Below are 54527 nucleotides of genomic sequence, written 5' to 3'. Positions count from 1 at the left end.
CCTCCAACAGTGCCAGCACACTGTTATCGGGTCTGAATAATAAAGGGCACGCCGAAGGCACCACCCAGGCCGCCGTGGCAAATGGCACAATCATTGTCCGCGATCAGAACAGGCAGACCCAGGACGTATCGGCGCTCAGCCGTGACACCGAACATGCCAACGACAGCATCAGTGCGATCTTTGACAAAGAGAAAGAGCAGAAGCGGCTTCAGACGGCTCAGTTAGCCGGTGAAATCAGCGGCCAGATGACGAACATCGTCACGACCATGGGCGATATCAAAGGCCTTGAGGAAGCGAAGAAAAGCGCGGTACTGCTGAAGGAAAATGCCAGTGAGGCAGAACGGACGAAATGGCTGGGCGAACTGAGACAAAGTGACGCCTACCTCCCAAATCTAAAAGATAAAAGCCCATACTTTAACCGCAGGCTTTTATCTTTCACTAGCATCATACTCAGTGCATCAACTGACTGACCAGCCCGGTGAGATCGGCTTTTTTATCAATCACACCTGCAGATGACGCTTTATCCACCAGCTGTGGCAGATATTTGACCAGCAGATTCAGTGCATCGCTGGTGTTGATACCCATCCGCGCAGCCAGCTGTTCAATGGCCTCAGAGTTGATCATCTTTTGCACCAGATCGCTGCTCAGGGCAACGTTCTGCTGATCGCCCAGCCAGGAGTTAACCACCTCACTGTACTCGCCGCTCTGGAGGTGGCTCACGATAGTGTGTAAACCGCCTTGCTGCTCCACCCACTCCAGCACACCTTTCACTTCCTGACTGGTCTGAGTATTCAGGCCGCACATCGCCAGCACCGTTTCCAGTAAACTCATTTTATTTCCCCTGAATAGTAAGCGCTTAAGACTGTTTACATGCTCTGATTTTATGAATAACAAATAACACAATAATTGAACCCAGGGTTGCAATCGCAATGCTGTAAATATTGAAACCACTGACCTTGCCAAAGCCCAGAGCCGTACTGGCGACACCGCCAATCAGCGCGCCGATAATACCCAGAATCATGGTCATGAAAATGCCCATATGTTCTTTACCTGGCATAATACATCTGGCGATAATACCGGCGAGCAAACCAAATACAACCCATGACATTATACCCATCAATTAACATCCTTCTTTTTATATAAATTACTGCACGTTTAGCAGTGGTTTAATCCACGAAATAAAAGCAGGTGTATCGTACGCCGCGTAGTATTTGTCTGGCAATCCTGTTTTTTTAATTAAACTAAACGTATCGGAAACGATAGGGGAGTAATTATGAGCATTCTGGATAATATTAAAAATATTGGCGATGAGTTGTTACATAGCGTTGATAAAAATGTTGAGAATAAGACCGATGCCTCAGCAGCAGGTGATCGCACTTATACGGTGAAATCCGGGGACACGCTCAGCGCAATCGCTAAGCAGTTTTATAATGATGCTTCAAAATATATGAAAATCTTTGAGGCGAATAAAAACATCCTCAGCAACCCGGATCATATTGCGCCGGGTCAGGCACTGACTATTCCCGAGTAATCATTAGCCGAGAGTACAAGCCAGCCAGAGCAGGGATTGCCCGGCTGGTTTTTTGCAGTTATAGCCGCCGGACTCATCAGGAATATGCAGGTAACCGCAGGCGGGTCCGGATGGATAATCAGAAAGGAGGAGAAAATTGGCAATACTGAAAAGCAAAAAGCCCGCTCAGGTTTCCCTGAGCGGGCTTTTCTAATTCTGGCTCCTCTGACTGGACTCGAACCAGTGACATACGGATTAACAGTCCGCCGTTCTACCGACTGAACTACAGAGGAATCGTTTGAACGAGGCGAATATTAGCGGCGTCGCACTGAGGTGTCAACAGCAAAAAATACATTATCATTCAACTGGCTAGCTTTAGCGCAATGCGATCGGGATTTAAGCAGTTTGAGCCGCGTCAGAAGCCATCCTGCTCAGGGGATCCTGCTGGTAAAACTGGCGCAGATGCTGATACATGGCGGGAAAGCGTTCGGCCAGCAGAACCGGAGCCGTAAAGAAATATTCAGAGAGTACGGCGAAGCACTCCGCCGGATCGCTGGCCGCGTAGGGATCGATAGTCGCAGCCTGTTCGCCTGTCAGTTCCACTTCACTTTCAATCTCTGCCATCGCGGCTCGCAAATCCTTTTCCCACTGGGCTATGTCACGCAGCGGCATGACCGGAACGCCGCTGGTATAACCGCTGCCGCGCGCATCCAGTTTGTGGGCCACCTCATGGATCACCAGATTAAAGCCGGAGAGATCGAAAGAGTCCTGAATATCAAGCCAGTTGAGGACGACCGGTCCCTGGGTCCAGCTCTGTCCGGCGTGAACGGCAGGCGCGCTGTGAACCAGCCCATTTTCATCCTGCCACTGATCGTCAACCTCAAACGGTTCGGGATAGATCAGCACCTCATGAAAACCGTCCAGCCACTCCAGACCCAGCTTCAGCACCGGCAGAGAGAAGAGCAGGGCGATCCGCACGCTGCGCAGTTCATCCAGCTGAACGCCCCCGAGAGGCACCAGTTTTTTCTGTTGCAGAAAGCGCTTTGCCAGCTCCACCAGCCCCTGCTGTTCAGACTCATCCAGCGGGCTGAAGACAGGCTGTGAAAGCGCCTGTTGCCACGGCAGTGCCGCCAGCATGGTGTCGTTATGCGTTTTCCAGGGCCATTTAAACATCGCAACTCCTGCACAGAACCGGGCTATGTCATTATCCTGACGCGGCAGACATAAAAATGCCAGCATCGAATGCTGGCATCTTCTGTCTGACTTCAGGGCTGAAGGCTGTCTATTCAACCCGTTAGCGCGGCCGTTGTCTGTGATTCAACCCGCAAAGCGCAGGGTTGAGGCATTACCTGCGTTCAACGCGCTGAAATTCAATGACCCAGACCCAGGGATTCACTTCCCAGCTGGTCGCGCCGTACTGTTTTTCCCAGGCTTTGCGATACGCCTCTTTAGGTGACTCAGAATTAACGTTCATGGTGAAGAAGTTATTAAGGAAGTGCGAGTCGGTCTGTACGCCCTCCGCCATAATGTCATCTTCACTGATATCCTGAATCTTTTCCGCACGTACGCCGGTAATTTCCAGGTTGATACGACTGGCCCAGCGCGGCATGTGGATGGCGGTCTGCCAGCCAAACTCCTCGGCTTCCGGGGTGCTCATCGCATGCTGACCCAGCTCATTACTGTCGGCACGATACTGGCAATATTCCGGCAGGCGAAACGGCGTCGGGTCACGTTCATATTCGGCCAGATCGCTTTCTGGCACCATCGGGCCGCGCCAGGTTTCACGTACCCAGAGGATGTCGCCCGATTTGCCGTAGGGACACTGATAGCTGATGTCGGTCATCGACATCATCTTGTAGCCATGCAGATGGTTAGCACTCACGTCGAAAGCATGAACGCCTTCGTGATGATCCTGTCCCGGCCCGAAAGCCTGAGTTTTCATAATGCGCCGGGTTTGTGTTTGCTGGCCAACCAACAGGGCACGAACACGCTGTTCGGAAAAAAGAATCGGCCGTTCTTTCATGGATTACCTCTTTTTATTAGTAGAACCCGGTTACTGCTGTAAACGTCCATTTGCTTCACATCTGAGAGTTATCATAAAAGCTTTAAATCATTTTGCTTAATAATTTGTCGCCTGACAGTCACTTTAAAATTGTCACGTTGGGTGTTAAAAACCAGCAAAATGCAAAAAGCGCACCAAAGCTTATCACGCAATCGGCAGAACGCGACGAACAGCCCGGATACAGTACGTTATAACAATAAAAATAGGAACCTTTTCAGACTTTTTCACCTGCTGTTGCCCACACTTTTACAATTAATTGCGTGACAAAAAAAGGCTAAGCACGGCTGGTTTAACTGGCTCAGAATGAATCAAACATTACTGCTGTTAAACTAATTTTATTAGCAGCAATTCACTGAGGAAAGGCTGAAAACCGCCGAAATTGCGGTATTTATGTAACATAGGTGCTATACAGATGATCCAGATCTCATTTTTCTGCCCGAAATCGCTGGCAGCGCCGCTCTTTTCAACAGCACTGTAAAAAAAGTGTCATTAGCCAGTCGCTATGATGGCTTGCCGTTTGCGCACTGATCACGACAGAGAATCGGCTGTCGATCACTACAGGGAGATAGATTATGTCACTTACACTCTGGCAATCCCGCTATGAAAGCTGGTTTCAGGCGAACTGGATCCACGACGACGGCGCGCACGATATTGCCCATCTGCGACGCGTCTGGATGAGCGCGCAGCGAATCATGACCGGCACGAAGGCGGACCCGCTGGTGGTGCTCACCGCCTGCTATTTTCATGATGTAGTGAATCTTCCCAAGAATCATCCCGAACGGCATCTCGCTTCTACTTATGCCGCGACGGAAACGCAGCGCATTCTGCAGCAGGATTTTCTCGATTTCCCGGCAGAAAAGATTGAAGCCGTAATGCATGCCGTTAAAACCCACAGTTTCAGCGCCGGTATCCCGCCAGAGACGCTTGAAGCCAGAATCGTGCAGGATGCAGACCGCCTGGAGTCGCTGGGCGCAATCGGGCTGGCGCGGGTCTTTTACACGGCCGGTGCACTGAATCGCCCGTTATTCGACAGTCAGGATCCGCTGGGTAAAGATCGCGAGCTGAATGATGTTAAGTGGACGCTGGACCATTTCCAGAAGAAGCTGCTGCGTTTGCCGGAAACCATGCATACCGAAACCGGCCGCTTGCTGGCTGAGCATAACGCCGATTTCCTGGTGCGCTATATGGCAAAGCTTTATGCCGAGCTTCAGGGCAATCTGGTGGGGATGGATGAGGGCGTACTGCGGGATTTCACCCCATTGAAAACCGAATATTAAATTTTTATGACAGTATGTTAATCGAAACGGTCATCCGGTAGCGTGTGAGCAATAACAAAAAGGAGCTGCCCGATGACCGAAACTGTTAATTTAACGATTAAAATTGATCCCGAGCTGAAAGAAACGATTAAACAGCTGGCGCTGGAAAACCAGATTTCAATGAGCCAGGAAATTGTGCAGCGTTTGCAGGCCAGTCTGGAAACGCATCCGCATCCGGCCATTGATAATCAGGACATCACTGAAGAGGGCGCCGATGAAACGGGTGCCGCTGACGTGAAAACCGATGGACTGAGCGCCAGCGAGTTGAAACAGATTCGCCTGCTGCTGAAGAAGCAGAGCAAGAAAAAGAAATAAAACAGAAACCCGTCGTAAGACGGGTTTTTTATTTGGAGAAAGGCTGGACCGTTTCGCTATGAGACTGTGCCTGCTCAGGGAACACGGTCAGATCGGAAAGACGCAAAAGCCGTCATCCATGGCATGCTCGGCCCGCACCGTCCTGGCGCGGGACGCTTTCCTCTTCTGACCGTGTTCCCTGCGAGTTGAGCTTACTTTTTGCTGTGAGAATCGTCAGATGTAAGTTCTTCATCAGCCTGAAACCCGTCGCAAGACGGGTTTTTCATTTCAGAACGATGACGACTTCAGCTGACGAATATGCGGCAGCAGCAGCTGGGCGACCGCTGCGAATACCGGCACGACCACCGAGTTACCAAACTGCTTATAGGCCTGGGTATCTGAAACCGGAATGCGGAACGGCTCGCGGCCCGGCACATCAAAGCCCATCAGGCGTGCGCATTCGCGCGGAGAAAGACGACGCGGACGCCGTGCCATATTATCCGCATCCTGAAACTCCGCTTCACCCAGCGCGCTGTCCCAGCCGCGGTCGATCAGAATCTCTGAGCCATCTTTGTAGTAGCGTGCTGACAGCGTCCGCACGCAGCAGTCAGGATTACGCGGATCGTTAAGGCCAAAACCAAAGCCGTTGCCTTTTGCTTTATGCTTTTTCGCATACTGGTAGAGGTAGCGCCACAGCACCGGCGACAGAATATATTTGTCGTCGGGCGCCTTTTCCAGCAGGCTCTGCAGGCTGGGCACCTGCGCTGGATAGAAACGACGGATATCGCGTAGCGTAAAATCCTGCTTTTTCAGGTCACGGCGAATCCCCACCAGCACAATACGTTCGCGATGCTGGGGCAGGAAGTGGCGCGCATCGATCACTTTGGCATCCGGACTGCCGGCTCCGGCATCGGCCACGTCATAGCCCAGCTCATCCAGCGTCTCCATGATAATGGCGAAGGTACGGCCCTTATCGTGGCTCTTGAGGTTTTTCACATTCTCCAGCACAAAAAACGGTGGTTTCTTGGCGGCCAGAATGCGCGCAACATCGAAAAACAGCGTGCCCTGCACCTGACATTCAAACCCGTGGGCGCGGCCCAGCGCATTTTTCTTGCTGACACCCGCCAGCGAAAAGGGCTGGCAGGGAAAACCGGCCAGCAGCACCTGATGATCGGGGATTGCCGCATCGATCGCGCGGTATATCTCTTCGTCGTCAGTCAGACCTTCCGGCTGGGTCACCTGCCGGATATCGGTATTGAAGTGATGCTCCAGCGGATCGCTGTAGTGATTGGCTTTATAAGTGCGAACCGCCTCTTTATTCCATTCACTGGTGAAGACGCACTTGCCGCCGATCGCCTCAAATCCTTTTCGGATGCCACCAATCCCGGCAAAGAGATCGATAAAACGAAACTCAGGATTATCATAATGAGCGGGCCGGGTCGGCAGCAGACTCTGCAACAGCGACAGCTCCGCCTCACACAGTGGCGGCAGGGCGCTTTTACCCTGACGGATCCGGTTCAGCAGGGCCGGTGTCCAGCAGGAAAATCCCGCCTGCTGCAGTCGGGCCGTGAGATCACGAACCGAATAGATGTCCAGCACCTGTCCAAAGAGTTCAGACGCATCAGCAGATGAAAGTGCAGCAGAGAGTGGTTCAGCGAGGGCGGCGGGATGCATTCGTTTTTCCTTAACAGTAAGGAGCCTATGCTAACACTCCAGAGGCTGCGAGGAAATTGCCGGGATGTGCCCTGTGTCAGACCGCCGGAAAGTTCTGTTTTTGCGGCGTAATATCCGAAGTCGCCCGGCAGCGGCTTTCGCTTTTCGTGGCGCAGGCTAAAGTTACAGAACCAGCAAAAAAGGAGAAGTTATGGCTGATGTTCACTCCAGCGAAACACGCAGTAAAAATATGCGTGCCATTCGCGCTCAGGATACGGCCATTGAGCAACGTATTGCGCTGTTGCTGAAAGATCGGGGATTCAGCTTTCGCGTGCAGGATAAAAACCTGCCGGGACGGCCTGATTTTGTCCTGACCGAACAGCAGGCGATTATTTTTGTTCATGGCTGCTTCTGGCATCGTCATCACTGCTATCTGTTTAAGCTGCCGGCGACGCGCACGGAATTCTGGACCGGGAAAATCAACAGCAATGTTGAACGTGACCGGCGTTATGTGCGCCAGCTCCAGGAAAGCGGCTGGAAGGTGCTGATCATCTGGGAATGTGCGCTACGTGGCAAACTGCGCCTGGCGGATCAGGATCTGTTGGAACGGCTGGAGGAGTGGTTGCTGGCGATGTCGGAGAGTGCCGAGATCGACCATCAGGGCATTCATCATTACAACGCGGATTGCTAATCAGGACCATAATTGGTTAGATCTGCGCTTTCTCCGTGGCCAGGAGCCTGACATGAGCAGCATAAAACTGACGGTTAAACGCCTTTACCAGATTCGTGACGAGCGGATGGTGAACACTAAAGCCACTGCGCGGGTCTATTGCGGCGACAGGCTTATCGCTACGGAGGAAATCACCGGCATGACCGAAAGCCCGGTCAGCAAATACCTGCATGCTGAAGGCGCAGAAGGTGATGCGGTGCGGGTGGAGTGGGATTGTGAGGGCATCGCTGAGATGACCGTAACGGAAATTGAGCGCTGCCCATGTTGTCAACATAACGAACCAGACTAAGGATAAGATTTTGGCGGGCACCAGTTTACTGACTTTACTTGATGATATTGCAACACTTCTGGACGATATTTCCGTCATGGGAAAAGTGGCGGCAAAAAAGACCGCTGGCGTACTGGGCGATGATTTGTCGCTGAATGCACAGCAGGTTACCGGCGTAAAAGCCAACCGTGAGTTGCCCGTGGTGTGGGGCGTGGCGAAAGGATCGTTTCTCAACAAACTTATTCTGGTGCCGCTGGCGCTGATTATTTCTGCGTTTGCGCCCTGGCTGATCACGCCATTGCTGATGCTGGGCGGTGCCTATCTCTGCTATGAAGGCGTGGAAAAGGTGATGCACAGTCTGCAGCACGACAAGCAGAGCAAATCACCGGAAGCACGTCAGCAGCGCCTTGATTCGCTGGCGAATCAGAACGCGGCAGAGTATGAGAAGAAAAAAATCAAAGGTGCGGTGCGCACTGATTTCATCCTCTCGGCAGAAATTGTTGCGATTACCTTAGGGATTGTCTCGGAAGCGCCGCTGCTCAACCAGGTGATCATCCTGGCGGGCATCGCCATTCTGGTCACCATTGGCGTCTACGGCATCGTAGCGGGCATCGTAAAAATTGATGATCTTGGCTTCTGGCTGCGTGAGAAACCGTCGCGCGTTGCGCAGGGTATTGGTAGCGTGCTGCTGGCCGCCGCGCCCTGGCTGATGAAGATTCTCTCGGTGGTCGGCACTCTGGCGATGTTCCTGGTCGGCGGCGGTATCGTGGTGCATGGCATTGCGCCGCTGCATCATCTGATTGAGGAAGTCAGCGGCGGATTCAGCGGCTGGATCGTGATGCTGCTTAGCAACGGCGCAAACCTGGTGCTGGGCTTTATCATTGGGTCGATCGTGCTGTTAGTGGTCAACCTTATTGCCAGAGTGCGCGGAAAATCGGTATAAAGCGCACTGTGATTTACGGTCAGGAGAATGACGATGAACGACGACATGTTTGAATTTGATATCGACGCACAGCTTGAGCAGGCTGAAGCGAAAGCAGAGAAAAAAGCCAGCGAAGTGCCGGATGATCTCGGTGACGAAGCCGATTGCGAAGGCTGTAAAATCTGACGTCAGCGTCAACACTTCATCAAAGCGGATAAGTTTTATCCGCTTTTTTTATTTTCCGCATATCCAGCTGCTTAATTCTGAATTTGCCCGTTTTTTGCGTGCCTTAACAGGCAAGGGTTGGCTTTGCCTGCTATAAAGAAAATAGTCACTCAGGTTAATAACACGCATGAAAGGAGCGCCCCATGGTTTTCGCAATCAGTGAAGAAGTGCAGCACAAGGAAGAAGGTCACACGATGGTGGTGACCGGCTACGCCAGTGGCATGGTGGAATGCCGCTGGTATGACGGCTATGCCGTGCGCAGCGAGGCTTTTCGCAGTGATGAACTTTGCGCGCTGAATCCTGCGCAACAACTGGCAAGCTGAGGGCCTCAGGCCTGAGGGTCAGATGACCCGACAGGCCCGGTTTCTGACTGCCTGAGGCCCGGCACACTCCCTGTGCCGCCCTGTTTCAGACGTTACCGTCATTATCCTCTTCAACCGCCTGATAGATGCGCTGCAATACATCCGGGAACGCCGATTGAACCCGACTCCAGCTGGGTATAAACGGCTTATCGTTAGGACGTTCAATAAACGCCTGTCCCGCTTCCAGAATCGACTGAGTAAACATCTCCACCGCGGCCTCTTCGACGTGCTGATCAAACTTCAGTCCGTTCATTGCCGCCTCGTGGTTATAGGTCTCCATCATATCCAGCGCATTACGGTAATAGGTTGCCTTCAGCACCCGGAATGAATCGCTGGTCAGCGGCACACCCATGGTCGCGAGCTTACGCAGCAGGGACTGGACGATATCGCTGCTCATGCGCTTCAGGCCGCCGGTGCCATCATCTTCGGCCAGCGGCTGATGCTTGTGATCGTAGTTATCGGCTATCTCAACCTGGCACGACTGGCGGGTGGTGTAGTTACGGTAAATCTCCGACAGCACGCCAATCTCCAGACCCCAGTCGCCAGGAATTTTGATGCCGTTCAGCACATGCGTTCGCATGGCGAACTCGCCGGAGAGCGGATAGCGGAAGCTTGTCAGGTAATCCAGGTATTCCGAATGACCATAGACTTTCTGCAATGAGCGCAGCAGCGGCCCGACCAGCAGACGTCCGACGCGGCCGTTAAGCTTGCCATCCGCGACGCGCGCATAGAAGCCCTTACAGAACTCATACTGAAACGCCGGGTTAGCCAGCGGGTAGAGCAGACGCGCCAGCATGCCGCGCTCATAGGTCACGATATCGCAGTCATGCAGCGCCACGCAGCTGGTGCGGTCCGACGCCAGCGTATAGCCGGTGCAGAACCAGACGTTGCGCCCTTTGCCGGGATTAGTGGGCGACAGACCCTCTTTATCCAGTTCTGCATCAATGGCTTTCAGACGCGGGCCGTCGTTCCACAGAATGCGATGCCGTTGCGGCAGGCGGGAGAAGAACTCGCGGGCAAACAGGAATTGGTCGCGGTCGGCCCGATCCAGACCAATCACGATCTCATCCAGATAGGGCACTTTCGCCAGCTCATCGACGATTTTCGTCAGCGCCGGGCCTTCAAGTTCAGAAAACAGCGATGGCAGGATCAGCCCCATTTTGCGTTTGCGGGCAAAGCGTACCATCTCTTTTTCCAGCGACTCCACGCTGCGGTGGGTAAGGTTGTGGAAGTTGGTGATTACGCCATTCTGATAAAAGTCACTCATCGCATCATCCTTTTAATGCCCGTGGGCAGCTTATTGAGGTTGAGTCAAAAAATAGTCCAGTCCTTCACGCCAGCCTTCGGGGCCATGGTGAGCGGTGTGATAGACCTGCTGCTGATCGGTCCGGCTGAGTGTTACCGGTGTTTTACTGTAGCCCTTAATCACTACGGCATAATCTACTGCATCCAGCATCGGCGCATCATTCGGCCCGTCACCGAGGCCAATTGTGATGGGCGCTTCACCGGGAGAATGGTCCAGCAGCCAGCGCAGCGCTTCGCCTTTGCCGCAGCCTGCTGGCATCACATGCCAGAAACGGCCGCCCTGCGTCAGTGCCAGCCCTTCAGCACCCAGTACATCCTGAAAGCTATCGAAAGCCTCGTCACTGTCGCGCCAGACAATCACTTCAGACGCGTCGCGCTGGCGTGACAGCGCGGCATCTGCCTCACTCAGTCCGGTCATTGAGGCCACTTCCGGATCGGAGAAGTCATGAAAGCCGGTAAAACGGTAGGCTGTTTTCAATGCGGCCAGCCGCTGGCAGAGTGCGTCATAAGTCAGCGTATTATCAGGCAGACGGATACGCTGCTGATCCTGCGTCTGGACCACGGCACCGTTTTCGGCAATAAAGGGTAAACCATTGATCCCCAGTTTTTTTTGCAGCGGAATGACTTCGGCTGCCGTCTTACTGGAACAGATCACCAGCGGAACGGCGGACTGTTTCAGGGTGGTGAGCCACTCCGTGGCCGCATCCCAGCGATAGGTATGGTGGTCGAGTAGGGAACCATCGAGATCGGTAATAATCATTAACGGCTGTTGAAGATCGGGCATTAACAGGCTCCTTTCATCACGTTCGCGGCTAAAGCAGCGATTTTTCAATATTATAGTTGAATATGGCTCACACTTTTTTTCCTGCCACGCTGAGTGAAAATCCAGGATAAATCTTAAAAAGGAAAGGGGGAAAAGCGAGGGATGCAGGAAGTGTGCAGGCGCTAAGTCACTGGCAGGCGCGGTGTTTTCGGTAACTATTGCCCCATAACGACCCGGTTCGTTGCAGAAACGTGCATATCTGATACTTGTTTTGGTGACGCGTTCGCGTAATCTGCAGAGGTGTTAAGAATTCCCTGGTGTAACGAATTGAATTTTTACCCGGCCTTCCCGCCGGGTATTTTTTTGAAATCGATTTCAGCGGTTAGCTTCATAGGCGCGATAGTCACAGATGTCGATTTCAAACGCTTCTGCCAGTTCGGTATACGAGTGAAAAATCTGGCCTTCAACTTCAAGCCGTGGCATCTGGCCCTGCTCCATATATTCCCGTATCTCTCCTGACGTTTTCGCCTGAATCGCCGCCAGTAAACCCTCAACATCTACCTTCAGATCGGACGCCGGCATATCGGTGTGCTGCTTTTCGTCTGTCATTTTCTGACTCCTGAGAGCAAACAGAATAATCAGTATAGAACGCCGGGCAGAAAGAGGAGATCGGGCAGATCGCAGGCAAAAAAAAGCCCGCGCTGCGCGGGCAAAATCCTTGTTACTTTAGGTTGTGGCTGCACCTATGGGGGTGGTGCAGTAGAGGGAGTGTAAAGGCCAGGTGCGTAAGAAGTCTTGCGGTGAAATGTTAAGAAATTGCAAAAATGGTCCTTACTCAGATTTACCTGACTTTGCCCCTGAACAGAGCAGATTCAGCTATAGTTGATGATAAAGCTGATTTTTTTCAATACCTAAAGGAATGGTTATGGACATCTTGAGAATTATTATCGCAATTCTGCTGCCACCGCTGGGCGTATTCATGCAGGTCGGTTTTGGTGGTGCTTTCTGGCTGAATATTCTGCTGACGATCTGTGGTTATATCCCTGGTATCGTTCATGCCGTCTGGGTCATTGCCCGTCGCTAACGCGCTGCATCGCGCCGGTTCTTCGTTTAGACTGTACGCAGTAAATAATCAGGAGAACCGAAATGAAGGTAAATGACCGCGTCAGCGTCAAAACCGATGGCGGCCCGCGTCGCGTTGGCACCATTCTGGCTATGGAGTCGTTTAACGAAGGCACTATGTTTCTGGTCGCGCTGGAAGACTATCCACTCGGCATCTGGTTTTTTAATGAAACGCAGCAACCGGATGGCATTTTCGTCGAGCCTTACCACGACGCCTGAACCTGACGTGCATAAAAAAGCCCCGTTACGCATAGCGTAACGGGGCTTTTTGCGTTCAGCGCCGCTGCCGTTGATGACAGTCGCTGATGATTACCAGCATGGCGTCAGAAGGTTTCCCAGTTATCACTACCGGTGGCCAGCGCCGGACGCGGTGTCAGAGCGGGTGTTCTGGCTGGTGAAGTGACGCGCGCGGCCACACTTTTCGTGGCAGGCGAATCCTGCAGACGGAATGCCGCCACCGCCTGTGTCAGTTTGCCCGCCTGATCTTCCAGCGAGGCCGCTGCCGCAGAGGCTTCTTCCACCAGTGAGGCGTTCTGCTGAGTGACGTTGTCCATCTCAGTGACCGCCTGGCTCACCTGCTGAATACCCCGGCTCTGTTCGTCCGATGCCGCTGCGATCTCCGACATGATATCGGTGACGCGACGTACCGCCTCGACAATCTCACCCATAGTGCTGCCCGCTGCGCCAACCTGATGCGACCCGTCATTAATCAGCGTAACCGACTCAGCAATCAGGGATTCAATCTCTTTAGCCGCCTGCGCACTGCGCTGGGCCAGATTGCGCACTTCGCTTGCTACCACCGCAAAGCCGCGACCCTGTTCTCCGGCACGCGCAGCTTCAACCGCTGCGTTCAGCGCCAGGATGTTGGTCTGGAACGCGATACTGTTAATGACGTTGGTAATCTCAGCGATTTTCTTCGAGCTGCCGGAAATGTTGGTCATGGTTTTCACCACGCTATTGACCAGATCACCCCCGCTGCGCGCTTTGCCAGAGGCATCCGCGGCCAGCTGGCTGGCGTGATGGGCATTCTCTGCGTTTTGTTTAACCGTGGCGGTGAGCTGTTCCATGCTGGCAGCGGTTTGTTCCAGTGCTGCCGCCTGCTGCTCGGTCCGTGAAGAGAGATCGGTGTTACCGGCGGAGATTTCGCTGGAGCCCTGATAAATCGCGACGGCACCCTCACGAACTGTTCCGACGGTGGTCACCAGCGCCTGCTGCATCAGTTGCAGATTGTGGATCAATGTACCAATCTCACTGCGGCCAAAGGGCAGAGGAGCAGAGGTCAGATCACCCTGTGCAATGCGTTCAATGCGCAGCACAGACTGACGCAGCGGGTTAATCACTACACGGCGCAGGAAGACGAAGGTCATCAGGACCAGCACCAGTGCGGCACTAAACGCCACAGCCATCGAGATAAAACCGATGCGCGACTGACGATCGGCTTCTGCGGTAATCGCACTGGCGCGGTCAGTACGGATTTTGATTGCCTTCAGTAACACCGCGTTATAGTCATCATCCAGCTTGCGGGTAACGTCCGTCTCCTGGGCGATAATGCCCTCAAAGCTGCCCTGTTTACCGGCGTTGATCATCGGTATCAGGCCTTTATTGATGTAATCGTTGAAGCGTGCCTGCAGCGTGGTATCCAGTTCCATGTCAGCGGGGGTCTTCACTTCACGTGCCTGATAGACAGCAAAGCCGTCTTTAGCCTGCTGAATACGTTTTTCAGCCGCCGCCACGTTGGCGCGAAGTTCTTCCATGTCACCAATACGCGCGGCTGCACCGGCCTGAATAATGGTCAGGCGTGCCGTACGCAGATGGTTAGAACTGTTAGCGAGGCCCATACGAACCTGAATTTCGTTCGTGGCATCATCGAGGGAGTGGTTGCTTGAAATCAGAAAGTAACTGGCGACACCAATACAGAGTGCGAACAGCAGCAAAATGCCGCCGAAGATCAGGCTAAACAGCGGCACCAGGCGGAGATTCTGCCAGATGCCAGCGCTTTTCTGTCCATCATTATCTAATGCAGTGTTCATATCCTTGCTCTCTTGAGGCTGTTGTTATAAGGCTTAACATCGGCAAAAGAGCGTAAAGGCTTAGCGGCAAGAGTGAGACCTGGCTCCCAATTCAGCGCAAAAAAAACCGGCCATTAAGGCCGGTTCTTCAGGTCTGACGATCAGCGAATATTAACGTAAATACCCGAGGTCACATTATCGGTTAAACGCACCACATGATAAATAACCTGTTTATTATGGGTTTTGATTTTGCGTTTAATATTACCTTTGTGTGACGATACCGTTTTGGCCTTAATTTGCATTTTATCTGAGATCTGAATGGTGTCATGACCTGACATCCACATCTTCAGCATGTTTGACTCAGTCTGGCTCAGCGTCAGCGGGTGAACATCCATGCCCGAAGAGATGCGCGCAGACTGGTTAAGCTTCTTCTGCAAATAGGTGCTGAGTAAGGAATCCAGGGTCGATGTCTTCATCGATTTTGATGTAATAATCAGGTTCTTACGAACGTAGAGATATTCCTCAAAATGGATATTACTAATCGCCATGAATATAAAGAACAGCGTATCAGGATGCTGCGTAATAATACTGCGGATACGTTCACTGGAATCTGACTCATGAATGAAACAATCTTCATTAATAAAGACGACACCAGGATTTAATTGCTCACATTTTTGCTGTAGTTGCTCAATATCGGAGACAGAAGAGATATTTTTCTTCTTAACTCCTTTTGAAGACATGTAGTCTGATAATCCCAGGCGTGTGTAGTTGCAGGAATCCATAATAATAGTTGGCATAATAGCGACCCTCACCAATTTGTTATCCGTTTAAATCAACGATGAATACGCGTTGCGGTACGAGAGAGATTTCTTAGGTACTTTTTTATTCTGCTCGTGCAGTGTGGCAACAGGCAAACGCCCGTAAAAGTCTTCATCCCTGACCCGTTCTGCAAAAAATTTGTGCTGCCATGACGTCACACATTCTCCGGCAATGGCGGGGAATGCCAGTGAAGTGCCGGAGATTCAGTAAAGCTCATTTTTTGAGACCTGTGTCACTATCCCTGAAAACAGGAAGTTTTCTGATAGGACAATTCTCAAAAACATTTGTTTTACGAAAGTGTGATGTCTCAGCGTGCGATGACAATGCCGGAAAAAACATTTTTTAACAAGAAAAATCACTTAAAGTTTTTTTTCTTGTAAATTCAGTGCATTGCCGGTTTTGCCTGCACATTCACAGTCTGACAGCTTCTGTGAACCACCCAACTAAAATACGCGAAGCCCGGTTTAATAAGAATTATTTTCAGACTCTCAGCACATTTATCAGAATTTCCTTAGTTGCATTCTGGAAAACATGGTTCGGAAAATGCACGGATGGTTTTGCGATACTTAAGTGTCGTTGAGCGAAGGTAGTTAGAAACTTAATGTTCAGGGGCGGGATAGTTCTGTCAGAAACAGGGCGAGTAAATCAAATATTTCACTGAACAAATGCTCACAGAACGGGGCCAGCAGGGGCATCAGCAGGCTGATGGTTAAAATTCCGACTGATAAGGTAATCGGGAAGCCAATTGCGAAGATTGATAACTGTGGTGAAACACGGTTTAACAAACCCAGTACCAGATTTACCATGAGTAACAAAACGATTAAGGGCAGCGCTAACATCATGCCATTAAGGAAAATTAATCCGCCGGATTTCACCAGCGCCATAAATGCGTTCGCATTTAGCGGGTGACCGCCAATCGGCAGCGTATGAAAACTGTCCGCCAGCAGTGAGATCAGCCAAAGATGTCCGTTAAAGGTCAGGAACAGCAGCATGGCCAGCATGTCGAGAAAACGGGCCAGCACCGGCATGTTAAGACGGCTGCCAGGGTCAAAAAAGGTGGCGAACGAAATGCCCATCTGCAAACCAATGACTTCCCCGGCAAGGCGCACAGCCGCAAACGCAAACTGCATGGTAAAGCCCAGTGCGATACCAATCAGCATCTGCTGGATCAGCAGCCAGAATCCGGCAGGAGAAAACAGGGTCACATTGACAGCAGGTAACAGCGGCATCAGCAGCCAGGTGATCATCACGGCCAGTCCGATTTTGACACGTTTGCTGACGGATCGTTCATTGAGGATGGGTGCGGTGGCGAACAACGCCATGATACGCACCAGTGGCCAGAAGAACTGGCTGACCCACTGAACCAGCTGGCTGCTGTCGAGAGTAATCATCAGCCGATGATATAAGGCAGGTTGGTAAAGACGGTGCGGATATAGTCCAGCAGCAGATTCAGCATCCACGGGCCGGCAATGATACCGGTGGTGGCAACCGCCAGGATCTTAGGAATAAAGGATAAGGTCTGTTCGTTGACCTGGGTCGCGGCCTGGATCAGGCTAATCAGCAGACCGCTGACCAGGGCTGCCAGCAGCAGCGGGGCGGCCAGCATCAGGGCGACGCGCATCGCTTCCTGTCCCATTACCATTACTGATTCGGGTGTCATGTCGTGCTCCGGTAAGAAAAGGGGGATCAGGAGTAGAAGCTTTGCGCCAGTGAACCGACCAGCAGTTGCCAGCCATCGACCAGAACAAAGAGCATCAGTTTAAACGGCAGCGCAATGGACGCTGGCGGAACCATCATCATCCCCAGCGCCATCAGCACGCTGGCGACCACCAGGTCGATGATCAGGAACGGGATAAACACGGTAAAGCCAATCTGGAACGCGGTCTTCAGCTCGCTGGTCACATAGGCGGGCAGCAGAATACGCATGGGTACTGCTTCAGGACCGGCAATCGGCGCGGTATTCGCCAGACGGGCAAACAGGGCTAAATCCGCTTCACGGGTCTGACGCAGCATAAACTCGCGCAGCGGCTGGGCACCTTTATCAATCGCCACATCCATGCTGATCTTGTCCTGGCTGAACGGCAGATAGGCATCCTGATAAATTTTGTCGAAGGTCGGTGCCATAATAAAGAAAGTCAGAAACAGCGACAGACCGAGCAGCACCTGGTTAGGCGGTGCCGACGGTGTGCCCAGGGCATTTCGCAGCAGGCCAAACACAATGATGATACGGGTGAAGCTGGTCATCATCAGCAGCACGGCCGGAATAAAGGTCAGCGCAGTGATAAAGACCAGTGTCTGAACCGGCAGTGACCAGCTCTGACCGCCGTTAGGCAGCGAGTGACTCACCAGGCCCGGCAGCTGGGCATGGGCAACCGGTGCCAGTAGCAGCAGTGGCAATAAAGGAAGCAGTCGACGCATCATTGTGGTTTTCCGGGACGTTTAACCAGATTCTGTAACAGCTGACGAAAATCCTGTGGCGCACGGTCAGATGGCGTCACAGCGACCGGCTCACCCGGCGGCAGCGTATGCAGATGAGTAATCTGCTGGGCAGTGACGCCCAGCACCAGACGCGCATCAGCAGTATCGATAATCACCACCCGCTCACGCTGGCCCACTGAGACGCTGGCCGTGAGTTTCAGCTCCTGACCGCTGACCTTTTTCGGCGCAAAGCCGGCACGGCGTGCCAGCCAGGCGCAGGCCAGAATCAATAAAATAATCACTGCTAACACGCTGCTGACCTGGGCCAGCATTGAACCGGTCGAAATCGCCTGTGCGTGCGGTGCAGCCGGTTGCAGCGTTTGATTCTGGCTATTCATAATGTGACTCTTAGCGACTCAGGCGACGCATACGTTCAGACGGGGTGATGATGTCAGTGATACGAACGCCATATTTGTCGTTCACAACCACCACTTCACCCTGTGCAATCAGGTAACCGTTGATCAGGATATCCAGCGGCTCACCTGCCAGGCCATCCAGTGCGACTACCGAACCCTGCGTCAGGCGCAGCAGCTCTTTGATGGTCATCTTGGTGCGGCCCAGTTCGACGGTAAGTTTTACCGGGATATCCATAATCAGATCGATATCCTGCAGCGATCCCGCAACGTTGCCGCTGTCGAATGACTTAAAGACGTCATCGGTCTGCGGCGCACTGCTGCTGCTGCCGACCTGCTCGTTCATCGCTTCAGCCCACAGATCGTCCGCAGAGATATCGTCAGACGGTTTATTACTGTCAGTCATGGGGCTGTTCCTCGTTAAGCGAATTCAGAATCGGGTTGATCAGGTGTTCGACACGGAGCGCATATTGCCCATTCATCGTGCCATATTGGCTGGTTAAGACCGGGACGCTATCGACATGGGCGATAATGCGTTCCGGCTTCTCAATCGGCAGCACATCACCGGGTTTCAGCTGCAGAATCCGTGACAGACGCAGTGACGTTTCGGCAAAGTGAGCAATCAGTTCCAGCTCAGAGTGCTGCACCTGTTTGACCAGGTTATCGCGCCAGTGGTTATCTTCCTGACGGGAGTTTTCGAGCGGTGGGTTCACCAGCAGCTCGCGCAGCGGTTCAATCATTGAAAACGGGATGCAGATATTAAACTCACCCACCAGGTTACCAATCTCCACCTGGAACGGCGTGTTAACCACGATGTCGTTCGGTGAAGTGGTGATGTTGGTGAACTTCACCTGCATCTCTGAACGTACATACTCGACGTCCAGTGGATAAATAGCCTTCCATGCGTCGCTGTAACCATCCAGCGCCAGCTTCAGCATGCGGCGGATAACGCGCTGCTCGGTATGGGTAAACTCACGGCCTTCGACTTTCGTCGGAAAACGTCCGTCACCACCAAACAGGTTGTCGACGGCGATAAACACCAGGCTGGGTGAGAACACCACCAGCGCCGTGCCGCGCAGCGGTTTCAGGTGGATCAGATTCAGGTTGGTTGGCACCGGCAGATTGCGGGCAAACTCGTGGTACGGCTGAATCTTGATCGCCCCGACGCTGATATCCGGGCTACGGCGCAGCAGGTTAAACAGCGTCATACGGAAACTACGGGCAAAACGCTCGTTAATAATCTCCAGCGCCTGCAAACGCTCGCGCACCACGCGGCGCTGGGTATTCGGGTCGTAAGGACGAATATCGCCCTCCGGCCCGTTTTGTTTCTTTTCTTCTTCCGCGCTGCCACTGTCGCCGTTTAAAAGGGCGTCAATTTCAGCCTGGGAGAGAATGCTATCGCCCATTGATTCACCTCAAAATGAAGGCAGTAAACAGCACGTCGTTTACGGCCTGCGGAGGTTGACCTTTTACCAGCGGAGGTGTCAGCGCCTGTTTGATTTGTTCAACAAGCGCCTGTTTTCCTTGCTCTGTCGCCAGCGCCGCAGCACTCTGACGTGAGAGCAGCAGCAGCAGACGGCTGCGCACCTCAGGCAGATAGTCATTCATCCGACTCCGGGACTCCTCATCGGCCAGACGCAGGGTAAAGCCTACGTAAAGCACGCGGTCAGGATCGTTGTCGGGATTGACCAGGTTAACCGTAAATGTATCAAGTGCAAAAAAGACCGGAGCGGGAGGCGGTTCAACTTTCGCCACCTCAGGCTTATCGCCCTCGTGTTTATTCATCATTCGCCAGACTGCATAGCCTGCCACGCTGCAAGCGGCCAGCGTCAGAATGATCAACACTGGTATTAAGATTTTACGTTTGCTGCCTTTTGCTTTCGCGTTATCAGACATGGTGCAGTTACTTCCTGTGAATTATGGGCAAGCCTCTCGGCTCACGGGACAGATTATCCGCGTCTTAAGTCAAACCAATGGGTAGAAAAGACGCGGGTTTTACGCTTACCTTCAGCGTTTGCCGCTGTCAGGCGAAAGTGTCGACGGCGCTGTTGCCGCTAACGCGAGCCTGAAGGGCAGCGGGAACGGCGATCGGCGTAATGTCGGTGTCACTGTCCTGGGTGAGGGAGAAGCGGCCATGCTGTCCATCGCGGCGCGCCTCCTGTTGTTGCTGGAATTGCTGGCCCTGCGCGGAACTGTCACTGCTCACCTGACTCTCGCCCAGGTTGATTCCGCTCTCTGCCAGCGCGCTGCGCAGCTGCGGTATCGCGGCTTCCAGTGCCGATCTGACGTGGCTATGGCTGGAAACCAGACTAATTTGCGCCTGGTCGTTATCCAGCTTCAGGCTGATCTGGATAGCGCCAAGGTCTTCCGGATGTAAACGCAACTCCGCGTTCTGCTGGCCGTTGCGGCTGAACATCACAATCTGCTGACTCAGCGCCTGCTGCCACTCGTCGCTGCCCAGCTGTGAATTCAGCATCGGGGTGGACGGGGTGCTGCTGGTCGCGGAGGCGGTCACCGGCGCGGGCAGGCTGCTGGCGCTGGCGAACGGTGTGGCGCTGATCGCGTTATCGCTGGTGCTGGCTTTGATCGCACTCTGATCATCCTGCTTCACCATATTGCTCAGCGCCTGCTGGAAACTGCTGTCAAGCGTCAGGCCGCTGCTGGTCGTACTTTGCGCGGCGGGCTGACTCTGACTGGCAGTGCTGTTCACGGCTGGTGAGTTCTGTGTGGCACTTTTAGCGTCGTGCTTCTCATCTTTACCCGGCGCAGGGCTCTGCTGTGCGCTGTTCAACAATTGTGTCAGCGAGGTCTGACTTTTCCGGCCGGTGTCGGTCTGGGCAATCAGCTCACCTGCTTCACTGCTGACCGGCGTCGAAGGCGTCGCTGTCGGCGTTACCGCACCCGGTAACATGGCGAACAGGGCCTGCACATTCTGCATGTCACTGGCGCTTAAGGGTGTGGCCTCCGGCTTGTCTTTATCATCGGCTGATTTTGACCCAGCTTTAGTATTTTCCGGTTTAAACAGGGCGGTCAGTTCAGCAGGATTATCCAGTGCCGCCATCAGCGCATTCAGCGGCGCCTTCGCTCGGGCGTCGTCGACATTTTCTGCTTTTACATCAGCGGATTGCGCCGCTTTTCCCTGCTGCTTCACCAGGCCTGCCAGCTGATTTCCCAGCGTGGTCAGAAAGTCCTTTGGCAGGGCATCAGCCCCTGCTGCAAGGTCCGTCGCGCCTGATGGTTCCGCGTCGGTTTTAGCCGCCGCTTTTATGCCAATGTGTGGCAGCGTAATCATTCGCCTCTCCTCGATGCGGCCCGTTGGGCAAATTCATCCATCCGTTTCTGATCGAGACGGTTTTCCTGTCGTAATGCATTTTCCGCTGCCCGCGTTATCAGGGTCTGATAGGCGTTCAGCCGCTGCTGTTTGTCGCGCCAGTTGATCAGCGCCTGCTCCAGTCGCTGATTCCAGTTATTCAGTTGGTTGCGATGCTGCTCAATCGCTTTTTCCAGCGTCTGAATAAACTGGTGATAGTTCGTCCAGCGGGTGCTGGCGATGCCGGACGACATGTCATCGTTAAGTTTATTGCGATACTCGTCCTGATAATCAAGCAGCATCGTCAGCTGCTCGTTAGCGGCGTGCTGGCCGCGGCGCATATCGCCTAAATAGATGGCGGCACGTTCGAGATCCTGCTCCGCTAAGTCGCGCAGCGTATCAATGGCATTTGCAGTTTTCATTGCCGTTACCTCGCGTTAATTACTGAGACGAGCCAAACAGCGCATGCAGATGCAGGCTGGCGTCGTCATAATCGCTGCGCTCAAAGATGCCCTGTTGCAGGAAGGCTTCCATCTGCGGATAGAGCCTGATGGCTTTATCGAGCATCGGATCGCTGCCGGCGGCGTAGGCCCCGACGCTGACCAGATCGCGGTTACGCTGGAAGCTGGAGAGCAACTGCTTAAACTGGCGCACCTGCGCATAGTGGTTCTCATCGATCAGCGAGGTCATCGCACGGCTGATCGAGGCTTCGATATCAATAGCCGGATAGTGACCCGCTTCGCCAAGCCGACGCGACAGCACGATGTGACCGTCAAGGATGGCGCGCGCGGAGTCCGCGATCGGATCCTGCTGATCGTCGCCTTCGGTCAGGACGGTATAGAAGGCGGTGATCGAACCGCCGCCGTCGATGCCGTTACCGGCACGCTCAACCAGCGCAGGCAGTTTAGCGAACACGGAAGGCGGGTAGCCTTTGGTCGCCGGAGGCTCACCAATCGCCAGCGCGATCTCACGCTGCGCCATGGCGTAGCGGGTCAGTGAATCCATAATCAGCAGCACATGCTTGCCGCGATCGCGAAAATCTTCAGCGATACGGGTGGCGTAAGCGGCACCCTGCATACGCAGCAGCGGCGACACATCCGCCGGGGCAGCAATGACCACCGAACGGGCGCGGCCTTCAGCACCCAGAATGTTTTCGATAAAATCTTTAACTTCGCGGCCACGTTCGCCAATCAGACCGACCACGATAACGTCCGCTTTGGTGTAGCGCGCCATCATGCCGAGCAGCACGCTTTTCCCCACGCCTGAACCGGCAAACAGACCCATACGCTGCCCGCGACCGACCGTCAGCAGGGCATTAATGGCACGCACGCCGGTATCCAGCACGTCGGTAATCGGCGTTCGCTGCAGCGGGTTAAACGGCGGTGTGATCAGCGGTGCGCGATAGCCGGTATCCGGCGACGGCAGGCCGTCCAGCGGCCGGCCGCTACCGTCGAGCACGCGGCCAAGCAGTTCCGGCCCCAGCATCAGCTGTTTGCCCGCCTGCGGGTTGTCACCATTCTGACGCGCATAGACCCGCGCACCCGGTAAAATGCCGTCCACTTCTTCCAGTGGCATCATCAGCAGTTTCTGACCGTTAAATCCCACCACTTCACTTTCGATTTCGCTGATGGTTTTGCCATCGTTGCGTTCGATGATGCAGGTCGCACCCAGCGGCAGCTGTAAACCGGTCGCTTCCAGCACCAGGCCAGTCGCGCGGGTCAGGCGGCCATAACGGCGCACCGGCTGCACCTGGGTAATGCGTTTTTCAAAGGCGTCGAGCGAGCCCAGCCAGCGGTTCAGACGGGTGGTCATCAGATTTCTCCCGGCGCGGCAAGGCGGCAGAGTTCCTGCCAGCGCGTTGCGACGCTGGCATCCAGATCGCCATCTTCAGCGCTGAGTTTGCAGCCGCCAGGGTGCAGGGTGCTGTCTGCGATCAGCCGCCAGCCGTGCAGGTCCAGCGTCGGACCTAAAGTCTGCTCAATACGCTGTAAGTCGTCCGGGTGAACACGCAGTTGCGGTTTGCCGCTGAACATCGGTTCCTGCTGCAGCAGACCCTGAATCTGGCGCAGCAGGGCGGTGCCATCTACCGTAGTGGCCTGCCCAATCACCGAGCGAGCCGCTTCAAGCGCCAGCTGCATCAGACGGGCAGCAATCACGCTGTCCAGTGACTCCAGTGTGTTCTGGAACTCCGTCACCAGCTGCTGCATCCGCGCCTGAAGCGGCGCCTGCTGCTGCTGGGCATCGACCAGTCCCTGCTGAAAACCGGCGTCGTAGCCCGCTTTCTGACCTTCGGTCATACCCTGCTGATAGCCTTCGTTGTAACCCTGGCCCTGCGCCTCTTTGCGCATCTGCTGCTGCAGACGTTCGAGCTGCTGTTGCTGCTCATCCACGCCGTCTTCAGCTTCGTAAATTTCTGGCTGCAGCTCCGGTTCAGGCTCGTCAAAACGGCCTAAATCAGTAGGCTGCCACAGCTGCCAGGGGCGGGCAGAAAATGCATCAGACATAGGTTTCCTCGCCACCACCAATCACCATCTCGCCCGATTCGGCCAGGCGACGTACCACCAGCAGGATCGCTTTCTGTTCGTTCTCCACTGCGGACATACGTACAGGACCGCGGTTGGCCAGATCGTCGCGCAGGATATCGGCCGCACGGGCTGACATGTTCTTGAGGAACTTCTCGCGCAGAGGCTGTTCGGAACCTTTCAGTGCAACCAGCAGCTGCTCGGACTCCACTTCCTGCAACAGGCGCTGGATGCTGCGGTCGTCCACTTCCACCAGGTTTTCGAACAGGAACATCTCGTCGATAATTTTCTGCGCCAGTTCGCCATCGAAGTCGCGTACCGCTTCGATAACGGCCTCTTCCTGCTGTGTTTTCATCAGGTTGATGATCTCGGCTGCGGTTCTCACGCCGCCCATCTTCGCGCGCTTGAGGTTGGTGCCATCCAGCAGGCCATTCAGCACTTCGGTCAGTTCGGCCAGCGCGGCTGGCTGCACACCACCAAAGGTAGCGATACGCAGCATCACATCGTGACGCAGACGTTCGTCGAACAGCGCCACAATATCGGCGGCCTGGCCACGCTTGAGGTGGACCAGGATGGTGGCGATGATCTGTGGATGCTCGTCGCGGATAAGGTCGGCGGCCGCCTGCGGCTCCATAAAGTTGAGCGTTTCCATCCCGCTGGTGGTTTCGCGTGTTTCGAGAATGTCCTCCAGCAGGCTGGAGGCACGCTCTTCGCCCAGCGCCCGGGTCAGGACCGAACGCAGGTATTCGTTGGAGTTCAGGCTCAATGCAGCAAACTGCTCAGCATCGGTTTCGAACTCACGCAATATTTCAGTCAGCTGCTTGTGTGACACCTGACGCATGTTGGCCATCGCCGCGCTGAGGTGCTGTACTTCACGCTGGTTCAGGTGTTTGAAAACTTCCGCAGCGCGCTCTTCGCCGATGGTCATCATCAGGATGGCGCTTTTTTCGGTTCCGGTCAGACTCATAGCTCTTTACTCATCCATTCGCGAATCACCAGCGCAACAACGCGCGGATCGTTTTCTGACATGTCGCGGATGCGTTGACTCATCACTTCTGCGCTCATGCGGTTGTTAGACTTACGTTCCTGATCCAGCTCATCTTTGCTGAGCTGTACATTAAAGGCTTCTTCTTCTGGCTGTTGTGCAGCGGCGCGGGCAGCAACGGCTTCGGCAGCAGCTTTCTCGGCGGCCTGCTTACGAACCAGGTGCGGACGAACCAGTTTGCGGTAGAGAATAAAGGCTACCAGGGCAATCAACAGCCACTTACCGGCGTTCATCAGCTGATCAAAGAAGGACTGCTGTTGCCAGAAGGGCAGATCGGCGGTCACTGCTTCAGTGGTGTTGAACTGCGAGTTCACGACGTTGACACTGTCGCCACGCGTCTGGGAGTAACCCATCGCTTCGCGGGTCAGGTCTTCAATCTGCTTCAGCTGCTGCTCGTTCAGCGCAACCGCTTTGCCTTTATCATCTGCACGGAAGTTCACGACGACCGCAACCGACAGACGCTGTACGTCACCGACGTTAACTTTGGTATGACGAATGGAGCGATCCAGTTCGTAGTTCACGGTGTCGTCACGGCGCGAGTTGGTGGGTGCTGAGCTCGCTGCTGCAGTGCTGGTGGTCTGGCTGGCGTTGTTCGCCGCATTGTTCTGACCATTCGCGGCCTGACCGTTGGCCGCATTGTTGTTTGGCGTCGTGACCGGCGCGGTGTTGGCTGGCGCTGGCTGGTTAGAGAGTGCGCCTGGCACGCCACCCGGATAAGGGCTGCCTGACTGGTCGCTGGTGCTGGTCTGACGCGAACGGATCGCCGTGTTCGACGGGTTAGCGTTAGGCTGATATTTCTCGTCGGTCTGCTCGGCGGTGTCGAAGTTAATCTGCGCGGTAACCTGCGCATGCACATTGCCCTGGCCGAGAATCGGATTCAGGATCGCTTCGATACGTTGCTGGTAGCGTGCTTCAACTTCAGAAGAGTACTTCAGCTGCGCGTCATTCAGATCGCGACCGGCGTTATCAGAACGGGTCAGCAGGCGACCGGTCTGATCGACCACGGTGACGTTGCCCGGCGGTAAACCGGCGACGCTGCTTGAAACCATGTGGGCGATGGCCTGAATCTGGCCTTCATCCAGCGCACGGCCAGGCTGCAGGGTTAAGGTGACAGAGGCGGATGGCGCTTTCTGCTCACGCACAAATAAGGTTGGTTTTGGCATCGCCAGATGAACGCGGGCGCTTTTGACCGGACCCAGTGATTCGATGGTGCGGGCCAGTTCGCCTTCCAGCGCGCGCTGGTAGTTAACCTGCTCGCTGAACTGGCTGATACCGAACTTCTCTTTATCCAGCAGCTCAAAGCCCACCGAGCCGCCTTTTGGCAGACCCTGCTGAGCCAGACGCAGACGCAGCTCATGCACGTTCGCTTCCGGCACCATCAGTGCGCCGCCATTTTCGGCAAAGCGGTAGGGAATGTTCATCTGCGTCAGCTGGGTGACGATGGCGCCGCCATCTTCATCAGTGAGGTTGTTATAAAGGACGCTATAGCTGGGCTGCTTCGCCCACAGCACCATCGCGATCACGATCGCCACCACGGCAGCCGCCGCGACGATTAAAGGAATACGCGGATTTGCGCGCAGGCGAGCGAGCAGGTCACCGAAGCCTTTCTTTTCTTGTTCTGTTGTGGCGGCTGTGCTCGCATTCATGACCGATTCCTGCCTGACGTAATTGACCGGGTAAGTTGAGATGGCAAAACAGACTCCCTGACCTGCGTAGATAAAATTTCCACTTCAATGCCAGGCATTATTAGGCGATAAGCAAAATTCGATGGCTGGATAAGGTAGGTTTTTTGCTGTCATTTAGCGGCTTTGTCTCATTGACAACGTGCTAACTTTTCCTCACATCAAAAATGTCATCCTCTTTAATAAGGTATCGTTCATGTCCATTCAGGCAATTGACGGCGTACTGCAGCAGCTTCAGGCGACCTCACTGCAGGCCAGTAACCGCAGCAATGAAGCCACTAATCAGATCGATTTCGGTGCGACCATGAAAGCGGCGCTGGATAAGATCAGCGAAACGCAGACCACCGCACGCACCCAGGCGCAGGATTTCGAGATGGGGAAACCCGGCATCGCGCTGAATGATGTGATGGTCGATCTGCAGAAATCATCCATCTCCATGCAGATGGGGATTCAGGTCAGGAACAAGCTGGTGTCGGCGTATAGCGAAATTATGAATATGCAGGTTTAGTTTCTTTAACGAACTCAAAATACGAGATATTAGGATTAGTTGCTTCATCTGTGCATTAGGTAGGACATTTCGTTAGTATTTTTGTTCTCAATGCTCAAAAATGCCAACATATTATACTGAATCTAAAGTTAATATAGCTGACAAACTATGCATATGTGCATGTTCTCAACTTGTCATTGGACTTTAGATTTTTGCCAGTTGAAAAACATCATGACACACGAATATGTCGGGACTGACAAAGCTTATGCCAGGTCAGCCCGACTTTTTTATCGCTATTTTCCACGTCACTGGTGTAAAATGGTCATCTCTTTTATAATTGATAGCATTAACAGTAGGGCTAAAGACAAAAGTAACTCTCTCTCGATTTCTTTTTCTGCGTATTATCTCTCCGAGAAGTTAAGATTTTTTATATTATAAATTGCTGGATAATCTGAATGTGGGATTACTTCAATCAGAAAATCTGGCCGCAAGTCAAAATAATGTTTGATTAGAGCATAAAAACCTATCATCCATGAATAGGGGCTAAATTTATAATATAAATCAGAGTGCAGTCTCTACTTCAAAACAATAATAAATGGCCCTTGCGGGCCATTTATTACTTAAAAACTGAATAACCGTAAATTTTGAGTTCTTCCTTTTCTTTTACGTTTACTCTTAATTCAAAATCATCAACATCCTTATCTAGATGGAAAGAAGAATTTATAACAGTCCTATCACCGAGGTTTGTCATCGGCAGCTTAATAGAAATAAGTGACTTTGATGAAAAAATCTCTGCCTCTGGATGCCCGCTATAGACTTGCCCTGACACGACTATATTATAATCTCCCTTGCGAAGCTTGACATAAGGACCTGAAATCATAAATCCCTGATTTCCGTCGCTATGTATTCCACCATCAGGATCAATCTTATAATTGCGTAAGGGTAAAGAATTTGCTTTGATTTTTTGTAAAGAAACGCCATTAGGGGGAAGCGGCATTTTGTCCCAGACAAGGATTTTCATTCCATGGAAATCAATAGTCTTTTTCGGCTCTCCGAATTGATTAATAGCCGTATCAATTTCTGCCTGATCTCGGGAAATGATGAAGTTTCCGTTTCTTTCATACCAATCATCGCGGGAAAGCCAATAGCGTGGTCTGACAGTTCCATCAGTAAAAACAGGATAGACGTTAACTTTACTAACAGATGTCAGTATCGAAGCCTTCCAGAACTCCCCGTATCCATGTAACAGATTCTGCGACAGCAAGAAGTCACCCAGCCTTGCATAATATTTCTCTTCTGTTTCCTTTGATTTGTAAATCCAGGCAAGGTTGCTAGCCGCAATGATTATTAAAGCTACCTTATAAAAGTTTTTACTTATCGCTGTATTTCTGGAAATAAGTAATGTTGCGCTTAACACGGAAAAGAACAGGAATCTAGTAGACGTGATATCAATAGCAACAGTGCTTAAAATAAACGCACCAAATGGTACAGTTGCAGAAAAAATAAGAAGCGTATCAACAAGTGACTTACCAAAGCTCTTGATAGCTGACCTGATAAAAAGAACTACATAGATACTCAGAAGTACCGATTTTATTGCTGAAACGACAATGTTTATTGGATCGCCATTAAAATTTATTGCAAAGTAATAAAGCACACCCTGGAAAGCAAGAGTAGCATTGTCGAGCATCGCCGGAATAGTTGCAACCGTTGGGCCACCTATGCCGGGTACGTCATATTCAAAGTAAAGTGGCAGGATTATTGATGCAACTTTATAAAAAATAATAGATAGACAACATGCCAGGGCAATGAGTAAGTCTTGCTTTTTCTTTTTAAAGAAATAATGTATTGAAGATGAAATGAAACAAGGAATGATGAAAATGAAAATGAGGAGTTTATCCGATTCAGCAAAGATGCCACATAATAATGAAACCAGCAATAATTTAACTATAGATGATTTAAGAGATTCACTAGAAAGTAAATATAAACATACAACTGATAATAAATATATTCCACCATGAATATTAAGCTCGACAGCATTTGCAATGCTGAAGAAAGTTGGTATCAATATCACTGGCGCTATTAAATATAGCCCACTTTTGTTTTTTATTGAGATAATCTTAATGGATAAATATGAAAGGATAGAATAAAAAATTGCTGGCATTATATGTGATAAAGCAGGAGTGTAGCCAATTAATTTTACAGCTAGCGCTGTCCATACAATATCTGAAAAAAGATAGGATTGAGTTGAAAGGTGCCATCCTGATAACGTGGTGTTCCCATTAGCTAAGTCTTTGGCTATAAGAAGAGAAGACATATTATCGCTATTTGAACCGAACTGATATGATAGCCAGGTATAGAAAATGACTCCAAATAGAAAATAAACTAATGGAAATGCTCTTTTAATTACGATCACTTTAAGTCCTTATAGCAAAAAATTATAACTTAAAAAAAGATATTACAGTATGCTAATGTGATTTTAGCATTAATCATCTCTTAATTAAATGGCATAACAGGAAAAAGAAAAGACATTAACGTAATCAAAATGGTTTATTACGTGAAAATACATCTTTTTTCACTTTGTTATGTCTTAATTGATAAAACGGCTTTTCAATTAAGCGTAGAGAGAAATAAGACATAAATAGTGATGACCCTAAAATAAGAAGTGAGCCACCCACGCTAATAACATTAAACCCGATTTTGCTATAAAAATAAAAGAACATCAAATGGTTGAGGTAGACACCATAACTAAGATCGCCTGCAAGGCGATCGAATGAACTTTTAATATTAGCCTTAAATAGTATCCATACGACAGGAACACCAATGATTATTCCCGAAAGAACCTCCTTATTGAATTCCTGAGAAAGGCCTTTATCATTCAAAGAGAATAATAACATGATAAATGAAAATGAATAAAGGATAGCTAAGGGTTTTATTTCATTGCTCGCCATCATGCTCCCTAGCAGGAAAATGAATAGCGTACCTGTTATCATCCTGTAGCCAAAGTAATCTGTATTAATTAATCCTAGGTAAGCAGGAATGAATAACATAAGAGAAAGTGATGCTATTAAAGCTTTTCTTTTGCTCAGCAAAATTAACGGTATGAGTAAATAAAATTGCATTTCAAGCCCAAGAGACCAGGACTGAGGAACAATAATATACTCGTTGAAAAACACAGCGAAAAAATTGAGGGGAATCATCGTAAAGTTTACTAAAATTTGAGTTGCATTAACTTTAGATGTGCCGTCAAAAAACAGATACAGGCAAGTGGTAACTATCATATAAAATATAAATTGAGGGAAAAGCCTCAGGGATCGATCAACATAAAATAACTTGATATCACTTTTAGAAGGAAATTTAGCAGATATTAATTTTGTGATTACGTATCCACTTATGATCAAGAATGAGACTACAGCAGTCACACCCTGATTATAATTTGGCAGTTTAAGGCCGCAATGAGAAAAGAGAACCATCACCGCCAGTAAAAGTCTGTAGTATCCCACTGCGTACCCTAATGTTTATTTTTATAAAATTGAATGTTAGCCAGTAAAGATTATCATATCATTAACATACGTGTTAAAAAAAGATAGTGCAGCATACGATTTTTTTCATAGTGGCCAGGGAATGGGTAGGATGGGTCGTATGCTCCCTGTTGATTGGTGTTTCGCGATGATTGTTATCTCTTCATCTGAGACGGTGGGGTTTACTCACTTTGATGACTTTTTCGGAAGGCAGATTATTGGCAAATGCAGCCGGGCTGAAGCGGAATATCTCTTAAACTTTACTGAAAGCTTTTTTTTCAGAAGCTCCCGCTAAGCTTGGTAGGGTGTTAAGTAGTATGTAAGCATGCGATGTAAAGCGACTGAAGTGTCTCAGGCAAGAGCACACTTTCCTCCCTCAGACAGTTGCCTGCCTGACTTGTGGGCGTTATCAAGGAATGTTCGATGACGTTAAATCAAAAATCCAGGAGGGAAGACAAGAAACAGAAAGCACCATAGTCATCGCCAGGGTAACCAGGCTGGCCACAATTGCAGGTTTTCATAATTAACCTTCCACTAAAGTGCTAATTTTCTAACTACTGACGTGCATCCGTCTGCTCACACTTTTCTTCAATAAAATACTTTGGTCGTTCTTTGGTTTCCATGTAAATTTTTCCCACATATTCACCAATAATGCCTAAAGAGAGCATTTGAACTCCACCAAGGAAGAAAATTGCTATCATTACTGAAGCCCAACCTTCAACTGTATTGCCACTAAATTTCTCAACCAAAGCGTATAGAGCGGCGAAAATCGAAATAATACTTATAGCAAAGCCAAGAACAGCAATAGTGCGAAGAGGCGTCACCGATAACGAGGTTATTCCTTCGATAGCAAGGCCAAGCATCTTTTTTAAAGGATATTTAGATTCACCGGCTATACGTGCTGCTCTGGAATAAAAAACTTTCTTAGATTTAAATCCAACCAGGGGTACCAATCCTCTGATATATAGATTTTGCTCTTTATACTCCAGGAGTGCATCTAATGCCCTTCGACTGAGCAGTCTGTAATCAGCATGGTTAGGAATTTGCTTAACACCCATCCAGTTCATCGTTTTATAGAAAAAGCCAGCTGTATGCCTCTTAAATCCGGTATCAGTTTTTCTGTCACTTCTCACACCGTATACAATATCGTATCCATCGAGGTAACCTCTTACCATTTTTTCGATAACAGTTGTGTCATCCTGCAAGTCAGCATCTATACTTATAGTTATATCTGCATCTGATTCGTGTAATCCTGCAAGAAGAGCAATCTGATGGCCGCGATTACATGAAAGTTTAATACCTTTTATTGATGATGACTGACGCGAAGCCTCGCTAATTAAGCTCCATGTCTTGTCTTTGCTGCCATCATCAATAAATGTTATTGAACTATGACTTGTGATCATCTCCTGAGCAATCAAATTGTTCAGAACACCCTGAAGTTCTGTAAGGCAATAAGAAAAAATATCTTCCTCGTTATAACAAGGAACTAAGATATCTAACGTAGGTTGATTCATTTTTTCATTACCCATATCTTATTAATCAGAAATCCAGCGGCAGTATAGATTGCCATGCCAAATAATTGCGCAATGTATGCATGCGAGGGAGCAAATATCAGGAATAATTTGATTGCTAAGATATTTAACATCCAGCAAAAAAGACTTGACATGAAGAAACGCGCAAATCTTATTATTGAAAGATTAGCAGAAAAAGTAAATAGTGAATTAGCCACAAAGCTGAAAAGTATACCAGCTATATACCCCGCAGCATTGGATGCATATATACCTACTCCCCAGTGCATGAGGATAAATATAAACAGGGCTGTTATGCCAGTATTTGCCAGTCCTACTAAGGCATACCGTACTGCCTGACTTCTGGTCGATGTTGTTGACACAAACCCTTCCTTGAAAAAAATTTCCTGGATTTTACCATTTATTAAAATGCTTACAAGCTTCTTGGAAAGAAATGAGCATATTTTAAACAATAACGGATTTTTTGATAAGTCATTATGTACGAGCGCTTGCGATCAGGAATTAGTTATCGCGCTAAACGATCCTCAATGTCAGGGAGTTTACGCATGCCCTCACTTGACACAGCTTTTACAGCTTTGAGGGTTCACCTTGACATCTCAATCAGCGGATTTGCTGGCTTGTAGGCAATAATATCCATGTCGTTAGCTATACTTTCCTCATTAAGCCCGAAGATAATAAACTCTCTGGCTCGATACTCAACCCCCATCAGCAGGACGCCACCCTATGCTAAAAAAAACCATACTTATCGCTTCGTTAATCAGCTTGTCAGCTCCAGCCTTTGCTGCCACGCAGTGCGGGCCGTTCAATCTCAAAACCGATAAAAGTGGCTGGTTCTCAGTGAACGGGGAACGTGTAAAAACCCAGAAAGTGACGTTTGCGAAAGAGAAGGGCAATTACGACAACGCCACGGTCAAATTACTGGTGAAAAACAGCAAAGCACCGGGAATGGTGGATATGGAGCAGACGACGCGCGATGGCAAGGGATTGTTGAGAGCGGAAATCGTCCGCACCAGCCAGAGTCAGATCCGTATCCGGGGTGACTATGATTGCGAACCAGCTAAATAGGTAATGCATACTCCTGAGAGTGTCACAATCCTGAAATGGGTCTGATTAACAATCCCGTTGAGAAGAATGATGGAGGTTGTCAGGCAAGCGCTTGTATTCCGGCTGACCTGACAACTGCTCTCCTTACCATCAGCGGCTTACCATGCCATTCTTAGGATGCCACTAGAGCGATGTTTTGCACGCCGCGATCATCGCTGAAACAGATGCACTGATATCCGGAGCTTTCGGGTCATAGTAAAATGTCGCGCTAGTCTGATGATGGCTGAATTTTGCAATCTCAACCCAGGCCACGGTTTCATTATCCTGCACCAGGTTAAACCGCTTTTCGCCATTCGGCAGCGGATCATCCTGCTCCAGATAGAGTCTCCGATCCTGTGCCGCAACGGTAAGACAGGATTCAACCTGATAAGGATGACCGTCGAAATAAGCGGTTTTCGTATCCGGGTGCAACCCAACCCGTCCCATATCCACACATCCGCCCAGCAGAACCAGACTCAGGCCAACAATCATTCTTTTCATGACATGCATTCTCATTAAATTTTTCCGGCATTTATACCCACGTTGCTGCGATTGAGTCACTCAGCTAAACGGATCTGATATTACAACATTTAGCGTTACTCAAACCTGAACACAGCGCATGCCGGAACGGACCTTTTGACAGCCAGCAGAGAATGAGAGTGGCCATTACGGTTACGCGCGAACGCATTCATGAAGTGCTGCACGCTGGCTCGTTCTCAGGATTTATTCAGCAGAGTCAGGGGGATTCTCGCGAGTGTGTAACTTCAATGGGAAGAGGATAGAAGGGGAATAATGGTATTACTCGCTAACTTTCAGGATTATATGCCGATGACGCATTCCAGAAGAATTAATTTAATAACTGTAAGCAGCGCGCCCGGCGGGCGCGCCTCTCGCACATCAGCTTGCTTTATAAGGATCTTTCTTATCATCCTGGCTGTCATCGTTTTTACGCGGCACTTCACCATGATCTTTCGGCGCATCAGTGGCAGGATGATCATCTTCTTCATAGGCATTGCCCGCGTTTGGCGCAGCTTCCGGCAGGCTTTTGCTGACATCACCTTCTTTCTTACGTTCTTCATTCGTATTGTGCTTAAACATAACTCCCTCCTTTTGTTCCAGTGCCTTAAGTCTAGACCAGCCCTGACATCGCGCATTACATCGGGCTCAGGAGAGCAAAAAAAGCCCGCCAGAGGCGGGCTAATCGGAGTTTCTCTCATACTGAACACGTCATTTTTCGATGTTCGGGTGTGTGCAGCACAATCATGCTAACGGGAAAAGTTTGATGCAGAAATGGACAAATCTGTCATATCACCTGCGGCAGGTCACATTCCCGACGATAAAAATGTCGATAAATAAATTCGATTGAAGAGATTAATAAAAAGCATATAGTGACCTGCGTTACCAGGAGATAGAAATTATGTTACGAGACTATTTAAAGATTGAAGCAGAAGACCAGCTGATTGAACAGCGCACACTGAGCCTGAGAAATCGTGGTCAGGAAGAGGTGACGGAGTGGATCATTGTGAGCCGTCAGGGTGTCAAAAAAGGCGGCGTGACCCTGTTCGACAAACTCAGCACCCGCCGCTCATGGCCAGTCAACTATCGCATTATGCAGACTGATTTGCAGGGCAAGGTAGTGGTGGATCAACTGGTCGACGCCCTGTAGTTGCACGGCTATGACTCTGGCGAATGTTGTTCGCTGAAAAGCTAACCCGCACCCGGCGGGTTTTTTTATGGCTGCCGATAGCGGCGCAATTCCACCAGGGTGCCTATCAGCTTCAGGCTGTCGCGGCTTGAATGCAGCTCGGGAAAGTTGATATTGACCGGTGCCAGTTCAAACTGCGCAACACCATTTTCACTGCCGCGCTGGCGCCAGGTGCGTAGCAGAGCATTCTGCTGCTGTAATGCCAGTACGCAGTCACCAGGCTGAGGTGACAGACAGGGATCGATAATCACCATATCCTCCCGCAGAATCGCGGGCGTCATCGCCTGTTCTTCTACCCGGATGGCGAAACTCTGTTGCGAAAGCGCCATATCGTTGTGCATCAGTAGCTCATGCCGCACAGAGCTGGCGTCGTTCAGCCATTGTGCGACATCGCGCTGAGAAAGCAGCGGGATCTGGTGCAGGCCAGCCCAGCTATTTTCGCTGAAAACAGGACCATCCCCGTCTATCAGATAAGCCGGCGTGCAGCCCAGCGCTTCGGCAAGCCGAAGCAGGTTTTCACCGCGCGGCAGCGTCTCCTCTTTTTCCCATTGTGAAATAGCTACATGGGAAACTTTTACCTGTTGCGCCAGTTGCTTCTGCGTTAATTGCAGTGATTTACGTCGGAGTCGGATGCGGTCACCCAGCGTTTCGTTTTTCATCAGCTTGACTTTTTAGTTGAGATTGACTTAAGTATACTTAACTCTGGTATTTAAGCAATCTTAAATTCAGGGTGGAGGACGTGGCTGTTCTGCACGCAGTGTGTTCCAGAGACCTTACCGGACAAAGGGGTGTGGCATGGAAAGTAGTCTGATTACCAGTATGGGTGCATTAGTTCTGGGTGGGGGGGCGGCTGCACTATTCTGGAAACCGTTATTGGCGGGTATTGCGTCAATCGTAACCAGTAATCGAGCCGGCGGCGAAATTATTACCAGCTACAAAGAGCAGGTGGTATTGCTGAAAGAGAGCAACCTGTTGATACGGGAGGAGAACGATGAGTTACGTGAACGTCATGACAGAAATCTGCGACGTATTGCGACACTCGAAACGGATCTGCGGTTAATCAAGAATGCCGTAGGTATTTTACTGGCAATGACCGAAACCGATCAGAACGATAAATTTCGTAATGAGATTGATCGGCTGATCTCAACTCTGGAGGATCGCAGCGATGTCAACGATTAACAGGCTTAAGGCACCTATGTCATACCAGCGCAAAGTTATCCTCGGCTGCATTCTGCTAAGCTGTTCGATGATTTGCATTCTGATGACAATTATTTTTGTTTACGTCAGTAACACGGCAAATAAGCGGGTTGAGGAGATTCGGGCAGATTATCGGGTCATTGCAGCGCGGCGTGATGACCGGGTGGATTTGCTGACCAGTCAGGTTGCAGCCTTACAGCATAAGCTTGATGTAATACCGGAGCGCGTCGCCGACAAAACGATCACAAAAGTGAAAGAAGTCGTGATTGAGAAGGAGGTGCCATCCGCGAAACCCACGGAGAAACCATAACTTCCGATTATTCTTAGTGCGGCTTCGCTATTATCGACTAGTTTTAAATCTCCGGACGACATTTTGTATCTGAACTGGCGTCCGCTGATTGGCCGGTAGATGAACCGCTAAGCCTAAACACTTTTGATAACTGACCAGAAGGAAATTTAGCATGAGCGATTCAACAGAAACCAAGACCAAAAATGACTATCTGCGCGATGTGACTTCGCAGTTGAAAGAGATGCGCCACTACGCGCAGACCAACACCGAAACCCTGTCCAGCCATTGGTTAGCGTTTGATGCGGGTGAGTATAAAGACAAAACGAACGCCGATCGTATCGATGCGTTACTGAATAAGCAGGGGAAACTGCTGGAAGATCTGGATGCCGCCATTCAGGACATCGAGATTGAAATTAATCACAGTGAGCAGGAGAGCTGATTCATCTCCCGCTGACTGATGCGGTGGCCGCTAAAGGATTAGTCGGCCACCAGCCACATTTCCGCTTCGTCGAACATCTCTTCAACAATACGCGCAACTGTCGCCTTGTCGTTCTTACTCAAATCAGTATCAATCGCGTTACGTTCCATCGGCTTGACCTTAACTTCGATGTCAGGAAACACCCGATGTACCCGCTTTTCCAGCTCCTCACGAATCATCTCGCGAGCACCCGGTAAACCGGCAACGTTGCGCTTGTCATAAATCAACTCAACAAACATGATGGCAATCCATTCAGGGCAAAATCGCTGATATATAATACTGTAAATAAAAACAGTAGCAAGGCAGTACCCCTGATTTCGCGTAAATTTTTATCTCGCTCAAACCTCAATCTTCGACTAGCAAAATGCGCACGCATCGCGACATAATGTCGGCTTACTTTTCAGGAGGTCCGCGATGCGACAACTGGTCATTGATATTCTGCTAAAGCTGGCAAAGATGGACGTCGACGCAAAAGAGCTGACGGCGCAGCTTGAAGCGCAGTCCCTGCTGGTTGCAGCGCTGCTGGTACAAGCGAAACAGGACAACTCGCTGACCATTACAGAAACGGTGCAGGATGCCATCATTACCGCTTCGCAATCGTCGACCGAGTTTCTGCAGTCGGATGTTGATCTGCTGCTGACGCACATCAATCGTCTGCTGGCGGTTGCAAGCTATGTAGAAGTGAAAGGCAAAGCCACGGAAGAGCGAGAGTAGGGCCATTTATCAATACGCCTCCGGAGAGGAAAGCCCGGCAACCTCTCCGGAGGCAGTGAAGATGCTCTGCCCGTAAGGGCAATCATCACCTGCGGCATGACGTGAAAGTATCGCGTTTTGCTCTACTGCTTTATCCGATACTGTACGTCAGGCTGAAAGGTGTAATTCACGCCTGTCCAGTGCATTGAAAATTACAGCTCGTTTTTGATGCAGAACTCTTCCCAGCTCATCCCCAGCGACTCAGCATGAGATTTAAGATAGGTCTCGATAGCCTCAGCCGCTACCGCTTTATCCGGCTCAGCGAGCTGAATAGAAAAAATCATCCCATCCAGATTTTTCTGCCGTAAAAAGGCTGCATAGATGCGTTCGGCATGCCATTCACGCAGCTGTCGCAGCGACAGATTAGCGGCACGGGCATCACTCTCCGTCAACTCATCCAGTGCAGACTGAAAGTCGGGATGCGCGGTAAAAAACATTTCACGTGCCTGGGCATAGTAGGCTTCTGGCGTTTTCATATTTATATTCCTGAAAGTCTGATGCAGCGCGTCAGTGTATCGGGTTGTCTTCCGCTTGTCAGGCGTGCCAGAGCCCATTCCCACTGCCAGCTGCCGATCAAAAAGCTGATCGGTCTCCTGGCTCAAGGGTAAATTCTGCTGTAAACAGTCGCTCGCGGGTGTCTGAACAGCCAGATACCTTGCGCTACGCGGTGGAAAAATTATAACGTAGCCGCCATTGACGCGATCTTAGGGATTAAACATGAAAAAGTGGATGCTGATTGCCGCGCTGGCACTGAGTGGCTGTGCGCAAATCAACGATTATGAAAATGCGGTACAGACTCCGGCACCGGCTGAGTTGCAGGGGAACTGGCAAACCGTCGGCCCGCAGAGCAGCCTGATCAATGGACAGGCTATGGCCAGTCTGATTATCAATGCGGATGGCAGCACGCTGGATTGCCGTCAGTGGATGCGTGTGATTGCGAAGCCAGGCAAACTGACCCGTCTGAACGGTGACTATGTCAACGTGACGCGCAGGATACGCGTGATGCCGCTGGTCGTCGATAACAGCGAACTCAACTATGACGGTCTGACCCTGCGCAAGGTGGCGCTTCCGACAATAGAATGTCAGCAGGCCCTGGAAGAAGTGGCTAAACAGCCGAAAGCCGCAGTGATTCAGAATATTGAACCGCAGCTGCTGCGCACGCCGATTACTGAACATAACGCGCAGTCGTAACCGCCGCCCATAAAAAAACCGCCCCGGCAGCGCATGCGTCTGCCGGGGCGGTTTTACGTTTACTCAGTCAGTTATTCTGCTACTACCCAGACGCTGACGCTGCCACCGTTACAGACAAAGACTGCGGTACCGTGCTCGTCTGCGGTAATGGTCTCTTCACGGTTGCCCAGATGATCGCGCCAGACCTTACCGGCAAAGCCTTCGCCCATCGGCACACTTTTCTCGCCCGCATCGCCGTTCGACATGATCACCACACAGCCAGGCTGCGTTTCGGTACCGCTGCGGCTGAACGCCACGCAGTTGGGATGATCAAAATAGTCGGTCTGTACGCCCCAGCCATACTGCTGACGCGCCCGGATTAATCCTTCGAGTTCAGGAATGACCGGCATCTCAATTTTGTGCGTCTCGCCGTCGCCTCCCTCATCTTCGTAAGTCGCCCCGAACAGGTCAGGATAGAAAATGGTCGGCACGCCCTGCTCACGCAGCAGGATCAGCGCATAGGCCAGCGGTTTGAACCAGGCCTCTACCGGCGCTTCCAGCGACTGCAGCGGCTGGGTGTCATGGTTGGCCACGATCGTCACGGCATGCCACGGATCCGCCACCACCAGCGAGTTAGCAAAAATCTGGCTCATGTCGTAGGCGCTGCCTGCGGTTGAGGCCTGATGGAAGTTCATATGCAGTGGCGCATCAAACAGCATGGTTTTGCCTTCCACCTGATGCACATACTCCTGCAGCTTCTCGGTTTCGAACGACCAGTACTCCGCGACGATAAACATCGGTTCTTCAGCCACTTCCTGAATATGATCGATCCACTCTTTATAGAACCAGGCCGGGATATGTTTTACCGCATCCAGACGGAAGCCGGTGCAGGGCACCTGTTCCATCACCCAGCGCGCCCAGTATTTCAGCTCTTCCCTGACCGCATTGTTGCGGAAATCGATGTTGGCACCCATCAGGTAGTCGAAGTTGCCCAGCTCGTTATCGACCTGATCGTTCCAGCCTTCGGCGGTGTAATCGTTGATGATTTTGAAGACGCCGTTTTCGTCCGGGTTTTCGATGTGATCTACGCCGCTAAAGCATTTGTGGTCCCAGACAAATTTCGAATACTCACCGGCACGTGCCGGAAAGGTGAATTTCGTCCAGGCCTCGCAGGGCACGACCTCGTCATAAATTTCATCACGGTTATCCGGATTGACGCGGTTAACGCTGATCGCCTCTTTCTCGTCAGCACCCATTTTGTGGTTCAGCACCACATCCAGCAGCACCCCAACGTTGTGGCTACGGAGAGCTTCTGTCGCCGCCAGTAATTGCGTTTTGTCGCCATATTTAGTGGCAACGCCGCCTTTCTGATCAAATTCCCCGAGATCGAACAGATCGTAGCTGTCGTAACCGACAGAATAACCCCCCGAATCCCCTTTATAGCTTGGCGGCAGCCACGCCATGGTGATACCAATTTCGCTGAGCCAGGCCGCGCGATCGGCAACTTCCGGCCACAGTTTGCTGCCATCCGGGTAATACCAATGGAAAAACTGTAATAACGTTGGGTTTTGCATGTACCACACTCCAGGGGATGATGAAAATCAAGTATGGAGTAAGCGGCAGAAAAGAGACGCCGCGCAGAAAAATAAATCTGGCGGCGTAGCAGAGCAGGGGATCAGGAGAGGGTTTCGCGCGGCACCATTACAATGCCGCCCTGACTGGCATAGGCGGACATGACCGATTTCTGACGGCTGTTCTGACCGACCAGCGAGGCCAGCTCATCCATACGCGCCTGCAGCAGGCGTTTCACTTCACTTTCGTTGTCGAGGATACGGCGCAGGACCGGACGTAACTGCTCCTGCGTCTGCGCCGAAGGCGATACTGCCTCTGTCGACTGGGCTAAGTTCTGCACCGCACTGACATACTCCATCTCCCTGCTGATCAATTCATCCCATTCGCCTTTTACTGCATGACGCAGCATTCCCTGGCTGAGATCGAGTAACTGTTGGTAAACGGTAATCAGATGCGGTGCAGTAGTCATTAAACGGCGTCCTGAATTAGGTTAGATTGAACCACTTCTTTCCACGCGTCCGCGATGTTGCGCAGCAGGCCTTCAACCTCTTCCACCGCTGCAACATCATTATGCAGGTTGGCATGCAAAAGACGACGCGTCATGTAGTTGTAAAGGTCCAGCAGATTGTCTGCCAGCTCATCACCCTGATTTTCAGTCAGGCCTTCTTTCAGGCCAGCCTCGATAATATTGATCGCTTTGGAAATAGAGCTGCCTTTGCCTTCAATATTGCCATCCTGCATAAACAGACGTGCGCGGATTAACGCGCTCAGTGCGCCGTCGAACAGCATCATCACCAGCTGCTGCTGGCTGGCGCTCATGACGGCGCTTTCTACGCCAATTTTTGCATAGGCTTTGGTGCCTGTAGCGCTGTACATGGTCACTCCTATGATTTACTTGAACTAGAGGTATCGAACTGTTGCGTCAGATAGCTGCTGGTTGAATTGAGTTTACTGATAGCCAGATCCAACTGAGTAAACTGCGTCTTATAGCGTGCGATATCTGCATCAATGCGATCGCTGGTGGTGTTATACAGTGTGGTTAAATTATTCAGCGTCTTGCTGACGCCATCGGTGGCGGCCTGAACAATTCCTTTAGATGACAACCATCCGGTGATATTAGTTGCAATCTTGGTGGTAATACCGGTGGTTTTACCATCGCCCACGATCATCTCTTTCACGCCCGCTGCATCTTTATCCAGCGCGGCACTAACCTTAGTGGCATCAATTTTCAATGAACCAGTCTGAGGGTCAGTTGTGACGCCAATCTGCCCCAGCGATTTATAGGAAGAGGAGCTTTGCGCGTTGGTCAGCATGCTTTTCAGCTGCGTCTCGATGGTGCGTAACGTGCTGTCACCCAACAGGGCGCCATTGCTGGAGTCCTGTGAAGCCGTATTGGTATCCACTTTGGTGTATTTGGTCAGCGTATTGAACTGATCCAGCAACGAATTGTAGGCATCCACCCAGGCGCTGATAGCGCTGGAGGCTTTTGAGGTGTCTTTGGTAATCGTCAGTGTCTGAGGCTGAGGCTGATCAGTCGGCGTCAGCGCGGTCAGATTTAAGGTAATTCCTTCCAGGGCATCACTGATCTGGTTGCTGCTGTTTTCAATCGCAACGTTGTTAACCGTGAGTTTGGCATTCTGCGCCGTGACGCTCTGGGTCATCGCGTTGCTGCTGGCTGATGCGTCAAAGCCCACAATTCCCTGCAGCGTGTCGTCGCCGGTGACGGCAATCTTAGATACCGCATTATCGCTGCCGGTTTTATTGGAACTCATGGAGAGGCGGAAACTGCCATCCGACACCTTGATGATGCTGGCTGTGATGCCGGCATTAGCGCCGTTAATCGCGTCACGCATACCGGTGAGTGAAGTCTGGTCACTGGAGAGCGTGATGCTTTTGCTGGTTCCATCTTTCAGGGTAATCGCAATGCTGCGGCTGGCCACCGAACTGTCACCCAGTGCGGCCGTGTTGCTGCTCTGCACCGCAGAGGTCAGCACCTGCGCCTGCGCCAGCTGCGTAACACTAATCGCATATTTACCGGCCACAGTGCTGCCAGAAGTGGTAGCACTGAACGCCGTCGAGCTACTGACCGCAGTAGTGGCGGTAAACAGGTCCGCACTGTTCAGCTTAGTGTTAGCGGTCTGAAACGTCGTCAGTGAACTTTTCAGAGTAGCATAGGCACTGAGCTTGGCGGTGTAAGCCGACTGCTGTGTTGAAATCGGTGTCAGTGAGGCTTTTTCAGCGGTGGTCAAACTGTCAAGCATGGTACTGAGTGGCAGGCCGGAACCCACACCAAGGTTGCTTATACTAGCCATGTTAATTCCTTTATAAGGTCGACAGAGAAATTGATACCTGGGTTATCGGCCTTGAATAAGGAAAGTTTAACGTTATTTGCCTTAGGGTAATGAGGTAAATAAGCACTATAGAGAAGGGTAATTCAGCGGCTAGAAAATTAATGAATTAAGTCTAAAGAAGTCGGGACAGGTGGCGATAACTTAAAACGTGACAGGCTGAAGCAGAAAAATTCGCCTGGTACTAAAAAAATTCTAAAGGTTGTTAAACGGCAGACGATAACAACTTTGACGGCGCTGAAGCCGGCGGGTTGAAGCCCACACCTTAACCGAAAGACTTGATTAACAGGAAAATTTATCATGGCCCAAGTCATTAATACCAACAGCCTCTCGCTGATCACTCAGAACAACATCAACAAGAACCAGTCAGCTCTGTCTACTTCAATGGAGCGTCTGTCTTCTGGTTTACGTATCAACAGCGCGAAAGATGACGCTGCTGGTCAGGCAATTGCCAACCGTTTCACCTCTAACATCAAGGGCCTGACTCAGGCTGCTCGTAACGCCAACGACGGTATCTCTGCTGCGCAGACAACTGAAGGCGCGCTGTCAGAAATCAACAACAACTTACAGCGTGTTCGTGAGCTGACTGTACAGTCTCAGAACGGCACCAACTCTGATTCCGACCTCTCTTCAATCCAGGACGAAATCAAATCACGTCTGAGCGAAATCGACCGCGTATCTGGTCAGACTCAGTTCAACGGCGTGAACGTGCTGGCTAAAGACGGCGCAATGAAAATTCAGGTTGGCGCAAACGACGGCGAAACCATCAACATCGACCTGAAGAAGATTGACTCTTCTACTCTGGGCCTGTCAGGTTTCGGCGTCTCTAAAAACGCACTGAAAACCAGCGATGCAATCACTCAGGTTGGCGCAAGCGGTTCACTGAAAGATGTTGACCTGTCAGCTGTTGCCACTGCGCTGAAAGTAGATGCAAGCTCACTGTCACTGAAAAACGTACAGACTTCAGCTGGCGCAGCGACTTCAACTTACGTTGTCTCTTCTGGCAGCGACAACTATGCCGTTTCTGTTGATGATACAACCGGTAAAGTTGCACTGAACACCACTGACGTTTCTTACACCGACTCAGCTAACGGCGTTACTGCTGGTACTATGTCTGGTCAGTTCGTTAAAGTTGGCGGCGATGCAACTGGCGCAGCACAGGGTTATGTGACTGTTCAGGGCAAAGACTACAACACCGCAGCGGGTGCTATCGTTAACGGCGGCGCAACCGGTACTACTGCTGTAGCAAGCAACATCGGTGACATCGCTTCTGCGACCAACACCAACGTGCACACTGGTTCAGCTACCGCTAACCCACTGGCACTGCTGGACAAAGCTATCGCATCTGTTGATAACTTCCGTTCAAGCCTGGGTGCAGTACAGAACCGTCTGAACTCAGCGGTAACTAACCTGAACAACACCACGACTAACCTGTCTGCAGCGCAGTCTCGTATTCAGGATGCTGACTACGCAACTGAAGTTTCAAACATGTCTAAAGCGCAGATCGTACAGCAGGCTGGTAACTCCGTGCTGGGCAAAGCGAACCAGGTTCCACAGCAGGTTCTGTCTCTGCTGCAGGGCTAATCGCCTTCAACGCAAATTCAAAACCCCGCCTCGGCGGGGTTTTTTTATGCGTACGATTAGCCTGGTTTTTAATCCTTTCTCTGCCAATCACTCTCCTCGCTTTCCTTTATCCTGACATCAACCCTCATGTTTTTAAGCACCCTGGTTGAGCAGGTAAAAAATGAAAAATATTACTGTTGTGGAACCGCTGTTTGTCACTGCTTTTAAATGTATTGGCAGTGAGTGTCGCGATCACTGCTGCAAAGGCTGGGATATCAATCTGGATAAGCCCTCGGTGAAGCGCTATCTGAAATCCTCACAGATTGAAATAAGAACCCTGGCGACCGAAAACATCGTCATTACCGGAAAAAGCGTCGCCAACTGGGGCACCATGAAGCTGAATGCCTCTGGCAGCTGTACGTTTATGGATGAAGAACTGCTATGCAAGGTGCACTCCACTCTGGGCGCCGAGGCATTGAGCAAGACCTGCTCGACTTATCCGCGCTCAGCCAGGACATTTAAATATGAACGGCAAAAGACGCTGGTGCTTTCCTGCCCGGAAGCCACCCGGCAGTTATTAGCTTCACCCGATGCCATGCTTTTCGAACAGACCATTCAGACTCAGCCAGAAGCCAATAAGGCCAAAGATCTCAATCAGCACAAGAAGCTGCTGAATCTGATGTGTCTCAATATTGTTAAAATGAGCGGTGAGAAGCTTGATGAAGCGTTTTACGCGCTGACTACCTTTTTGCTGGCGGCAGAAAGAGTCAGCCCCAGCGAGGATTGGCTGGAAAAGATGGAGCGTCATTTTTCTGACGTGCTCGATAATCTGGCACAGGGCGAAATCAGGTTGCAGCTTGACCAGATTAAGCCAGACCATAATCTGCAATGGTCTTTACTGTTGAGATTGCAGACCTGGTTCGGCGGTAAGACATACAGGCGTGCCTTTCCTACTCTCGATCACTATCTGAATAAGCTGATTTATATTTTGTCGGAAGGAGCTAAAACCGATGACGTCAGCCAGTCGATGATCCGGCTGGACAACGTCTGGCAGAATCAGGTTATGCCGTGGCTCGCTGAGCGCCCGTGGATAATGAATAACTATATTCAGTACCGCATTTATGATGAGTTTTTCCCTAATGACGAAAGTCGCAGCCCGTTGCTGAGCCTGTATCTTCTGACGGCAGAATGGTTCCAGCTTAAGTCACTGATAGCCGCCAGTGTTGAGTTGGTCGGAACGATTGATGAAGAGGATATTATCAATATCATCTACAGCTACCACTCAATAACAAAACACAGTACACAGTCGGTGAGTGCCTTTCTGGCAGAGATTAACAAGGTTAAGGTCAATGACGATTTGTCGCTGATTTACCTGCTTAAGTAAATAAAGACTCCGCTTCAGCGGAGTCTTTATTTATCCCACTCCCAAAAGAGACTCAAATTTTATCTCAGGTCAGGGTTCAGCGCTCGTTTAACGCATTCCGGGTCATGTCATGGGCAGTATGCTGGCTGTTCAGGCATAATGACTACCCGGAATACAGATCCTGCATGAAGACCTTTATCATTAATCTCGCCTCATCAACCGGGCGTCGCGCCACTATTTCTGCGCAATGCGATGCCGCCGGACTTGACTACGAATTTATTAGCGCCGTGAATGGCTATGCATTAACAGACGCGGAGATTGCGCAGCATACCCGTACGGTTAATTATGCGTTCAAACCGGGTGAAATAGGGTGTGCATTAAGCCATATCGCTATTTATCGAAAGATGAAGGATGAAAAAATTGCACAGGCGTTGATTCTGGAAGATGACGCCTTATTTACCGGGCAGCTCGGCGCGGTATTATCCAGTCCGGCAATGCAGTTATCCCCGGATAATCCGACGCTGGTGCTGTTATCACGCGTCAATAGATATGTTGATAAAGCGATCGCCGCGGTAACGGAAACCTCTCATCTCTATCCGGTCTACAGTGCCACCACCGCACACGCTTATGTGATCAATCTTGAGGCCGCTATACGACTGCTTAAACTGCTCTATCCGGTCTGGATGGTTGCCGATAAATGGTGCCTGTTTGAAGAGTATGGAGCCATAAAGCTACTGGCAGTGCATCCTGCACCGGTGCTGCTGCATGATCTGGCGCAGCAGACCACCATCCAGCATTTCAGCGATGTTGCTCAGCATAACCAGCAGAAACGCGACATCTGGGCAGGGTTAATGGCACGCCGGCCATTCAGCGTCAGACTGCGTCATCGCTATCGCCGGGCTTTGCTTCCGCTGCGTCATCGCATCGTTGATGTCAACGCCGGTGCAGATTGTCAGGAATAACGAAAACCCGTTCAGTGCGGTGCGGTGCGGGCGCGAAGAGGGCCAGCGCCGCCGGTCGTAATGCAGATGATCGCCCATCCCGTTACAGTTCCCCCCCGTACTGCCGATAACTCCTCACAGAACAACATCATTTTTGATTTTAACTTTGTGGAGTGTCTATGCGCTTCAATTATGACCTTTTACCGGGCGAGCAGCTGACCTTCGATGAGATCGCCCGGCGTTATGCGCTGCAATACCCTGATGATAAAGAGCTGACGGCGCGTGCTTTGCTAAGTCCGTCAACCGGCCTGCGCACGCTGAAAATCCGTGCGGTGTTCGCACGTGAAGAGAGCAACAGTCCGCTCGAGGATCTGCTGTTCATCTCCCATGACAACGAACGTAAAAATTATCTGCGCCGCTTTGAGCACTACCTTAAGCAGAATCTCTCTTTCCTCTATTTCCGTCGCAGCGACAACGAGAAGCGCGACAACCTGTGGAAAGTCATGGGCAGCAGTCAGGTCTTCGCGATGATCGATCCACAATCGGCCACGGCCCAGAACCTGTTAAACAGTCGCGGCTACAAACTGGTACTGATGCATCAGGATGATGAAGACATCTACTGGCAGCTCTTTAATCCGCAGGCGGACCCCTGTTTTCCACAGTCGCAGCGTATTCAGTTCATCGTGGTGCTCAGTACGCCGCAGCACAAAGTCCCTGCGGCAGTGATGCCAGGCACTGAAGTGGGGCGTCGCGTGAAAGCACGGGTGCTGCAGCGTGCCAGCCAGGCGGAATTCAGCGCCGGTGTCAAAGCGCGCTACGGTGCCTGCGTGATGACTGGCACCGAGCTGACCGAACGGCATAACTGGCCGTGGGTGGAAGCCTGTCATATCGACACGCAGGAGGGCGATGACGGTGTCCTGGCAGACAACAGCATCGATAATGGCCTCTTTTTACGCAGCGATCTGCAGCGGCTATTTATTAACCGACTGATTAGCATTGATGCTGAATCAGGAACGATTCAGGTACATCCCGGCGAGGAGGCGCGGCAGCACATTGCGCCCTGGTATCAGGAGCTGGAGGGTCGTGTCTGCAGTTTGTGGGCTGCGGTGCCGCCCGCCACGCGGCAACGGCTGCGCGCCCGTCGTTAATTTCAGGAAGCGTGCAGAAATAACTGCACGCTGACTTAACAAAAATCAAATAGCCTCGTTTTACCCCGCCTATTCAGCCAATCGAAAACGCTACAGAATTGGATAATCATGCCGATAACTTCATTAACGCAGGGTAGTCAACGTGAACGATTTCTATACCGCCGAAGGCGTGATGGACAAGCATTCGCTCTGGCAGCGCTACGTGCCGCTGGTGCGCCATGAAGCGTTGCGTCTGCAGGTTCGCCTGCCGGCCAGCGTTGAGCTTGACGACTTGCTGCAGGCAGGTGGAATAGGGCTGTTAAATGCCGTAGAGCGTTACGACGCGCTCCAGGGCACAGCTTTCACCACCTACGCCGTGCAGCGTATTCGTGGCGCAATGCTCGACGAGCTTCGTAGTCGGGACTGGGCACCACGCAGCGTGCGTCGTAACGCACGTGAAGTGGCGGGCGCAATGCACAGAGTGGAACAGTCGCTGGGGCGTTCTGCTTCCGAGCAGGAAGTGGCGCAGCAGCTGAATGTTTCCATGGAGGAGTACCGGCAGATCCTGCTGGACACCAACAACAGTCAACTCTTCTCCTACGACGAGTATCGGGAAGAGCACGGCGACAGCGCGGAGCTGGTGACGGAAGGCCATGAAGAGGCCAATCCGCTTCACCAGCTGTTAGAAGGGAGTCTGCGTGAGCGCGTCATTGAAGCGATCGAAGCGTTACCCGATCGTGAAAAGATGGTGCTGACACTGTACTACCAGGAAGAACTGAACCTGAAAGAGATTGGCGCGGTACTTGATGTGGGTGAATCCCGTGTCAGCCAGCTGCACAGTCAGGCGATTAAACGCCTGCGGGCCCGACTTGCGGGAGCGCGCTAGCAGTATCAGTTCCTGGCGATTCAAAATTATAAGAAACCGGGGACTCAGTAATGGGAGCCAAGACCAAGGCCAGACCGTTAAGTCGTTATCTTAAAGACTATAAACACAGCCAGACCAACTGTTCACACTGTGGCAAGGTACTAGATCGAATGGCGCTCGTTTTTCGTGGCCAGATCATCAATAAAGAGGCCATCGCTCGGATGGACCAGATGATTGATGAGCAGCTGTGGCTGAAACTTCAGCCCGAACTGACCGCGCTTTGTCGTTTTTGTAGTGATATTTTTTGTAATACCCATCCTAATTACTTCGACATTATGGCGTTTAAACAATATTTGTTTGAACAGACAGAGATGAGCCCCAGCACGATTCGTGAATATGTGGTGCGTCTGCGTCGACTGGATGAGATGCTGAAAGCCAAAAATTTCCCGGCCGAAAAGCTTAAAGGAAATAGCTGGCATCAGTGTCTGGAAAGCGATTTGCCCGATGCCGGTAATAACAATTACCGTATCGCGCTGCGCAAGTACGATCAGTTCTTAGGCTGGCAGCAGGCGTAAGCCTGTTCTGCACCGATTGCTCCCCCGCGTGCCTCCGGCACGTTATCCCTTACCCGCCAGCCGGGTAAAGGGAAGGGGGAGCACGGCGCTTCTTTCTTCTCGTCTTTTTACTACCGCATCTGCTGTCACCTGAATCAGAGTGATCCTTTTCGCATCTTCTGCAACACTGTAAGGATAATTTTCATGCCCGACCGGAGGCAGCATTGTCTTTACATCTGTTACATCAATTCCCGCGTCTTGAACTGCTTGGCGCACCCACACCGTTAGAACACCTGCCACGCCTTTCCGACTATCTGGGTCGCGATATTTTCATCAAACGTGATGACTTCACGCCGGTAGCGATGGGCGGCAACAAGCTGCGCAAGCTGGAGTTCCTGGCAGCTGATGCGCTGCGCGAAGGCGCCGATGTGCTGTTGACCGCGGGCGCAATCCAGTCTAACCATGTGCGTCAGACGGCGGCCGTCGCGGCCCGGCTTGGCCTGAAGTGTGTGGCGCTGCTGGAAAACCCGATTGGCACCCACGCTGAAAACTACCTGAGCAACGGCAACCGTCTGTTGCTGGACCTGATGAACGCGGAAGTGATTATGGTTGATGCACTGCACAACCCTACTGAACAGCTGGCAGAAGAGGCCACGCGTCTGGAAGCGCAGGGATTCCGCCCTTACATTGTGCCGGTCGGCGGCTCAAATGCGCTGGGTGCACTAGGCTATGTAGAGTGCGCGCAGGAGATCGCCCATCAGAGCGAAGGCGTGGTCGATTTCGCCGCCGTGGTTGTCGCCTCGGGCAGTGCCGGCACCCATGCCGGACTGGCGGTAGGCCTGGAGCATCTGTTGCCGGAAACTGAGCTGGTCGGCGTCACCGTTTCACGTCAGGTCGAAGCGCAGTTGCCGCTGGTAGAGCGTTTACGTCAGTCGCTGGCGGAGACGCTGGAAGTGCAGGCTACGGCACCGATCACGCTGTGGGATGACTATTTTGCGCCACGCTACGGTGAACCCAATGATGAAGGCATGGCGGCAGTGAAACTGCTGGCGCAGCTGGAAGGCATCCTGCTTGACCCGGTGTATACCGGCAAGGCGATGGCCGGATTGCTGGATGGCATCAGCCAGAATCGTTTCCGCCGTGAAGGCCCGCTGCTGTTTATTCATACGGGCGGCGCACCGGCGTTATTTGCTTATCATCCTTAGGTCTGAGACAAGCGAATAAAACAGTTTATACTCCGTGCGTTATCATTCTGGACTGGCAGCAACACGCGGTGCTGCCCTTATAAGAACACACACACAATACTGTCAATAATGGGGTGAATATGTCCTTTTCTCGTGCAGGTCGTCAGATGGTGATGGGCGTCATGGCTGTGGCGCTGATTGCAGGCGTCAACGTTAAAACCTTTGCAGCCGAAAACCTGCTGAACAAAATTAAAGAGCGCGGCACGCTGCTTGTGGGTCTGGAAGGGACTTATCCGCCATTCAGCTTCCAGGATGAAAAGGGCAAGCTGACCGGCTTTGAAGTGGAATTCGCGGAACAGCTGGCGCAGCACATGGGTGTTAAGGCGAGCCTGAAACCGACCAAATGGGACGGCATGCTGGCCTCACTCGACGCGAAGCGCATCGATGTGGTGATCAACCAAGTCACCATCTCTGATGAGCGTAAGAAGAAGTATGACTTCTCCACGCCATACACGGTTTCCGGCATTCAGGCGCTGACGATGAAAGCCAACGCGGGCACCATCACTAAACCGGCCGATCTGGCGGGCAAGAAAGTGGGCGTGGGCCTCGGCACCAACTACGAGCAGTGGCTGCGTGAGAACGTGAAGGGCGTGGACATCCGTACTTATGATGATGACCCCACAAAATATCAGGATCTGCGCTCAGGCCGTCTGAATGCCATTCTGGTTGACCGTCTGGCCGCGCTGGATCTGGTCAAGAAAACCGGCGATACCATGGCAGTTGCGGGTGATGCCTTCTCCCGTCAGGAATCGGGTGTTGCGGTGCGTAAAGGCAACGACGATCTGCTGAAAGCGATCGATCAGGCCATTGCTGATATGCAGAAAGATGGCTCGCTGAGCAAGCTGTCTCAGAAATGGTTTGGCGCGGACGTGACGAAATAATGCAGGAAAGTCTTCAACTGGTGCTGGATTCAGCACCTTTTTTATTAAAAGGCGCGCTGTTTACGCTGCAGCTCAGCATCGGCGGCATGTTCTTCGGACTGCTGCTGGGCTTTATTCTGGCGCTGATGCGTCTGTCGCGCTTCTGGCCGGTTCGCTGGCTGGCGCGGATTTATGTCTCGATTTTCCGTGGCACCCCGCTGATCGCCCAGCTGTTTATGATCTACTACGGCCTGCCGCAGTTTGGCATTGAGCTGGATCCGATCCCCTCCGCGATGATTGGTCTTTCCCTGAACACCGCTGCGTATGCTTCTGAGTCACTGCGTGGCGCAATTGCATCGATTGAGCGCGGACAGTGGGAAGCGGCGGCGAGTATCGGTATGACCCGCTGGCAGACCCTGCGCCGGGTGATCCTGCCGCAGGCTGCGCGCACCGCGCTGCCTCCGCTGGGCAACAGCTTTATCAGCCTGGTGAAAGATACCTCGCTGGCGGCGACGATTCAGGTGCCGGAACTGTTCCGCCAGGCGCAGCTGATCACCTCGCGCACGCTGGAAGTCTTCACCATGTATCTGGCGGCCTCGCTGATTTACTGGGTGATGGCAACGGTGTTGTCTGCGTTGCAGAACCGGCTGGAACAGCATGTTAATCGTCAGGATTCGGAGTCGAAATGAGCGCCATCGAAGTCAGAAAGCTGGTGAAATCCTTTAACGGCCAGAGGGTGCTGCACGATATCGACCTTGATGTGGCCGCTGGTGAAGTGGTAGCGATTATCGGCCCCAGCGGCTCGGGTAAAACCACGCTGCTGCGCAGTATCAACCTGCTCGAAGTACCGGATAGCGGCACCATCCGCGTCGGGGAGATTACCGTGGATGCGGCGCTGGCACAGAGTAAGCAAAAGGAGCAGGTGCGTCGTCTGCGTCAGCAGGTCGGGTTTGTTTTCCAGAACTTCAATCTGTTTCCCCATCGTTCAGTGATGGAGAACATCATTGAAGGGCCGGTTATCGTTAAGGGCGAAGCGAAAGCGGATGCGGTAGCCCGCGCCCGCACGCTGCTGGAGAAGGTCGGGCTGCACGGCAAGGAAGAGAGCTATCCGCGTCGTCTGTCGGGTGGACAGCAGCAGCGCGTGGCGATCGCGCGTGCGCTGGCAATGCGGCCGGAAGTGATCCTGTTTGATGAACCGACCTCGGCGCTGGATCCGGAGCTAGTAGGAGAGGTGCTCAGCACCATTCGCGCACTGGCTGAAGAGAAGCGCACTATGGTCATCGTCACGCATGAGATGAGCTTTGCCCGCGACGTCGCTGACCGCGCTATTTTTATGGATCAGGGACGCATTGTGGAGCAGGGCGAGGCAAAAGCGTTGTTCAGTAATCCTCAGCAGCCGCGTACCCGTCAGTTTCTCGATAAGTTCCTCAGTCAGTAACCTCACTGCCTTCCCTGGAAGGCAGTTTTAACCGCCTTAATAATCTCACTTTTAAACGATAACGGGCGGCTGTCAGCATAATGCGCGCCGCAATATCACAACCTATTATTCAGCCGTTAAACCTTTTGCCACATCTGACAAATCTTTTCCTTTCATCGGATATTTAATGGTTTTTCCTGATGCCGCTTTCTCTTATTTATATTTGCTGCAATATGAAACATTATTACCCTTTAGCGTGGCTGTGGCGCTGATAATTAGCCTTTTTGCATTCTCATTAATAAGTGTAAGGAAAGGTTCTGCTGAGTAAATAACTGTGGCGTCAGGGCCACCCGGCGGCTTTTAAGAGTTTCGCTACATTCATCATCGGTTCAATGGCGAATAATCGTTGGATAATCATAAAAGCAATACTGATTTCCTCGCTTTTACTTTCCAGCATTCTGACCTACATAGCAGGAGTCATTGAATGAGCCAGACTAAGTCAGACCAGATATTATGGGTAGATACCCTGAAGGGCACCTGCATATTGCTGGTGGTCCTGTATCACACGGTATTACCGGGTTTTGAAGGGACGATGAAATACCTCACTGCCGGGTGGATCCCCGCAGAAATATGGATACAGTTTAATACGGTCCTGTCGCCGCTGCGTATGCCCGCCTTTTTCTTTGTGTCGGGATTGCTGGCGACTAACGGCATTCTCAACCGCCCCTGGAAACAGGTCTTTACCAGTCGTATCACTAATCTCTTTTATCTCTATATTCTGTGGGGGTTTATTCAGTGGTGGTCGATTATCGGCATCTCCACTGAAATTACCGGCCAGCGCATTTCGCAGAATCTGAATGCCGCCTATGCCGGTTCGCTGTTTGAATTTCTCAAGCTGACCTTTATGGCCATGAGTACCTCGTGGTATCTCTATGGGCTGGGACTCTATTTCCTCTGTGCCAAAATTTTCCGTCAATATAAGCTGGCCCTGGTGGCGGTGGCGATTCTGCTGAATTATCTGGCGGTTGAAAAAGTGATCCCGTTCTGGGGACCGCAGAGCCTGGCGCAATATTTCCTGTTCTTCCTGTTAGGGGCGTTCTGGAGCCAGACGATGCTGCGCCTGAGTGAATGGCGGCGGGAGAACCTGATGCCCTGGGCGCTACTGGCCGCAGTCGCCGGGATTCATGTGATATTCGGTCTGGATAAGAGCCTGTTCCTGTGTGTGCTGGCGGTGTTGTTCAGCATCGCCGCCTGCCGCTGGCTGAATCAGCATTTCAGCATGCGCTATCTCAACTGGGTCGGCCGCAATACGCTGCAGATTTACGTCATCCACCGTATTTTCATCGAGTTCTTTGGGATGTCCGCCATTCTGTTCGCGCAGCGGCATCATCTGTTTGAGCAGGCGTGGTTTTCGTTCCTGTGGGCCTGTTTTTATCCGGTGGCTATCGTGGGGCTCTGTTCGCTCTGCTCAGTGGCGATCTGGTCGCTGACCAATCGCGGGGTGGGGCAGTCGCTGTTTGTGTTTCCGACGCTGATGAAGAGGGTGCCTGGCGGCGGGTGAGGGGCGCTTGCAGCGAGGTGCGCCTGGCGGCAGGCAGTTTTCGCGTTGCAGCGGGCGGGCTCTGAGAAGGTTACGCCCGCCAGGCGATGGGGAGTTTCAGGGTGCCGGTGCAGGCGGACGCGTCAAGGGGCGGACGCCCGCCCCTTAACAATC

At 51.6% G+C, this 54527-nt stretch carries 66 protein-coding genes and 1 tRNA gene (1 of these 67 running past the window's edge); 30 read left to right on the top strand and 37 right to left on the bottom strand.

Going from position 1 to position 54527, the window contains the following annotated elements:
- Window positions 1-470: the 3' portion of a hypothetical protein gene (locus IBT54_RS22350; RefSeq protein WP_201253093.1), read on the top strand. Its footprint begins 28 nt before the window's first position; only the last 470 of its 498 coding nucleotides appear in the window; the start codon falls outside the window, past its left edge; its stop codon occupies window positions 468-470.
- On the opposite strand, the gene IBT54_RS22345 is transcribed toward IBT54_RS22350, so the two are convergent.
- Both IBT54_RS22345 and IBT54_RS22340 read right to left on the bottom strand, forming a co-directional pair.
- Complete coding sequence (locus IBT54_RS22345; protein WP_013358309.1) at window positions 451-831, bottom strand: YidB family protein; 381 nt, start codon at window positions 829-831, stop codon at window positions 451-453. The two genes, IBT54_RS22350 and IBT54_RS22345, sit on opposite strands and share 20 nt — an antisense overlap.
- Before the next feature lie 25 nt (window positions 832-856).
- Window positions 857-1117: a GlsB/YeaQ/YmgE family stress response membrane protein gene (locus IBT54_RS22340; protein ID WP_201253092.1), complete on the bottom strand. Its 261-nt coding sequence runs from the start codon at window positions 1115-1117 to the stop codon at window positions 857-859.
- Between the two features lie 156 nt (window positions 1118-1273).
- Between IBT54_RS22340 and IBT54_RS22335 the strand changes: the two genes are divergently transcribed.
- The gene (locus IBT54_RS22335) at window positions 1274-1531 is read left to right on the top strand and encodes a LysM peptidoglycan-binding domain-containing protein (protein ID WP_201253091.1); all 258 of its coding nucleotides are present in this window, start codon (window positions 1274-1276) and stop codon (window positions 1529-1531) included.
- A 196-nt stretch (window positions 1532-1727) separates the two neighbouring features.
- Here the strand turns inward: IBT54_RS22335 and IBT54_RS22330 are convergent.
- The 3 genes from IBT54_RS22330 to IBT54_RS22320 all read right to left on the bottom strand — a co-directional run bounded on the left by IBT54_RS22330 (window position 1728) and on the right by IBT54_RS22320 (window position 3533).
- Window positions 1728-1803, bottom strand: a tRNA-Asn gene (locus IBT54_RS22330).
- A 103-nt stretch (window positions 1804-1906) separates the two neighbouring features.
- Window positions 1907-2683 carry a DgsA anti-repressor MtfA gene (gene mtfA / locus IBT54_RS22325; protein ID WP_201253090.1) on the bottom strand — a complete coding sequence of 259 codons (777 nt, stop codon included), beginning with the start codon at window positions 2681-2683 and terminating at the stop codon, window positions 1907-1909.
- 172 nt (window positions 2684-2855) lie between these two features.
- Window positions 2856-3533 (bottom strand): hypothetical protein, encoded by a 678-nt coding sequence (locus IBT54_RS22320; RefSeq protein WP_033783409.1) that lies wholly within the window; start codon window positions 3531-3533, stop codon window positions 2856-2858.
- Window positions 3534-4144: 611 nt separating this feature from the next.
- On the opposite strand from IBT54_RS22320, the gene IBT54_RS22315 reads away from it, so the two are divergent.
- Entirely contained in the window at window positions 4145-4849 is a 705-nt protein-coding gene (locus IBT54_RS22315; RefSeq protein WP_201253089.1) for a phosphohydrolase, read from the top strand.
- A gap of 72 nt (window positions 4850-4921) precedes the next feature.
- Window positions 4922-5203: an Arc family DNA-binding protein gene (locus tag IBT54_RS22310; protein ID WP_013358303.1), complete on the top strand. Its 282-nt coding sequence runs from the start codon at window positions 4922-4924 to the stop codon at window positions 5201-5203.
- Window positions 5204-5470: 267 nt separating this feature from the next.
- Here the strand turns inward: IBT54_RS22310 and dcm are convergent, their stop codons facing one another.
- Window positions 5471-6856, bottom strand: a complete 1386-nt coding sequence (dcm, locus tag IBT54_RS22305) for a DNA (cytosine-5-)-methyltransferase (protein ID WP_147790048.1) — start codon at window positions 6854-6856, stop codon at window positions 5471-5473.
- Window positions 6857-7046: 190 nt separating this feature from the next.
- Here dcm and IBT54_RS22300 point away from each other — a divergent pair, with 190 nt between their 5' ends.
- The 5 genes from IBT54_RS22300 (at window position 7047) to IBT54_RS22285 (ending at window position 9303) form a co-directional block, all read left to right on the top strand.
- Window positions 7047-7526 (top strand): very short patch repair endonuclease, encoded by a 480-nt coding sequence (locus IBT54_RS22300; RefSeq protein WP_013358301.1) that lies wholly within the window; start codon window positions 7047-7049, stop codon window positions 7524-7526.
- A 52-nt stretch (window positions 7527-7578) separates the two neighbouring features.
- On the top strand, window positions 7579-7854 hold the full coding sequence (locus tag IBT54_RS22295) for a hypothetical protein (protein WP_033733066.1): 276 nt from the start codon (window positions 7579-7581) through the stop codon (window positions 7852-7854).
- Between the two features lie 10 nt (window positions 7855-7864).
- Window positions 7865-8776 carry a DUF808 domain-containing protein gene (locus IBT54_RS22290; protein WP_201253088.1) on the top strand — a complete coding sequence of 304 codons (912 nt, stop codon included), beginning with the start codon at window positions 7865-7867 and terminating at the stop codon, window positions 8774-8776.
- Window positions 8777-8809: 33 nt separating this feature from the next.
- Complete coding sequence (locus IBT54_RS25400; protein WP_003854444.1) at window positions 8810-8941, top strand: hypothetical protein; 132 nt, start codon at window positions 8810-8812, stop codon at window positions 8939-8941.
- A gap of 182 nt (window positions 8942-9123) precedes the next feature.
- Complete coding sequence (locus IBT54_RS22285; RefSeq protein WP_013358298.1) at window positions 9124-9303, top strand: YodC family protein; 180 nt, start codon at window positions 9124-9126, stop codon at window positions 9301-9303.
- A gap of 85 nt (window positions 9304-9388) precedes the next feature.
- On the opposite strand, the gene IBT54_RS22280 is transcribed toward IBT54_RS22285, so the two are convergent.
- From IBT54_RS22280 to IBT54_RS22270, 3 genes are all read right to left on the bottom strand, one after another.
- A complete protein-coding gene (locus IBT54_RS22280) occupies window positions 9389-10609 on the bottom strand; it encodes a glycosyl transferase (protein WP_013358297.1) in 1221 nt (406 codons plus the stop codon).
- Window positions 10610-10639: 30 nt separating this feature from the next.
- On the bottom strand, window positions 10640-11431 hold the full coding sequence (locus IBT54_RS22275; RefSeq protein ID WP_201253087.1) for a mannosyl-3-phosphoglycerate phosphatase-related protein: 792 nt from the start codon (window positions 11429-11431) through the stop codon (window positions 10640-10642).
- A gap of 354 nt (window positions 11432-11785) precedes the next feature.
- Window positions 11786-12019, bottom strand: coding sequence for a DUF2525 domain-containing protein (locus IBT54_RS22270; protein ID WP_013358295.1), 234 nt, complete (start codon window positions 12017-12019; stop codon window positions 11786-11788).
- A gap of 316 nt (window positions 12020-12335) precedes the next feature.
- Here IBT54_RS22270 and IBT54_RS22265 point away from each other — a divergent pair, with 316 nt between their 5' ends.
- Window positions 12336-12494 carry a YqaE/Pmp3 family membrane protein gene (locus tag IBT54_RS22265; protein WP_013358294.1) on the top strand — a complete coding sequence of 53 codons (159 nt, stop codon included), beginning with the start codon at window positions 12336-12338 and terminating at the stop codon, window positions 12492-12494.
- A gap of 62 nt (window positions 12495-12556) precedes the next feature.
- Window positions 12557-12751 (top strand): protein DsrB, encoded by a 195-nt coding sequence (dsrB, locus tag IBT54_RS22260; protein ID WP_201253086.1) that lies wholly within the window; start codon window positions 12557-12559, stop codon window positions 12749-12751.
- Between the two features lie 104 nt (window positions 12752-12855).
- Here dsrB and IBT54_RS22255 read toward each other — a convergent pair whose 3' ends face one another.
- The 15 genes from IBT54_RS22255 to fliF all read right to left on the bottom strand — a co-directional run bounded on the left by IBT54_RS22255 (window position 12856) and on the right by fliF (window position 26714).
- Window positions 12856-14562 (bottom strand): methyl-accepting chemotaxis protein, encoded by a 1707-nt coding sequence (locus IBT54_RS22255; RefSeq protein ID WP_201253085.1) that lies wholly within the window; start codon window positions 14560-14562, stop codon window positions 12856-12858.
- 140 nt (window positions 14563-14702) lie between these two features.
- Window positions 14703-15338: a transcriptional regulator RcsA gene (rcsA, locus tag IBT54_RS22250; RefSeq protein ID WP_013358291.1), complete on the bottom strand. Its 636-nt coding sequence runs from the start codon at window positions 15336-15338 to the stop codon at window positions 14703-14705.
- 627 nt (window positions 15339-15965) lie between these two features.
- Complete coding sequence (gene fliR, locus IBT54_RS22245; RefSeq protein ID WP_013358290.1) at window positions 15966-16751, bottom strand: flagellar biosynthetic protein FliR; 786 nt, start codon at window positions 16749-16751, stop codon at window positions 15966-15968.
- A complete protein-coding gene (fliQ, locus tag IBT54_RS22240; RefSeq protein WP_003854466.1) occupies window positions 16751-17020 on the bottom strand; it encodes a flagellar biosynthesis protein FliQ in 270 nt (89 codons plus the stop codon). The genes fliR and fliQ overlap by 1 nt, the downstream gene beginning before the upstream one ends.
- A 26-nt stretch (window positions 17021-17046) precedes the next feature.
- Entirely contained in the window at window positions 17047-17778 is a 732-nt protein-coding gene (fliP, locus tag IBT54_RS22235; RefSeq protein ID WP_031593200.1) for a flagellar type III secretion system pore protein FliP, read from the bottom strand.
- Window positions 17778-18176 (bottom strand): flagellar biosynthetic protein FliO, encoded by a 399-nt coding sequence (fliO, locus tag IBT54_RS22230; protein ID WP_013358289.1) that lies wholly within the window; start codon window positions 18174-18176, stop codon window positions 17778-17780. Before fliO ends, fliP begins: the two co-directional genes overlap by 1 nt.
- Window positions 18177-18186: 10 nt before the next feature.
- On the bottom strand, window positions 18187-18597 hold the full coding sequence (gene fliN, locus IBT54_RS22225) for a flagellar motor switch protein FliN (RefSeq protein WP_033783392.1): 411 nt from the start codon (window positions 18595-18597) through the stop codon (window positions 18187-18189).
- Complete coding sequence (gene fliM, locus IBT54_RS22220) at window positions 18590-19597, bottom strand: flagellar motor switch protein FliM (protein WP_013358287.1); 1008 nt, start codon at window positions 19595-19597, stop codon at window positions 18590-18592. Before fliM ends, fliN begins: the two co-directional genes overlap by 8 nt.
- Before the next feature lie 4 nt (window positions 19598-19601).
- On the bottom strand, window positions 19602-20087 hold the full coding sequence (gene fliL, locus IBT54_RS22215) for a flagellar basal body-associated protein FliL (protein WP_013358286.1): 486 nt from the start codon (window positions 20085-20087) through the stop codon (window positions 19602-19604).
- 127 nt (window positions 20088-20214) lie between these two features.
- Window positions 20215-21483, bottom strand: a complete 1269-nt coding sequence (locus tag IBT54_RS22210; RefSeq protein WP_095707002.1) for a flagellar hook-length control protein FliK — start codon at window positions 21481-21483, stop codon at window positions 20215-20217.
- Complete coding sequence (gene fliJ, locus IBT54_RS22205) at window positions 21480-21923, bottom strand: flagellar export protein FliJ (RefSeq protein WP_003854478.1); 444 nt, start codon at window positions 21921-21923, stop codon at window positions 21480-21482. Before fliJ ends, IBT54_RS22210 begins: the two co-directional genes overlap by 4 nt.
- Window positions 21924-21942: 19 nt before the next feature.
- Window positions 21943-23313, bottom strand: a complete 1371-nt coding sequence (gene fliI, locus IBT54_RS22200; protein WP_013358284.1) for a flagellar protein export ATPase FliI — start codon at window positions 23311-23313, stop codon at window positions 21943-21945.
- Entirely contained in the window at window positions 23313-24005 is a 693-nt protein-coding gene (fliH, locus tag IBT54_RS22195) for a flagellar assembly protein FliH (RefSeq protein ID WP_095707003.1), read from the bottom strand. Before fliH ends, fliI begins: the two co-directional genes overlap by 1 nt.
- Window positions 23998-24990 carry a flagellar motor switch protein FliG gene (gene fliG, locus IBT54_RS22190; RefSeq protein WP_013358282.1) on the bottom strand — a complete coding sequence of 331 codons (993 nt, stop codon included), beginning with the start codon at window positions 24988-24990 and terminating at the stop codon, window positions 23998-24000. The genes fliH and fliG overlap by 8 nt, the downstream gene beginning before the upstream one ends.
- Entirely contained in the window at window positions 24987-26714 is a 1728-nt protein-coding gene (gene fliF, locus IBT54_RS22185; protein WP_201253084.1) for a flagellar basal-body MS-ring/collar protein FliF, read from the bottom strand. The genes fliG and fliF overlap by 4 nt, the downstream gene beginning before the upstream one ends.
- A 232-nt stretch (window positions 26715-26946) precedes the next feature.
- Between fliF and fliE the strand changes: the two genes are divergently transcribed.
- The gene (gene fliE / locus IBT54_RS22180; protein ID WP_201253083.1) at window positions 26947-27258 is read left to right on the top strand and encodes a flagellar hook-basal body complex protein FliE; all 312 of its coding nucleotides are present in this window, start codon (window positions 26947-26949) and stop codon (window positions 27256-27258) included.
- A 595-nt stretch (window positions 27259-27853) separates the two neighbouring features.
- On the opposite strand, the gene IBT54_RS22175 is transcribed toward fliE, so the two are convergent.
- The 4 genes from IBT54_RS22175 to IBT54_RS25395 all read right to left on the bottom strand — a co-directional run bounded on the left by IBT54_RS22175 (window position 27854) and on the right by IBT54_RS25395 (window position 32646).
- Window positions 27854-29650: a hypothetical protein gene (locus tag IBT54_RS22175; protein ID WP_201253082.1), complete on the bottom strand. Its 1797-nt coding sequence runs from the start codon at window positions 29648-29650 to the stop codon at window positions 27854-27856.
- A gap of 124 nt (window positions 29651-29774) precedes the next feature.
- Window positions 29775-30737, bottom strand: a complete 963-nt coding sequence (locus IBT54_RS22170; RefSeq protein ID WP_201253081.1) for an acyltransferase — start codon at window positions 30735-30737, stop codon at window positions 29775-29777.
- Between the two features lie 572 nt (window positions 30738-31309).
- A complete protein-coding gene (locus IBT54_RS22165; RefSeq protein ID WP_201253098.1) occupies window positions 31310-32269 on the bottom strand; it encodes a glycosyltransferase family 2 protein in 960 nt (319 codons plus the stop codon).
- Window positions 32266-32646: a GtrA family protein gene (locus IBT54_RS25395; protein WP_201253080.1), complete on the bottom strand. Its 381-nt coding sequence runs from the start codon at window positions 32644-32646 to the stop codon at window positions 32266-32268. Before IBT54_RS25395 ends, IBT54_RS22165 begins: the two co-directional genes overlap by 4 nt.
- A 361-nt stretch (window positions 32647-33007) precedes the next feature.
- Here IBT54_RS25395 and IBT54_RS22155 point away from each other — a divergent pair, with 361 nt between their 5' ends.
- Complete coding sequence (locus IBT54_RS22155; protein WP_201253079.1) at window positions 33008-33349, top strand: hypothetical protein; 342 nt, start codon at window positions 33008-33010, stop codon at window positions 33347-33349.
- Between the two features lie 162 nt (window positions 33350-33511).
- Here IBT54_RS22155 and IBT54_RS22150 read toward each other — a convergent pair whose 3' ends face one another.
- Window positions 33512-33868: a hypothetical protein gene (locus IBT54_RS22150; protein ID WP_201253078.1), complete on the bottom strand. Its 357-nt coding sequence runs from the start codon at window positions 33866-33868 to the stop codon at window positions 33512-33514.
- A 396-nt stretch (window positions 33869-34264) separates the two neighbouring features.
- Window positions 34265-34465 carry a hypothetical protein gene (locus IBT54_RS22145; protein WP_010247636.1) on the bottom strand — a complete coding sequence of 67 codons (201 nt, stop codon included), beginning with the start codon at window positions 34463-34465 and terminating at the stop codon, window positions 34265-34267.
- A 319-nt stretch (window positions 34466-34784) separates the two neighbouring features.
- Here IBT54_RS22145 and IBT54_RS22140 point away from each other — a divergent pair, with 319 nt between their 5' ends.
- On the top strand, window positions 34785-35033 hold the full coding sequence (locus IBT54_RS22140) for a hypothetical protein (protein ID WP_013358269.1): 249 nt from the start codon (window positions 34785-34787) through the stop codon (window positions 35031-35033).
- 65 nt (window positions 35034-35098) lie between these two features.
- On the opposite strand, the gene IBT54_RS22135 is transcribed toward IBT54_RS22140, so the two are convergent.
- A complete protein-coding gene (locus tag IBT54_RS22135; protein WP_201253077.1) occupies window positions 35099-35731 on the bottom strand; it encodes a helix-turn-helix domain-containing protein in 633 nt (210 codons plus the stop codon).
- A 136-nt stretch (window positions 35732-35867) separates the two neighbouring features.
- Between IBT54_RS22135 and IBT54_RS22130 the strand changes: the two genes are divergently transcribed.
- From IBT54_RS22130 to IBT54_RS22120, 3 genes are all read left to right on the top strand, one after another.
- On the top strand, window positions 35868-36251 hold the full coding sequence (locus IBT54_RS22130) for a hypothetical protein (protein WP_033783371.1): 384 nt from the start codon (window positions 35868-35870) through the stop codon (window positions 36249-36251).
- Window positions 36252-36333: 82 nt separating this feature from the next.
- Complete coding sequence (locus tag IBT54_RS22125) at window positions 36334-36579, top strand: hypothetical protein (protein ID WP_236263628.1); 246 nt, start codon at window positions 36334-36336, stop codon at window positions 36577-36579.
- 151 nt (window positions 36580-36730) lie between these two features.
- Window positions 36731-36997, top strand: coding sequence for a hypothetical protein (locus IBT54_RS22120; protein ID WP_013358265.1), 267 nt, complete (start codon window positions 36731-36733; stop codon window positions 36995-36997).
- 38 nt (window positions 36998-37035) lie between these two features.
- On the opposite strand, the gene IBT54_RS22115 is transcribed toward IBT54_RS22120, so the two are convergent.
- Window positions 37036-37275, bottom strand: a complete 240-nt coding sequence (locus IBT54_RS22115) for a DinI-like family protein (RefSeq protein WP_003854508.1) — start codon at window positions 37273-37275, stop codon at window positions 37036-37038.
- Window positions 37276-37450: 175 nt separating this feature from the next.
- Here IBT54_RS22115 and iraP point away from each other — a divergent pair, with 175 nt between their 5' ends.
- Window positions 37451-37750 (top strand): anti-adapter protein IraP, encoded by a 300-nt coding sequence (iraP, locus tag IBT54_RS22110; protein WP_013358264.1) that lies wholly within the window; start codon window positions 37451-37453, stop codon window positions 37748-37750.
- 191 nt (window positions 37751-37941) lie between these two features.
- On the opposite strand, the gene IBT54_RS22105 is transcribed toward iraP, so the two are convergent.
- Window positions 37942-38265, bottom strand: coding sequence for a DUF6388 family protein (locus IBT54_RS22105; protein WP_008926858.1), 324 nt, complete (start codon window positions 38263-38265; stop codon window positions 37942-37944).
- Between the two features lie 241 nt (window positions 38266-38506).
- Here IBT54_RS22105 and yedD point away from each other — a divergent pair, with 241 nt between their 5' ends.
- Window positions 38507-38980, top strand: coding sequence for a lipoprotein YedD (yedD, locus tag IBT54_RS22100; protein WP_201253076.1), 474 nt, complete (start codon window positions 38507-38509; stop codon window positions 38978-38980).
- Window positions 38981-39051: 71 nt separating this feature from the next.
- Here yedD and amyA read toward each other — a convergent pair whose 3' ends face one another.
- The 4 genes from amyA to fliD form a co-directional block, all read right to left on the bottom strand.
- Window positions 39052-40533 (bottom strand): alpha-amylase, encoded by a 1482-nt coding sequence (amyA, locus tag IBT54_RS22095; RefSeq protein ID WP_033783365.1) that lies wholly within the window; start codon window positions 40531-40533, stop codon window positions 39052-39054.
- Between the two features lie 101 nt (window positions 40534-40634).
- Window positions 40635-41000, bottom strand: coding sequence for a flagella biosynthesis regulatory protein FliT (gene fliT, locus IBT54_RS22090; RefSeq protein ID WP_095707012.1), 366 nt, complete (start codon window positions 40998-41000; stop codon window positions 40635-40637).
- Window positions 41000-41407: a flagellar export chaperone FliS gene (gene fliS, locus IBT54_RS22085; protein WP_013358260.1), complete on the bottom strand. Its 408-nt coding sequence runs from the start codon at window positions 41405-41407 to the stop codon at window positions 41000-41002. The genes fliT and fliS overlap by 1 nt, the downstream gene beginning before the upstream one ends.
- Before the next feature lie 8 nt (window positions 41408-41415).
- Window positions 41416-42843 (bottom strand): flagellar filament capping protein FliD, encoded by a 1428-nt coding sequence (gene fliD, locus IBT54_RS22080; RefSeq protein WP_201253075.1) that lies wholly within the window; start codon window positions 42841-42843, stop codon window positions 41416-41418.
- Between the two features lie 336 nt (window positions 42844-43179).
- Between fliD and IBT54_RS22075 the strand changes: the two genes are divergently transcribed.
- The 11 genes from IBT54_RS22075 to IBT54_RS22025 all read left to right on the top strand — a co-directional run bounded on the left by IBT54_RS22075 (window position 43180) and on the right by IBT54_RS22025 (window position 54374).
- Window positions 43180-44463 carry a FliC/FljB family flagellin gene (locus IBT54_RS22075; RefSeq protein ID WP_013358258.1) on the top strand — a complete coding sequence of 428 codons (1284 nt, stop codon included), beginning with the start codon at window positions 43180-43182 and terminating at the stop codon, window positions 44461-44463.
- A gap of 160 nt (window positions 44464-44623) precedes the next feature.
- A complete protein-coding gene (gene fliB, locus IBT54_RS22070; protein ID WP_201253074.1) occupies window positions 44624-45826 on the top strand; it encodes a flagellin lysine-N-methylase in 1203 nt (400 codons plus the stop codon).
- 164 nt (window positions 45827-45990) lie between these two features.
- Entirely contained in the window at window positions 45991-46767 is a 777-nt protein-coding gene (locus IBT54_RS22065) for a glycosyltransferase family 25 protein (RefSeq protein WP_201253073.1), read from the top strand.
- 158 nt (window positions 46768-46925) lie between these two features.
- A complete protein-coding gene (locus IBT54_RS22060; protein WP_013358255.1) occupies window positions 46926-47894 on the top strand; it encodes an HNH endonuclease signature motif containing protein in 969 nt (322 codons plus the stop codon).
- Window positions 47895-48036: 142 nt separating this feature from the next.
- Window positions 48037-48759 carry an RNA polymerase sigma factor FliA gene (locus IBT54_RS22055; protein ID WP_003854529.1) on the top strand — a complete coding sequence of 241 codons (723 nt, stop codon included), beginning with the start codon at window positions 48037-48039 and terminating at the stop codon, window positions 48757-48759.
- Between the two features lie 50 nt (window positions 48760-48809).
- Window positions 48810-49313: a flagella biosynthesis regulatory protein FliZ gene (gene fliZ / locus IBT54_RS22050; protein WP_013358254.1), complete on the top strand. Its 504-nt coding sequence runs from the start codon at window positions 48810-48812 to the stop codon at window positions 49311-49313.
- A gap of 203 nt (window positions 49314-49516) precedes the next feature.
- Window positions 49517-50497, top strand: a complete 981-nt coding sequence (locus IBT54_RS22045; protein ID WP_201253072.1) for a D-cysteine desulfhydrase — start codon at window positions 49517-49519, stop codon at window positions 50495-50497.
- 119 nt (window positions 50498-50616) lie between these two features.
- Window positions 50617-51417 (top strand): cystine ABC transporter substrate-binding protein, encoded by an 801-nt coding sequence (gene tcyJ, locus IBT54_RS22040; RefSeq protein ID WP_013358252.1) that lies wholly within the window; start codon window positions 50617-50619, stop codon window positions 51415-51417.
- Window positions 51417-52085, top strand: coding sequence for a cystine ABC transporter permease (tcyL, locus tag IBT54_RS22035; protein ID WP_013358251.1), 669 nt, complete (start codon window positions 51417-51419; stop codon window positions 52083-52085). Before tcyJ ends, tcyL begins: the two co-directional genes overlap by 1 nt.
- The gene (gene tcyN / locus IBT54_RS22030) at window positions 52082-52834 is read left to right on the top strand and encodes an L-cystine ABC transporter ATP-binding protein TcyN (protein WP_013358250.1); all 753 of its coding nucleotides are present in this window, start codon (window positions 52082-52084) and stop codon (window positions 52832-52834) included. Before tcyL ends, tcyN begins: the two co-directional genes overlap by 4 nt.
- Window positions 52835-53297: 463 nt before the next feature.
- Window positions 53298-54374: an acyltransferase family protein gene (locus IBT54_RS22025; RefSeq protein WP_033783358.1), complete on the top strand. Its 1077-nt coding sequence runs from the start codon at window positions 53298-53300 to the stop codon at window positions 54372-54374.
- The last annotated feature ends 153 nt before the right edge of the window (window positions 54375-54527 follow it).

This window comes from Pantoea sp. S62 (assembly GCF_016658625.1).
Taxonomy (GTDB): domain Bacteria; phylum Pseudomonadota; class Gammaproteobacteria; order Enterobacterales; family Enterobacteriaceae; genus Pantoea; species Pantoea vagans.
The sequence above is the reverse complement of the archived record's forward strand: the minus strand, read 5'-3'. Positions and strand labels throughout refer to the sequence as shown.

What these genes read in the sequence shown, in the direction of transcription:
- IBT54_RS22345 (WP_013358309.1), bottom strand. Translation starts at nt 831, where the DNA reads ATGAGTTTACTGGAAACGGTGCTGGCGATGTGCGGCCTGAATACTCAG.
- IBT54_RS22340 (WP_201253092.1), bottom strand. Translation starts at nt 1,117, where the DNA reads ATGGGTATAATGTCATGGGTTGTATTTGGTTTGCTCGCCGGTATTATC.
- IBT54_RS22335 (WP_201253091.1), top strand. Translation starts at nt 1,274, where the DNA reads ATGAGCATTCTGGATAATATTAAAAATATTGGCGATGAGTTGTTACAT.
- mtfA (WP_201253090.1), bottom strand. Translation starts at nt 2,683, where the DNA reads ATGTTTAAATGGCCCTGGAAAACGCATAACGACACCATGCTGGCGGCA.
- IBT54_RS22320 (WP_033783409.1), bottom strand. Translation starts at nt 3,533, where the DNA reads ATGAAAGAACGGCCGATTCTTTTTTCCGAACAGCGTGTTCGTGCCCTG.
- IBT54_RS22315 (WP_201253089.1), top strand. Translation starts at nt 4,145, where the DNA reads ATGTCACTTACACTCTGGCAATCCCGCTATGAAAGCTGGTTTCAGGCG.
- IBT54_RS22310 (WP_013358303.1), top strand. Translation starts at nt 4,922, where the DNA reads ATGACCGAAACTGTTAATTTAACGATTAAAATTGATCCCGAGCTGAAA.
- dcm (WP_147790048.1), bottom strand. Translation starts at nt 6,856, where the DNA reads ATGCATCCCGCCGCCCTCGCTGAACCACTCTCTGCTGCACTTTCATCT.
- IBT54_RS22300 (WP_013358301.1), top strand. Translation starts at nt 7,047, where the DNA reads ATGGCTGATGTTCACTCCAGCGAAACACGCAGTAAAAATATGCGTGCC.
- IBT54_RS22295 (WP_033733066.1), top strand. Translation starts at nt 7,579, where the DNA reads ATGAGCAGCATAAAACTGACGGTTAAACGCCTTTACCAGATTCGTGAC.
- IBT54_RS25400 (WP_003854444.1), top strand. Translation starts at nt 8,810, where the DNA reads ATGAACGACGACATGTTTGAATTTGATATCGACGCACAGCTTGAGCAG.
- IBT54_RS22285 (WP_013358298.1), top strand. Translation starts at nt 9,124, where the DNA reads ATGGTTTTCGCAATCAGTGAAGAAGTGCAGCACAAGGAAGAAGGTCAC.
- IBT54_RS22280 (WP_013358297.1), bottom strand. Translation starts at nt 10,609, where the DNA reads ATGAGTGACTTTTATCAGAATGGCGTAATCACCAACTTCCACAACCTT.
- IBT54_RS22275 (WP_201253087.1), bottom strand. Translation starts at nt 11,431, where the DNA reads ATGCCCGATCTTCAACAGCCGTTAATGATTATTACCGATCTCGATGGT.
- IBT54_RS22270 (WP_013358295.1), bottom strand. Translation starts at nt 12,019, where the DNA reads ATGACAGACGAAAAGCAGCACACCGATATGCCGGCGTCCGATCTGAAG.
- IBT54_RS22265 (WP_013358294.1), top strand. Translation starts at nt 12,336, where the DNA reads ATGGACATCTTGAGAATTATTATCGCAATTCTGCTGCCACCGCTGGGC.
- dsrB (WP_201253086.1), top strand. Translation starts at nt 12,557, where the DNA reads ATGAAGGTAAATGACCGCGTCAGCGTCAAAACCGATGGCGGCCCGCGT.
- IBT54_RS22255 (WP_201253085.1), bottom strand. Translation starts at nt 14,562, where the DNA reads ATGAACACTGCATTAGATAATGATGGACAGAAAAGCGCTGGCATCTGG.
- rcsA (WP_013358291.1), bottom strand. Translation starts at nt 15,338, where the DNA reads ATGCCAACTATTATTATGGATTCCTGCAACTACACACGCCTGGGATTA.
- fliR (WP_013358290.1), bottom strand. Translation starts at nt 16,751, where the DNA reads ATGATTACTCTCGACAGCAGCCAGCTGGTTCAGTGGGTCAGCCAGTTC.
- fliQ (WP_003854466.1), bottom strand. Translation starts at nt 17,020, where the DNA reads ATGACACCCGAATCAGTAATGGTAATGGGACAGGAAGCGATGCGCGTC.
- fliP (WP_031593200.1), bottom strand. Translation starts at nt 17,778, where the DNA reads ATGCGTCGACTGCTTCCTTTATTGCCACTGCTGCTACTGGCACCGGTT.
- fliO (WP_013358289.1), bottom strand. Translation starts at nt 18,176, where the DNA reads ATGAATAGCCAGAATCAAACGCTGCAACCGGCTGCACCGCACGCACAG.
- fliN (WP_033783392.1), bottom strand. Translation starts at nt 18,597, where the DNA reads ATGACTGACAGTAATAAACCGTCTGACGATATCTCTGCGGACGATCTG.
- fliM (WP_013358287.1), bottom strand. Translation starts at nt 19,597, where the DNA reads ATGGGCGATAGCATTCTCTCCCAGGCTGAAATTGACGCCCTTTTAAAC.
- fliL (WP_013358286.1), bottom strand. Translation starts at nt 20,087, where the DNA reads ATGTCTGATAACGCGAAAGCAAAAGGCAGCAAACGTAAAATCTTAATA.
- IBT54_RS22210 (WP_095707002.1), bottom strand. Translation starts at nt 21,483, where the DNA reads ATGATTACGCTGCCACACATTGGCATAAAAGCGGCGGCTAAAACCGAC.
- fliJ (WP_003854478.1), bottom strand. Translation starts at nt 21,923, where the DNA reads ATGAAAACTGCAAATGCCATTGATACGCTGCGCGACTTAGCGGAGCAG.
- fliI (WP_013358284.1), bottom strand. Translation starts at nt 23,313, where the DNA reads ATGACCACCCGTCTGAACCGCTGGCTGGGCTCGCTCGACGCCTTTGAA.
- fliH (WP_095707003.1), bottom strand. Translation starts at nt 24,005, where the DNA reads ATGTCTGATGCATTTTCTGCCCGCCCCTGGCAGCTGTGGCAGCCTACT.
- fliG (WP_013358282.1), bottom strand. Translation starts at nt 24,990, where the DNA reads ATGAGTCTGACCGGAACCGAAAAAAGCGCCATCCTGATGATGACCATC.
- fliF (WP_201253084.1), bottom strand. Translation starts at nt 26,714, where the DNA reads ATGAATGCGAGCACAGCCGCCACAACAGAACAAGAAAAGAAAGGCTTC.
- fliE (WP_201253083.1), top strand. Translation starts at nt 26,947, where the DNA reads ATGTCCATTCAGGCAATTGACGGCGTACTGCAGCAGCTTCAGGCGACC.
- IBT54_RS22165 (WP_201253098.1), bottom strand. Translation starts at nt 32,269, where the DNA reads ATGAATCAACCTACGTTAGATATCTTAGTTCCTTGTTATAACGAGGAA.
- IBT54_RS22155 (WP_201253079.1), top strand. Translation starts at nt 33,008, where the DNA reads ATGCTAAAAAAAACCATACTTATCGCTTCGTTAATCAGCTTGTCAGCT.
- IBT54_RS22150 (WP_201253078.1), bottom strand. Translation starts at nt 33,868, where the DNA reads ATGAAAAGAATGATTGTTGGCCTGAGTCTGGTTCTGCTGGGCGGATGT.
- IBT54_RS22145 (WP_010247636.1), bottom strand. Translation starts at nt 34,465, where the DNA reads ATGTTTAAGCACAATACGAATGAAGAACGTAAGAAAGAAGGTGATGTC.
- IBT54_RS22140 (WP_013358269.1), top strand. Translation starts at nt 34,785, where the DNA reads ATGTTACGAGACTATTTAAAGATTGAAGCAGAAGACCAGCTGATTGAA.
- IBT54_RS22135 (WP_201253077.1), bottom strand. Translation starts at nt 35,731, where the DNA reads ATGAAAAACGAAACGCTGGGTGACCGCATCCGACTCCGACGTAAATCA.
- IBT54_RS22130 (WP_033783371.1), top strand. Translation starts at nt 35,868, where the DNA reads ATGGAAAGTAGTCTGATTACCAGTATGGGTGCATTAGTTCTGGGTGGG.
- IBT54_RS22125 (WP_236263628.1), top strand. Translation starts at nt 36,334, where the DNA reads ATGACAATTATTTTTGTTTACGTCAGTAACACGGCAAATAAGCGGGTT.
- IBT54_RS22120 (WP_013358265.1), top strand. Translation starts at nt 36,731, where the DNA reads ATGAGCGATTCAACAGAAACCAAGACCAAAAATGACTATCTGCGCGAT.
- IBT54_RS22115 (WP_003854508.1), bottom strand. Translation starts at nt 37,275, where the DNA reads ATGTTTGTTGAGTTGATTTATGACAAGCGCAACGTTGCCGGTTTACCG.
- iraP (WP_013358264.1), top strand. Translation starts at nt 37,451, where the DNA reads ATGCGACAACTGGTCATTGATATTCTGCTAAAGCTGGCAAAGATGGAC.
- IBT54_RS22105 (WP_008926858.1), bottom strand. Translation starts at nt 38,265, where the DNA reads ATGAAAACGCCAGAAGCCTACTATGCCCAGGCACGTGAAATGTTTTTT.
- yedD (WP_201253076.1), top strand. Translation starts at nt 38,507, where the DNA reads ATGAAAAAGTGGATGCTGATTGCCGCGCTGGCACTGAGTGGCTGTGCG.
- amyA (WP_033783365.1), bottom strand. Translation starts at nt 40,533, where the DNA reads ATGCAAAACCCAACGTTATTACAGTTTTTCCATTGGTATTACCCGGAT.
- fliT (WP_095707012.1), bottom strand. Translation starts at nt 41,000, where the DNA reads ATGACTACTGCACCGCATCTGATTACCGTTTACCAACAGTTACTCGAT.
- fliS (WP_013358260.1), bottom strand. Translation starts at nt 41,407, where the DNA reads ATGTACAGCGCTACAGGCACCAAAGCCTATGCAAAAATTGGCGTAGAA.
- fliD (WP_201253075.1), bottom strand. Translation starts at nt 42,843, where the DNA reads ATGGCTAGTATAAGCAACCTTGGTGTGGGTTCCGGCCTGCCACTCAGT.
- IBT54_RS22075 (WP_013358258.1), top strand. Translation starts at nt 43,180, where the DNA reads ATGGCCCAAGTCATTAATACCAACAGCCTCTCGCTGATCACTCAGAAC.
- fliB (WP_201253074.1), top strand. Translation starts at nt 44,624, where the DNA reads ATGAAAAATATTACTGTTGTGGAACCGCTGTTTGTCACTGCTTTTAAA.
- IBT54_RS22065 (WP_201253073.1), top strand. Translation starts at nt 45,991, where the DNA reads ATGAAGACCTTTATCATTAATCTCGCCTCATCAACCGGGCGTCGCGCC.
- IBT54_RS22060 (WP_013358255.1), top strand. Translation starts at nt 46,926, where the DNA reads ATGCGCTTCAATTATGACCTTTTACCGGGCGAGCAGCTGACCTTCGAT.
- fliZ (WP_013358254.1), top strand. Translation starts at nt 48,810, where the DNA reads ATGGGAGCCAAGACCAAGGCCAGACCGTTAAGTCGTTATCTTAAAGAC.
- tcyJ (WP_013358252.1), top strand. Translation starts at nt 50,617, where the DNA reads ATGTCCTTTTCTCGTGCAGGTCGTCAGATGGTGATGGGCGTCATGGCT.
- tcyL (WP_013358251.1), top strand. Translation starts at nt 51,417, where the DNA reads ATGCAGGAAAGTCTTCAACTGGTGCTGGATTCAGCACCTTTTTTATTA.
- tcyN (WP_013358250.1), top strand. Translation starts at nt 52,082, where the DNA reads ATGAGCGCCATCGAAGTCAGAAAGCTGGTGAAATCCTTTAACGGCCAG.
- IBT54_RS22025 (WP_033783358.1), top strand. Translation starts at nt 53,298, where the DNA reads ATGAGCCAGACTAAGTCAGACCAGATATTATGGGTAGATACCCTGAAG.